52 protein-coding genes, 1 tRNA gene, 1 pseudogene and 1 other annotated feature (1 of these 55 running past the window's edge) are annotated in these 57,671 nt (G+C 39.2%); of the genes and pseudogenes, 4 read left to right on the forward strand and 50 right to left on the reverse strand.

What is annotated here, in order from left to right; all coding sequences use genetic code 11:
• Nucleotides 1-163 precede the first annotated feature (163 nt).
• The 21 genes and pseudogenes from DW959_RS08000 to DW959_RS08100 form a co-directional block, all read right to left on the reverse strand.
• Nucleotides 164-1,069 carry an SIR2 family protein gene (locus DW959_RS08000; RefSeq protein WP_118615838.1) on the reverse strand — a complete coding sequence of 302 codons (906 nt, stop codon included), beginning with the start codon at nucleotides 1,067-1,069 and terminating at the stop codon, nucleotides 164-166.
• Nucleotides 1,070-1,224: 155 nt separating this feature from the next.
• Nucleotides 1,225-1,506, reverse strand: a complete 282-nt coding sequence (locus DW959_RS08005; RefSeq protein ID WP_117808378.1) for a fibronectin type III domain-containing protein — start codon at nucleotides 1,504-1,506, stop codon at nucleotides 1,225-1,227.
• Nucleotides 1,493-1,933 (reverse strand): hypothetical protein, encoded by a 441-nt coding sequence (locus tag DW959_RS08010; protein ID WP_117808379.1) that lies wholly within the window; start codon nucleotides 1,931-1,933, stop codon nucleotides 1,493-1,495. Before DW959_RS08010 ends, DW959_RS08005 begins: the two co-directional genes overlap by 14 nt.
• Before the next feature lie 257 nt (nucleotides 1,934-2,190).
• Nucleotides 2,191-2,724, reverse strand: a complete 534-nt coding sequence (locus DW959_RS08015) for a macro domain-containing protein (protein WP_242996130.1) — start codon at nucleotides 2,722-2,724, stop codon at nucleotides 2,191-2,193.
• Nucleotides 2,725-2,782: 58 nt separating this feature from the next.
• On the reverse strand, nucleotides 2,783-3,463 hold the full coding sequence (locus DW959_RS08020; RefSeq protein WP_117808381.1) for a hypothetical protein: 681 nt from the start codon (nucleotides 3,461-3,463) through the stop codon (nucleotides 2,783-2,785).
• 11 nt (nucleotides 3,464-3,474) lie between these two features.
• On the reverse strand, nucleotides 3,475-4,650 hold the full coding sequence (locus DW959_RS08025; RefSeq protein WP_181983933.1) for an SPFH domain-containing protein: 1,176 nt from the start codon (nucleotides 4,648-4,650) through the stop codon (nucleotides 3,475-3,477).
• A 14-nt stretch (nucleotides 4,651-4,664) separates the two neighbouring features.
• Nucleotides 4,665-5,156 carry a hypothetical protein gene (locus DW959_RS08030; RefSeq protein ID WP_117808383.1) on the reverse strand — a complete coding sequence of 164 codons (492 nt, stop codon included), beginning with the start codon at nucleotides 5,154-5,156 and terminating at the stop codon, nucleotides 4,665-4,667.
• 39 nt (nucleotides 5,157-5,195) lie between these two features.
• On the reverse strand, nucleotides 5,196-6,827 hold the full coding sequence (locus DW959_RS08035; protein WP_118615840.1) for a hypothetical protein: 1,632 nt from the start codon (nucleotides 6,825-6,827) through the stop codon (nucleotides 5,196-5,198).
• A gap of 12 nt (nucleotides 6,828-6,839) precedes the next feature.
• Nucleotides 6,840-9,512 (reverse strand): ATP-binding protein, encoded by a 2,673-nt coding sequence (locus tag DW959_RS08040; RefSeq protein WP_117808384.1) that lies wholly within the window; start codon nucleotides 9,510-9,512, stop codon nucleotides 6,840-6,842.
• A gap of 29 nt (nucleotides 9,513-9,541) precedes the next feature.
• Complete coding sequence (gene yidD / locus DW959_RS15090; RefSeq protein ID WP_347465526.1) at nucleotides 9,542-9,766, reverse strand: membrane protein insertion efficiency factor YidD; 225 nt, start codon at nucleotides 9,764-9,766, stop codon at nucleotides 9,542-9,544.
• 414 nt (nucleotides 9,767-10,180) lie between these two features.
• Nucleotides 10,181-10,729, reverse strand: coding sequence for a hypothetical protein (locus tag DW959_RS08050; protein WP_118615842.1), 549 nt, complete (start codon nucleotides 10,727-10,729; stop codon nucleotides 10,181-10,183).
• A 50-nt stretch (nucleotides 10,730-10,779) separates the two neighbouring features.
• Nucleotides 10,780-11,517, reverse strand: a complete 738-nt coding sequence (locus DW959_RS08055) for a hypothetical protein (protein ID WP_117808386.1) — start codon at nucleotides 11,515-11,517, stop codon at nucleotides 10,780-10,782.
• A 15-nt stretch (nucleotides 11,518-11,532) separates the two neighbouring features.
• On the reverse strand, nucleotides 11,533-12,123 hold the full coding sequence (locus DW959_RS08060; protein ID WP_117823548.1) for a hypothetical protein: 591 nt from the start codon (nucleotides 12,121-12,123) through the stop codon (nucleotides 11,533-11,535).
• A 167-nt stretch (nucleotides 12,124-12,290) separates the two neighbouring features.
• On the reverse strand, nucleotides 12,291-12,494 hold the full coding sequence (locus DW959_RS14185; RefSeq protein ID WP_118615844.1) for a hypothetical protein: 204 nt from the start codon (nucleotides 12,492-12,494) through the stop codon (nucleotides 12,291-12,293).
• A gap of 62 nt (nucleotides 12,495-12,556) precedes the next feature.
• Nucleotides 12,557-13,207: a hypothetical protein gene (locus tag DW959_RS08070; protein WP_118615846.1), complete on the reverse strand. Its 651-nt coding sequence runs from the start codon at nucleotides 13,205-13,207 to the stop codon at nucleotides 12,557-12,559.
• A gap of 136 nt (nucleotides 13,208-13,343) precedes the next feature.
• On the reverse strand, nucleotides 13,344-15,695 hold the full coding sequence (locus tag DW959_RS08075) for an RICIN domain-containing protein (RefSeq protein WP_181983932.1): 2,352 nt from the start codon (nucleotides 15,693-15,695) through the stop codon (nucleotides 13,344-13,346).
• A gap of 210 nt (nucleotides 15,696-15,905) precedes the next feature.
• On the reverse strand, nucleotides 15,906-17,075 hold the full coding sequence (locus tag DW959_RS08080) for a YARHG domain-containing protein (protein ID WP_182430068.1): 1,170 nt from the start codon (nucleotides 17,073-17,075) through the stop codon (nucleotides 15,906-15,908).
• Between the two features lie 77 nt (nucleotides 17,076-17,152).
• On the reverse strand, nucleotides 17,153-17,926 hold the full coding sequence (locus DW959_RS08085) for a hypothetical protein (protein WP_147340254.1): 774 nt from the start codon (nucleotides 17,924-17,926) through the stop codon (nucleotides 17,153-17,155).
• A 53-nt stretch (nucleotides 17,927-17,979) separates the two neighbouring features.
• The gene (locus tag DW959_RS08090; protein ID WP_117823538.1) at nucleotides 17,980-18,519 is read right to left on the reverse strand and encodes a CinA family protein; all 540 of its coding nucleotides are present in this window, start codon (nucleotides 18,517-18,519) and stop codon (nucleotides 17,980-17,982) included.
• 99 nt (nucleotides 18,520-18,618) lie between these two features.
• A pseudogene (locus DW959_RS08095) lies at nucleotides 18,619-20,726 on the reverse strand (glucose PTS transporter subunit IIA).
• A 74-nt stretch (nucleotides 20,727-20,800) separates the two neighbouring features.
• Nucleotides 20,801-21,481: a LytTR family DNA-binding domain-containing protein gene (locus DW959_RS08100; protein ID WP_117808394.1), complete on the reverse strand. Its 681-nt coding sequence runs from the start codon at nucleotides 21,479-21,481 to the stop codon at nucleotides 20,801-20,803.
• 163 nt (nucleotides 21,482-21,644) lie between these two features.
• On the opposite strand from DW959_RS08100, the gene DW959_RS08105 reads away from it, so the two are divergent.
• Nucleotides 21,645-21,968 carry a helix-turn-helix transcriptional regulator gene (locus DW959_RS08105; protein ID WP_117808395.1) on the forward strand — a complete coding sequence of 108 codons (324 nt, stop codon included), beginning with the start codon at nucleotides 21,645-21,647 and terminating at the stop codon, nucleotides 21,966-21,968.
• Between the two features lie 222 nt (nucleotides 21,969-22,190).
• Here the strand turns inward: DW959_RS08105 and tyrS are convergent, their stop codons facing one another.
• The 12 genes from tyrS to DW959_RS08160 all read right to left on the reverse strand — a co-directional run bounded on the left by tyrS (nucleotide 22,191) and on the right by DW959_RS08160 (nucleotide 40,157).
• Complete coding sequence (gene tyrS, locus DW959_RS08110) at nucleotides 22,191-23,432, reverse strand: tyrosine--tRNA ligase (protein WP_118615850.1); 1,242 nt, start codon at nucleotides 23,430-23,432, stop codon at nucleotides 22,191-22,193.
• A 220-nt stretch (nucleotides 23,433-23,652) separates the two neighbouring features.
• Nucleotides 23,653-24,918: an O-antigen ligase family protein gene (locus tag DW959_RS08115; protein WP_147353075.1), complete on the reverse strand. Its 1,266-nt coding sequence runs from the start codon at nucleotides 24,916-24,918 to the stop codon at nucleotides 23,653-23,655.
• A 356-nt stretch (nucleotides 24,919-25,274) separates the two neighbouring features.
• Entirely contained in the window at nucleotides 25,275-26,804 is a 1,530-nt protein-coding gene (cls, locus tag DW959_RS08120) for a cardiolipin synthase (RefSeq protein WP_118615854.1), read from the reverse strand.
• A gap of 82 nt (nucleotides 26,805-26,886) precedes the next feature.
• Complete coding sequence (locus DW959_RS08125) at nucleotides 26,887-29,511, reverse strand: heavy metal translocating P-type ATPase (RefSeq protein ID WP_182430069.1); 2,625 nt, start codon at nucleotides 29,509-29,511, stop codon at nucleotides 26,887-26,889.
• 151 nt (nucleotides 29,512-29,662) lie between these two features.
• A complete protein-coding gene (locus DW959_RS08130; protein ID WP_118615912.1) occupies nucleotides 29,663-29,965 on the reverse strand; it encodes a metal-sensing transcriptional repressor in 303 nt (100 codons plus the stop codon).
• A 256-nt stretch (nucleotides 29,966-30,221) separates the two neighbouring features.
• On the reverse strand, nucleotides 30,222-31,727 hold the full coding sequence (locus DW959_RS08135) for a DUF6034 family protein (protein ID WP_118615856.1): 1,506 nt from the start codon (nucleotides 31,725-31,727) through the stop codon (nucleotides 30,222-30,224).
• Complete coding sequence (locus DW959_RS14050) at nucleotides 31,651-31,836, reverse strand: hypothetical protein (protein WP_147353077.1); 186 nt, start codon at nucleotides 31,834-31,836, stop codon at nucleotides 31,651-31,653. Before DW959_RS14050 ends, DW959_RS08135 begins: the two co-directional genes overlap by 77 nt.
• Before the next feature lie 150 nt (nucleotides 31,837-31,986).
• Entirely contained in the window at nucleotides 31,987-33,171 is a 1,185-nt protein-coding gene (locus DW959_RS08140) for an ABC transporter ATP-binding protein (protein ID WP_347475343.1), read from the reverse strand.
• Nucleotides 33,149-33,826, reverse strand: a complete 678-nt coding sequence (locus DW959_RS08145) for an ABC transporter ATP-binding protein (protein ID WP_117785052.1) — start codon at nucleotides 33,824-33,826, stop codon at nucleotides 33,149-33,151. The genes DW959_RS08140 and DW959_RS08145 overlap by 23 nt, the downstream gene beginning before the upstream one ends.
• 3 nt (nucleotides 33,827-33,829) lie before the next feature.
• Entirely contained in the window at nucleotides 33,830-36,649 is a 2,820-nt protein-coding gene (locus tag DW959_RS08150; RefSeq protein WP_117808400.1) for an ABC transporter permease, read from the reverse strand.
• 14 nt (nucleotides 36,650-36,663) lie between these two features.
• The gene (locus DW959_RS08155; RefSeq protein WP_118483845.1) at nucleotides 36,664-39,135 is read right to left on the reverse strand and encodes a biotin/lipoyl-binding protein; all 2,472 of its coding nucleotides are present in this window, start codon (nucleotides 39,133-39,135) and stop codon (nucleotides 36,664-36,666) included.
• Nucleotides 39,132-40,157, reverse strand: coding sequence for a biotin/lipoyl-binding protein (locus tag DW959_RS08160; RefSeq protein WP_118483847.1), 1,026 nt, complete (start codon nucleotides 40,155-40,157; stop codon nucleotides 39,132-39,134). Before DW959_RS08160 ends, DW959_RS08155 begins: the two co-directional genes overlap by 4 nt.
• Nucleotides 40,158-40,569: 412 nt before the next feature.
• Here DW959_RS08160 and DW959_RS08165 point away from each other — a divergent pair.
• A tRNA-Leu gene (locus DW959_RS08165) sits at nucleotides 40,570-40,653 on the forward strand.
• Between the two features lie 321 nt (nucleotides 40,654-40,974).
• Here DW959_RS08165 and DW959_RS08170 read toward each other — a convergent pair.
• The 12 genes from DW959_RS08170 to DW959_RS08225 form a co-directional block, all read right to left on the reverse strand.
• Nucleotides 40,975-41,280 (reverse strand): hypothetical protein, encoded by a 306-nt coding sequence (locus tag DW959_RS08170; protein WP_008401521.1) that lies wholly within the window; start codon nucleotides 41,278-41,280, stop codon nucleotides 40,975-40,977.
• Nucleotides 41,281-41,503: 223 nt separating this feature from the next.
• A complete protein-coding gene (gene rplT, locus DW959_RS08175; protein ID WP_008401519.1) occupies nucleotides 41,504-41,860 on the reverse strand; it encodes a 50S ribosomal protein L20 in 357 nt (118 codons plus the stop codon).
• A 21-nt stretch (nucleotides 41,861-41,881) separates the two neighbouring features.
• Nucleotides 41,882-42,079, reverse strand: coding sequence for a 50S ribosomal protein L35 (rpmI, locus tag DW959_RS08180; RefSeq protein WP_008401518.1), 198 nt, complete (start codon nucleotides 42,077-42,079; stop codon nucleotides 41,882-41,884).
• 37 nt (nucleotides 42,080-42,116) lie between these two features.
• Nucleotides 42,117-42,611, reverse strand: coding sequence for a translation initiation factor IF-3 (gene infC, locus DW959_RS08185; RefSeq protein WP_008401517.1), 495 nt, complete (start codon nucleotides 42,609-42,611; stop codon nucleotides 42,117-42,119).
• A 27-nt stretch (nucleotides 42,612-42,638) separates the two neighbouring features.
• Nucleotides 42,639-42,768: a sequence feature (ribosomal protein L20 leader region), on the reverse strand.
• Nucleotides 42,769-42,871: 103 nt separating this feature from the next.
• Nucleotides 42,872-45,001 carry an RNA degradosome polyphosphate kinase gene (locus DW959_RS08190; RefSeq protein WP_117823522.1) on the reverse strand — a complete coding sequence of 710 codons (2,130 nt, stop codon included), beginning with the start codon at nucleotides 44,999-45,001 and terminating at the stop codon, nucleotides 42,872-42,874.
• Entirely contained in the window at nucleotides 45,002-46,537 is a 1,536-nt protein-coding gene (locus tag DW959_RS08195) for an HD domain-containing protein (protein ID WP_117823520.1), read from the reverse strand.
• Nucleotides 46,538-46,569: 32 nt separating this feature from the next.
• Nucleotides 46,570-47,559, reverse strand: coding sequence for a prephenate dehydratase (locus DW959_RS08200; RefSeq protein ID WP_226801090.1), 990 nt, complete (start codon nucleotides 47,557-47,559; stop codon nucleotides 46,570-46,572).
• Between the two features lie 112 nt (nucleotides 47,560-47,671).
• The gene (folK, locus tag DW959_RS08205) at nucleotides 47,672-48,496 is read right to left on the reverse strand and encodes a 2-amino-4-hydroxy-6-hydroxymethyldihydropteridine diphosphokinase (RefSeq protein ID WP_117823518.1); all 825 of its coding nucleotides are present in this window, start codon (nucleotides 48,494-48,496) and stop codon (nucleotides 47,672-47,674) included.
• A 126-nt stretch (nucleotides 48,497-48,622) separates the two neighbouring features.
• Nucleotides 48,623-49,429 carry a dihydropteroate synthase gene (folP, locus tag DW959_RS08210; protein WP_021943710.1) on the reverse strand — a complete coding sequence of 269 codons (807 nt, stop codon included), beginning with the start codon at nucleotides 49,427-49,429 and terminating at the stop codon, nucleotides 48,623-48,625.
• The gene (locus DW959_RS08215) at nucleotides 49,429-49,908 is read right to left on the reverse strand and encodes an HD domain-containing protein (RefSeq protein WP_226801089.1); all 480 of its coding nucleotides are present in this window, start codon (nucleotides 49,906-49,908) and stop codon (nucleotides 49,429-49,431) included. The genes folP and DW959_RS08215 overlap by 1 nt, the downstream gene beginning before the upstream one ends.
• A 39-nt stretch (nucleotides 49,909-49,947) precedes the next feature.
• Nucleotides 49,948-51,222 (reverse strand): folylpolyglutamate synthase/dihydrofolate synthase family protein, encoded by a 1,275-nt coding sequence (locus DW959_RS08220; RefSeq protein WP_117823514.1) that lies wholly within the window; start codon nucleotides 51,220-51,222, stop codon nucleotides 49,948-49,950.
• A gap of 51 nt (nucleotides 51,223-51,273) precedes the next feature.
• Complete coding sequence (locus tag DW959_RS08225) at nucleotides 51,274-52,104, reverse strand: polysaccharide deacetylase family protein (RefSeq protein WP_117808407.1); 831 nt, start codon at nucleotides 52,102-52,104, stop codon at nucleotides 51,274-51,276.
• A 117-nt stretch (nucleotides 52,105-52,221) separates the two neighbouring features.
• On the opposite strand from DW959_RS08225, the gene DW959_RS08230 reads away from it, so the two are divergent.
• Nucleotides 52,222-52,737: a ubiquinone biosynthesis protein gene (locus tag DW959_RS08230; RefSeq protein ID WP_117823512.1), complete on the forward strand. Its 516-nt coding sequence runs from the start codon at nucleotides 52,222-52,224 to the stop codon at nucleotides 52,735-52,737.
• A 341-nt stretch (nucleotides 52,738-53,078) separates the two neighbouring features.
• Here DW959_RS08230 and DW959_RS08235 read toward each other — a convergent pair whose 3' ends face one another.
• The 5 genes from DW959_RS08235 to DW959_RS08255 all read right to left on the reverse strand — a co-directional run bounded on the left by DW959_RS08235 (nucleotide 53,079) and on the right by DW959_RS08255 (nucleotide 56,082).
• Nucleotides 53,079-53,357 (reverse strand): DUF308 domain-containing protein, encoded by a 279-nt coding sequence (locus tag DW959_RS08235; protein WP_117785061.1) that lies wholly within the window; start codon nucleotides 53,355-53,357, stop codon nucleotides 53,079-53,081.
• Nucleotides 53,358-53,720 (reverse strand): hypothetical protein, encoded by a 363-nt coding sequence (locus tag DW959_RS08240; protein ID WP_117823510.1) that lies wholly within the window; start codon nucleotides 53,718-53,720, stop codon nucleotides 53,358-53,360.
• Between the two features lie 10 nt (nucleotides 53,721-53,730).
• Nucleotides 53,731-54,342 (reverse strand): hypothetical protein, encoded by a 612-nt coding sequence (locus DW959_RS08245; RefSeq protein WP_118615858.1) that lies wholly within the window; start codon nucleotides 54,340-54,342, stop codon nucleotides 53,731-53,733.
• A 122-nt stretch (nucleotides 54,343-54,464) separates the two neighbouring features.
• Nucleotides 54,465-54,812, reverse strand: coding sequence for a P-II family nitrogen regulator (locus DW959_RS08250; protein ID WP_118615860.1), 348 nt, complete (start codon nucleotides 54,810-54,812; stop codon nucleotides 54,465-54,467).
• 25 nt (nucleotides 54,813-54,837) lie between these two features.
• Entirely contained in the window at nucleotides 54,838-56,082 is a 1,245-nt protein-coding gene (locus tag DW959_RS08255; RefSeq protein ID WP_117808410.1) for an ammonium transporter, read from the reverse strand.
• A 385-nt stretch (nucleotides 56,083-56,467) separates the two neighbouring features.
• Here DW959_RS08255 and DW959_RS08260 point away from each other — a divergent pair, with 385 nt between their 5' ends.
• On the forward strand, nucleotides 56,468-57,671 hold the 5' portion of the coding sequence (locus tag DW959_RS08260) for a sodium/proline symporter (protein WP_117823506.1). It continues 332 nt past the right edge of the window; 1,204 of the gene's 1,536 nt are visible here — the first part of the coding sequence; it begins with the start codon at nucleotides 56,468-56,470; its stop codon lies off the right edge, out of view.

The following is a 57,671-nucleotide window of genomic DNA, read 5'->3' on the forward strand; positions in this document are numbered from 1 at the left end:
ATGGAATTCCTAAATAAAAACTTATCGAAAGAAGACATGCATATTGCATTTTTTCATTATATTCCTCTCCCAATTTCATAAATTCTTTTTTCCAATCTTGTTTCTTAGTTATGCTCTGAGAATATGTTTTTCCATTTGAAAAAATTCTAAAAAATTTGTTGTATCACATGGACATATGTTTTTCCATTTGAAAAAATTCTAAAAAATTTGTTGTATCACATGGACATACTATTCCATTATCAAAACATCCTATTAATCTACACTCATTATTATTAATTTCTATATTTTCTTCACTCCTACTGTGTTTCACATAAATAGCATTTCCTCTTCCCATACCCTTTAATGAATATAACAATGGATTTACATCTAGATTATCTACCCCTCCATATCCAAGAAAAATAATATATTTATCTTCTAACCATTCTGCTATTTTATTCTTAAAATTATCGGGAAGTTTATTTTTTACATTCGATAAACTTGCCCCTATAGTAGAAATATCACTAGAGATCCCATGGATATGATATATTTTTGCATTATTATGATCTGTACAATAAGTATATACCCCCTCTTTTTTTAAATGAACCTTTCCATCTTTATACATATCAAGATATGCCCTAACAATAAAATCTCCATAGTTTGTAGTAACAATATTCGAACCGTTATGTAAACAATATGCTAAAATATAATGTAGATAGTTGTAGCCATGTATATTGCTCGAAAATGATTTTAGACCATTTATAAATGAAAATTTTTTAATTTGATTTTTCTCGTAAATACGTATGGCCTCTATTATTGTTTCTAATCTTGGTATTTCTGCCATTGCATTCTTTTCACCAAATATTCTTTCTAGATTATCTCTCCTATTTTTCCATATATCTAATATTCTTTTTGCATTTTTTTCACCACATGATTTCTGAAGAACAAATTTTGTTAATTCCATTCCTAAAGGTAATCCTGTTATACCTCCACAATCAACTCCAGCTCCAATCCAAAAAACGATATCTTGAAGTTGCACATTTTTTAAAATATCTTGTACTTTTTTAAGATTAAGAATTTGAACTTTACTCATATTAAACCTCCCCTATTAAATTTTATAACATATACACAACTACTATTATAACATTATATCATATTTCGCATATATTTGATCATTTATAATAACCATAAATCACAAAAGAAGCCATGTTTCGTAAACATGACCTCTCCAATACTTGCTATAGCATTCTATTTGACTATCAAATTCTCAGCACTACTATATGCACTATATATTTTCTTCTTGTTAATTATTTTATAACTTCTGATTTTTACATAATATTTTTTTCCGGATTTTAAATTTGTTATCTTTTTAGTAGCTTTATTCTTAGATTTTATTGTATATTTGTTTTTGTTCTTTGAAAACTTTTTATCTGTAGCCACTAAAATCTCATAACCATCAACGCTACTATCCTTTTTCCATTTTATATTTACTGTACTCTTTGCTGCAGAAGAACTGCTAACAATTTTCATTTTTTTTAGGCTTAACGGTAACTGTAATTTGTTTGGAAACGGCTTTATACATTTGTGTTTCTTTTACTGATACCGTTACTTTCGCAATTCCTATACCTTTTATTGTAATTTTGCCTTTGCTATTTACAGTAACTACATTTTTATCAGACGATTTGTATTGAACTTTTCCATCTCCATTTGTTTTTGCTCCAAGACTAAAAGCCTTGGAATTAAGACTTTTCGTATATGCCGATTTAATACCTGATATTTCAGGGACCTGCTTATTTGTTGAAATAGTAAACACACATGTTGCAACACCACCATAATACTCATCAGTCTCTGCTACTGTCGCTTTTACAACATATGAGCCTTCCTTATTCGGTTTCTTAGTTGTATATGTATTACTTCCTAATTTTGCATATGTGTAACGAACAGTTCCATTCCCCATATTAAAGCTTCACCGACCCGCCAGCCAGACATTACCAGTACAAGCTCTGATAATACCTTTTTGTTGTTTCCATTTTGAGAACTTAAAACTTTCAAATTACATATACTTTCTTCACCTTGAATCGTATTATAATTTTCTCTATATGTATTTTCTTTTACATTTGATATTTGTATATTACTGCTATCGACCTTTGTATCCTTATTACATAAACACTTTACTATGTATATTATTCCTCTATATATTCTTCACAATATCTTTTAAATATATCCATCATATAGATAATTTACATTTTTTAACGCTTTTCTATATGCCCTACAAATACGTTCTCCGGATATAGCCCACTCAATCAAATCTATTTTTTCCGGATATTTGTATATAAAATCCATTACTGTTTTTATGGCTATCTCCGCTGCAATACTCGGTGGATAAGTAGATCTTCCTGTAGGTATAGCAGAAAACGCTATTGAATGTATATCATATTTTAACGCTAACTTTAATGAATTAATATAACAGCGCTCTAATAACTCTTTTTCTCCATAGTTTCCATCTATCCACACAGGTGCAACTGTATGTATAATATACCTGCATGGTAAATTATACCCACCTGTTATTTTTGCTTCTCCTTCTTTACAACCTCCTAATAAACAACATTCTTTTAATAACCTTTCACCAGCACAACGGTGAATATTTTTATATAAACCTGTTCCTGTCTGCAAATTTTTATTTGCTGCAACAACAATTGCGTCAATATAATTCATTTTTGTAATGTCCTTTTGTGCTACTTGAATCATTAAATACATCCCTTAATTATAAATAATAATCTGACTATGATATGTAAAATATTTTTATTTATCTCATAGTCTTTAATATTCTATTTCGCTCATTTGCATTAATTTTTATATTTAATAGGGTTTCATTTATGTCTTTCATATTTCCAGACAAAATATTCATGCTTAATGTATTTATCAATTCTAAAACTTTCTGCTCATAATCATATACAGAAATATCTGACTTAGCAGGGCTTGAGTGAATAAGATCATACAAATATTCTACCTGTTTATAAATATCTTTATCAAGTCCCATATCCAGCAAAGCTCTGAGTTTTGATGATCCTTCTCTGATATAATTCAATTCTTTTTCATGTGTCGTGTTTTGAGTAATCGTGTGTTCATTCGCCAACACATTAACTATCAGTATGATAAAATATATTGATGTAATAAATAAATTTACCAGTAAACATAATTTATATATCTTCATTTTTAATATAATAAAAACCAGACATTCTATAAAAACTATTAAAAAATATGTTAATGAAATTGTATCATTGCTTAACCCCAATTCAGATAACTTAGACTTCTCTCCCAACAATTTTGGTGCAAATAAAAATGTAACATAGGAAAAATGGATAAAACCATATGCAATCCACACTGATACAGGATGATGAATTCCTGAAATAACAAAAAAAGAAATATTAAAAATTACCACAAATATCATTTTTAAAGCAATCTGCAATATGTTTCTTCTATTCATTATTAACCACCTCACATTCTCTTCAATATTTCCGTTTTTTTAGCATCATATTCCGATGGTTCAATTAATCCTGCATCTAACATTTTCTTCAATTTAGTCAATATCGCAACAGGATCTTCATCAGAATTTTGTACTTGATCCATATCAGCATTTAGATCACTGTTTTTTGGTGAAAACCTACTATTTCGCATTGATGGCTGATTTACAGCATTGTTCATCTGCTGTGATTGTCGGTGCATTGGTTCAAACATCTGATTGGCCATATTTCCAAACACACTACCTGCTGCCATACCCATGCCCATACCTGCACCCATTGCTCCAACTCCACCTGCACCTGGATTTCTTGCAAGATCTCCTAAAATATTAGCTGCCTGCTGTCTGCCCCAGTCTTCTCCCATTATGTCCATATAGGATCGATCTCCTCTAGCAAGATTTGCTTTTCCTATTGCTGCAATCTGAGATTCATCTATAATATCATACTTTGACGTATCAACATCCAAGCCTGCTAACGAAAAACTTATACATTTAAGACCATACTCCTGAACAATCTCATCTATGCGTGGTTGTATTTGCTCAGATAGCTCATCTATATACGCATCTATTCCTATTAATTCTTGCTCTAATGAATTTAAATATCTAGATACTGCTGACTTTATCTTTCCCTGAAACTCATTCATAAAATATTTCTTTAATTCATCCTGAGCCTGATATTGAATGTTATTTCCAACAAGTTTTTCAAGAAATTTCGCCGGATTATCAATTCTTACCTTATATGCTCCCCGCACTCTAGCTTCCGTTCTGACACCCCAAACCTTATCCCTTACCTGTATTGGTGAATCTGTTCCCCATATTATCTCTTGACTATCAGCTCTTCTTACAAAATAAACCACACAATTGAAAGTGCTTATTCCTCCTGAAAAAGCATTTCTGAGTCTACTTATAAATGGATAATTTTCCGTAGACAATCTATATGTTCCATTATCAAATACTTGTTCAACATTTCCTTCTTTTATAAAAATCGCCTGTTCTCCAGGCATTACAATCAATGTGGAATTTGTATTAAAATCTTCTTCAGGCTGTCTCCATATTAACAATTCTCCCGGTCCACTATTCTTTATTACATCTGTCCAATGCTTTTTCCCTCCGTTATAAAATTCCTCATTAGGATTTCTTCCAAATAATGACATATTATTTCCTCCAATCATAATAAACTATTAAGCCATTCAAAATACGTTCTTCCATACTGCCAATAAACCGCTTTTAACTGATTATTTACACATGCACAAAAGTAATCAGCATATAAAATTATCTTTTCCTTTATGTTTTCAGGATTCGTTAAAATCTCATCTGTCAAATCAACAAGGAAATCATACTTATTTGTATTATTTATTACATCTTTTGGTATATTGTGTCTGTTAAATAAATTTATATCCGGCTCATCTTCACAATTATTCAGAACCTTACGCTCCAAAATATCATCTAGATTTTTCGGATTTATATAATATACACACCTCACCATAACTTTTCGTTTTGTATTACCATATGCCCCTTGCAAATAATAAACAAAAAAAGTTAAATATAATTTTCCTTTCACTTCTGCAACAAATGGAATTGATAACGATTCATTATCCATAATCTGTATTGGCAAACCATACGAATTTACCAATTCAATAATTTCTTTAATTGTTTTCATAATCTCTTCTCCCAGAATAAATGTGAACTTAGCTTCCGTTTACCATATAGGTTTTTTTGATATTATTGCAACTCCACGCTTTACATTAAATGCCTGTAAAAAATCTACTACTTTTACTTTCCTGCATGCATCACGCGCCAAATCTCTTCCTGTATCGTTTATATAAAAATGTGTGAGATTACCTGTTATAGCATCTCTGGCACAACTCATAACTCCAATAGCATGATTAGCTCCACCATCTCCATAACAATCATTAAGATCTATATTTTCAATATTATCACTCTCATAAAGCTTTCCTGCATTGACTCCAACAGAAACAGCCTTTCCACTTTCAACAGCCTCCGCTATATGCTCTAAATTTTTTGATCCGTCCAAATATGCGTCTACACCAAATTGTTTCCATATCACAGGTATATTTTCTGGTAAAACGCCTCCGCTTTCGCTGCATAAAGCATTACCATACATATCCATATGAGTCGATGCATATTTTACAATATCATTTTCAACATTACGACTACCTCCTATTTCCAGCCAACTTCCAAGATTTGCCAAAGCACACGTTCCCTCCTTGTCAAACTCATTAATTCCCTGTGAATAAGGTAACTCATTCAATAATCTGTCCGGATGATCAAAAATTTTCTGTTCAGATCCATCATCCAATTCTATATTATTTATTGTTTGATTCGTTTTTTCTAACGGAAACACATCTACATTGGGCTCATTCGCATCCATTCCCTCTATAGATTTAGGAGATCGTATATCTTTTGCCTGATTATTAATATCATGTATCTTATTCGTATTATCCGACACATATGCATTATCTTCTGTATCATCTTCCCAAAAGTTCTTAATCTTGTCCGAAAATGAGTTTAATTCATCGCTTGATATATCAACACTTTCATTTTCCTGCATATCATCTATAGTCTGTTGACTTTTCATTTTCTGAAGTCTATCTTTTTCTTCATACCATTCTGAACTTTCCTCTTGCCACTGATCTTTTAAAGATGTCAAACGATTTTTTTCCATCTCTAATGAAGATATTTTATCTTCATTTTCCATTTCTGAATCTTCAATTATCCTATTATATTCATCTGCAATCTCTTTTGCTTCATCTAGATATGGTTGCTTTGCGTTTTCTATTCCCTTGTCTAAAGCGGAAATTTCTTCATCATACTCTGGTACATATGTACTTGTATCTCCATTTGGTTTTAACACCTTTACAGGAATACCACCATCCTCTCCTGTCTCATTCATTTCAAAAGCTTCCTCTTCTGTGTCTTCTGGTATTTCCTCTACTTCTGCTTCTTCTAATCCTTCTGCAGGGGTGAAATCTTCCTCCATCTCCGAAACTTCTTCAGAGGCTTCTTCTTCCGTATCTTCTGGTATTTCCTCTACTTCTGCTTCTTCTAATCCTTCTGCAGGGGTGAAATCTTCCTCCATTTCCGAAGTTTCTTCAGAGATTTCCTCTTCCGTATCTTCCGGTATCTCCTCTACCTCTGCTTCTTCTAATCCCTCTGCAGGGGTGAAATCTTCCTCCATCTCTGAAACTTCTTCAGAAACTTCCTCTTCCGTATCTTCCGGTATCTCCTCTACCTCTGCTTCTTCTAATTCCTCTGTAGGGGTGAAATCTTCCTTAACATCTTCAGTAACTTCTCGAAATTCATCTCCCATATATTTTTATCCTCATGACTTTCTCAAAGAATTATGTATTATTTTTTCATTCACCGAAATATTGGTTCCATATACTATTTTTCTCCATAATTGTACTTTTACACAAGCTAACAATTCCGGTGAAAATTCTTCATCATTTAATTCATATTTTGTTAATTTTGTTATTTGCGCAAACACTTTTTTTATCGTATTAAAATCCGACATATCTGATTTGAAATTTTTTACAAAAATTCTACGTGCTATTTCCTTAGCCAATATTCTTCTTTCATAAATGCAACACTCCTTGCAACAAAGCACCTCTTCACATTCAGGATATGGTCTTAAATTTTTCTTTTTATCATTCCAATAAGTTATAAGTTTTCCGATATCCTTATCTGATAATGTAATATCAATATTGTTTTCAAGACGATAATCTGGTGTAACTACCTCTTCCGGACTATCCAGCTTATTAAAAAACAAAAATGCCTCGCCAGGTTTCAATCTTGATAACCTTTGTTCTTGACCATCTCCCATATTCATACTGTCTGCAATTATCTGCTTATCAGTTGCCTCAACTAATCTGAATACCATTTTCATATCCGTAAGTGCAACAACATCTGTAGACACTTTTCTAGGTGACTGATCCGCTATTATTATTCCAACACCATATGAACGTATCTCAGCCAACATACGCTTAACTAAATTCTGAGCTATCGCACTTGGATTAGTATCACCCTGTCCAACATTTGATGACGCATCTAATAATACATGAGCTTCTTCAAGAAGCATTACATTTTTCAATCCCCCATCACCAACATAATTTGCATTTACATATGCCAATATCGATAATAATAACAATGATATTATCAATGCTTTCTGATCACTATTTTCTATAGCAGCTAACTCTATAATGGTCGGTTTCTGCAATAAATCTTGTATTGGAATTGAAAAATAATTATCAAATAAATTTTCAAGACTCTTCAATCGCACCACTCCAGCACGTCCAATGTTTTTTGCATCTCCTGTATATCCAATCTCATCAAAAGTATTTTTAAAACACTTTATAAAATCTGTTATATTAAATATCTGACCTTTGTCAGCTGTAGTATAATTATCCAACCATCTAAAATCCGAATAACAATTATTAATTGCCTCTTCAAAAATTTTATCAAGCGGTGTTGTCATCGATACAGCCGCAGCAAAAGCCGTCTTCAATGTAGATTTATATGTCTCCAACCTAACATTTTCCGGTGGAACAAATGGATTAAATACAAAAGGCGATATAAAATTTTTACCCGGTGTAAATATCTGTATCTCTGGAATGCTCTGTATTAAAGCTCTATATTCATTCTTTGCAGGTTCAATAACCAAAAAAGGAATATTATGTTCTTTCCACAATCTATCCAACAAACTCACAGAAAATGTTGTTTTTCCCGAACCAGGGGTTCCTACTACTAACATGTGTTTTGCCAGATCTTTAAGTGAAATTCCAATTGTATTCTTTTCGGAATTTTTCAAAATACCAATTTCTATATCTCCTGCATTTATAAGATTGTCTGCATAAGTTTTACTAGCACTTTCCGAATCATTTATCGGCAATCCTGCAGATATACGACCATTTCCCAGTGGTAATCTAAATATGCCTCCAGCTTCTTTTGCCGATATAACATATGGCATTCTATATAAAAATTGATTTGAGTTATCCTGATTCCATATATATGGATTTCTATTTAGGTCAATTAACAGCTCATTTACAATCCATGGAAATGAATAATAATTATCCGTAATCCGAAGTTGAGAAGTGTCCATATGGACCTGTTTCATAAAAACCGGATTTTCTGAATCATACGATATATAACCCTGTACTTTTGATGCAAGCTTATCTGTATTGCCATAGGATCCTGCAACAATTATATTATATCCAAACATTGCCCCAGCACTTACTGTTTGGTAATATTTATATATTTCAGCCAAATGTCCCGCTGCCGAAATACTTACATTTCCTATTCCCTGCGTCATAACGCCTTTATTTAAAGTATCCAAAATCTGCGCAATTCGTGCTATCTCTGTTTTTTCCTCTACAGTTAATTGTGTTGGAAACAACTGAATAGAAAACATACTATATGGTTGTTCTGTCAATTCATTCATGATAGAACTCATATCATGTGCATATGAATCAAACACATCAATAGAATAAGCTGCAGATAAAAACTGATTATTAAGATTTTCTTCTCTTTCATCTTTAACAATTGCTATACTGTCTTCAATCTGTACCCCGCTAATTATTTCTGTTAATCTTGGAAACTCAATTTCCTCAAATCCATATTTCTGTAATTTTAAGGAAGATTCATATAAACTATATATCTGTTCAATTATTGCCTGTGCAGACGACTGATCACCTGAAATTGCTCGAATAACTAAAAATGGTCTTATCTTCGCCTTATAAGGCTGATTATTCACTGGTTCTGTTACCCATAACAGCTCCATAGATATCTCTGCATTGGAATTTTGTGATATAATATATTTATAATTTTGAAAAACTTCAGATGCAAGGCTACTAAAGTTATTCATATATTCTTTTTCTATATCTGTATAATCTTGATACCTAGAACTTATAATTGATATATCTGGAATCGATGTTATTTCTATTGAGCATACCCCTACATATTCACCACTGCTAATCTCCATAAAGCTTATTTTATTCACCCATATCACCTTCCTAACTACTTAAACTCTTAAGGATAATCCACCCCACCATATGATCCACATTTTATTATCCTACACACAGCTTTATAACCACCATAAAATGCACCATATTTTTCAATAGCTAAGATTGCATATTCAGAACAACTTGGAATATAACAACACATCAATCTGGTCTGTGCTGATGCATATCTTTGGTAAACTTTTATACTCCATATAGCAATCATCTTTGAACAAATAATTCCTTGATAAAGCATGCACCAAGATACAATCAACATATAACTAACTATGTCATAAACATTATGAATCCATTCATAATCCATTAAATACGTATATATTTCTTTTGATATCAAACATGCTATTAAAGTAAATAAAATAGCAAAAGCACTTGCCTTCTTCCAATTTATATACGGTCTTACCAATTTTCTATCATAAATAGGATGAATCAACTGTCTTTCTTTATCATCCACATATCGAATTCTTTTTTTTTCCATATTATTCTAAAAATGTCAAAGATCCATATTATTATCTAATGGATTCTTTGACATCTATAATTCAAATTAACTATTATGCATTTTTCTTCTCACGAAGTTTCTGCTTCATTCCTCGAATCGCTGTTTCGAAATCTTTAACTTCCGATAATGAACATTCGAACTCTATTCCTGCCCCTCTCATTCTGAATGTAGTGGTTGGAATTCTCTTTCCATCTCTATCAACTTCTTCTTCTGATATTGTTGTAAATGCTGTAATATCCTTGTAAAAATATTCATCTGTGATTTCCGTTGTATAATCATCATCGAGATTAAATCTTCGTCTATATACATGTACCTGTGAATCACTAAAAAAAGCCATGCTATTTCATAAGTAGTACTAACCCAACGTCCACTAGCAGTTTGCTTAGTATACGCATTTTCCCCTCTAAATCCTTCAAAATACACCGGCGGAATTTCTCTTACTTCATCCGCATCCAGTCCTATTTTATCAAGTGCCTTCTGTATTGAATTATAGTGTGACCGTGCACTAGCCACAATATCATAATATTGTGAATCTGTTATCGTTTTTGCACCACATCCTTCACGTTTAAAGTATGTAATAACATCTGCCTGCGTCTTCGTTTTTCCTTGAGTAAGTGCTCTTACCATTTTTGCATTATCAGATCCTATCGTATTTTTGTAATAAATAATTGCTACTCCAATCAAAATAATAATTACTGCTACCATATTTCTTTCTCCTTCTTCATTTGCTATATTTTATTTTTATATAATCAGCCTTAAGGCCGTAATTTTTTTTCGCGTAGTTTTTGTCTCATTCCATTTATGGATTGAACTACATTATCACAATTTGTCAATGCACATTCAAAGTTTATTCCAGCACCATACATACCAAATTTTTCTGTCGGCACCGTTATATTATTTTGTCCAACCTCTTCCTCTGATATTGTAGAAAATGAATTTACATCCTTGTAAAAATATTCTGATGTAGATTCCTTTTTATTTTCTTTATCCATATCAAATCCACAACTATACACATGCACCTGTGAATCACTAAAAAAAATCCATGTCACCTCATATCTGGAACTAATCCATTTTCCGTTAGCAGTCTTTTTTACATACGTATTTTTGTAATCAAATCCTTCAAAACATACAGGACTGATTTCGTTAACTTGTGCTTCATCAATCCCTAATTTGTTTAATGCATATTTTACAGATCCATATTTCTGTTTTTTGCGATCTACCATCTGCAAATACTGCTCATCAGAAATAATCTTAGCGCCACATCCTGCCCTAAGAAAATATGCAATAACTTCAGACTGTTCTGAATTTTTACCATTACATAATTGCTTAACCATTTTTGCATTTTTAAAAGAATCATAATTTCTAATAATGATAATAATTCCTAAAAAAACTAAAGCATACAGCAATATAAAAATGAATGAACTACCAGCAGAACTACTGCCTTCATGAATCGTTTCTATATAAACCGCAAATTCTATATACTTATTTATCATTCTTCCTCGTCACCTCTACATACAATCCGGTCGACTAACGTTCAACACGTCATACAACATCTGAATATCAACATCCGGCACTCCAACATCTATAGCCATACTAAGACATTCTCTATAATCTGGTGAGGTCATATAACTCTTACGCGAAAAATAATCATATTTTATATAAGCCATAAAATAGTAGTAGATTCCTCTTGGTTCTACCATTAACGCTGCATCTATATATTCTAATGCTTTGTCTATATTAGATCTTGGATTAAGAAATGCTTTCTTACCACCAAGAATGCAAACAGCCGCATAAAAATATGTTTCAGAATCATCAAAATTATCAATCATAGCCTTATCAAACGCTTCTAGCGCTTTAGCATATAAGTGCAATTTCAAGAAACATATTCCGATAGATTTATTAATTTCCTTATTTTCGGGATCAGTACCCAATTCCTTTTTATAAAAATTTATATAACGATTTACCATTGGACTCGGCATAGAATTTACACTGTTAAAAGAAGTAATATTAATTGGATGTCCTGCTGGACATTCTTTTTGTCCAACACTTATCGGGAATCCACAATTAGGGCATTTTAAATCCATAACATTATAAGCCATTTTATCTTTCTCCCACTCATATCTATATATTTTTACTATAATGTCTCAGTAAATTTAAAATAATAATATCATATATTTTCTTCAAAAACCGTCCCATGCAAAACTGACATTCTACATTGCTTTTTCGACAAAACAAGCGAGACAGATTCCCGTCTCGCTTGTTCCTTTTATTGCTCTACCTTTGTCCATCCTAAGAAAGTATCACTTTCAACAATCCTGTAATCATCTGTATAATCATTGTCATAAGTGTCATCACTTCCTGATGCATATCCTGCCAATTTACTATTTAAAGTTGATTCTTTCTTTTCAGCATTACATAAATACCACTCTCCCGTTTCTTTATCGTATACTGCCCTTACCCAGCGATCCATTGTTTTTCCGGTATCTCTGCTTCTCCATAATATATAATACTCTAATGCATCATAGTTATTTGTTATAGAAGTAACACTTGCCTCTGCAATATCATGTGGAGCAGATATTCCAATATAATTAAACAAATCACCAATTGTATATGATGGAGCATTTGTGAATTCAAATTTGACATCATGTCTATTACCAAACGCATCTTTCTCATATTCAGAATCTGAATCCGAATCATCCTGCCCATATTTTCATAATAAAACATTTTATCCTCAAGACTATAATCCCATTTAACTATAGTATCTGTACCAAAGATATTTTTTTCTACAATTACCGGAACTCCTCTTAAATATCCCTGAGGGACTTCTACATCTACCCGTACATAATAAACAATATAATAGTCATCTGTTTTATAATAATTATCCACCGACAATATATCTACCTGACCTACATCTTCAATTTCTATCTCCACGGTATGTTTGTTTGCATCATATACTTTTCCTGATGTATGCAGTAAATCTTGTGCTATATCATACTGCTGTTTATGTGTTACCATAACAATTTCTGGAATTACACCAAAAAATACCGTGGCAATCAAAATACAAATTAATAAAACTTTTTCACTTACCCTAAATAAAGTATGTTTATCTATTTCGCTCATATATAAATGAACCCAAATAATAAGAGTACAAATACAACCTATAACTAATACAATTACCTGCATATTTTTCTCCAATCATTTGTTATATATTTTTACCGCATATTTCAATAGCCTTTGCTATCAGATGCTATTGAAATATGCGGTAAATTACCTATAATTATTCTTTACTATTGTATGCCGAACTTATGCCAGCAAACTTCTATTGTACTTTTCCTTTTACTACTCTGTAGCGTTTGCCTTTGACCGTTACATAACCTGTCTTGTTACTCTTTTTGCCCTTAACTACATAGTATTTCTTTCCTGATTTCTTAACAATACCTTTATATTTTGGCTGCCATACACCTTTCTTTACATACCACCATTTTCCATCTGTATTTTTTACCAGTTTTGTACTATTTTTCTTTCTTCCCTTATATACATAGTAGTATTTTCCATCCGTATGTTTTACAATTCCGGTAAATTTCGACTGCCATTTTCCATTTTTAATATAGCACCATGTACCATTTGTACGCTTTAATAAACCTGTATAATTTGTTTGTTTTACACCATTTCTATAGTAATACCAGCCTTTGGAAGTCTTTTTCATTCCATTATACGCTGCTGTTGTAACAGTCAAAACATTGCTGTTATAACTTGTATGGATTGAAGTCTTATTATAAGTACATGTACCATATGCCTTAACTAAAAAATTATATGTAGTATTCTGTTTTAATCCCGATAATGTACAGGAGGTTGTAGATTTTCCAGCTACATCAAGTACTCTTTGCCATTTTTTACTTGCTGTATCATACATATAAACGTAATATCCATTAGCTCCATTTACTTCATTCCAGGAAAGACTTATCTTCTTTGTCAAAGCTGCTGTTATCCATACATTAGTGCTGTCAAGATATAATCCATATCCACCGTATTCAGAAGCACCTGTCGTGTAATTATTCACAGCTCTCACAAGATATTGATATGTCACGCCTGACACGCAATTTGTATCCTTATATGTATTTGTGGTTCCACCAGCAACTGTAGTCAGCTTTGCATAATTTGTATCGGTCTGCTTTTTCCGGTAAATTTCATATTTTGTAGCACCAGATACTGTCTGCCATGACAATTTAAATCCGCCCTGTATTCTTGCTAGTCCTGTCACACTACATTTACTTAAATTAATGGATTGCTTTTGTATCGTAAATTTCTGAGCACCTGAATCATTTCTTTCATACAACCACACATTGGTACCATCTGCTGATCCATAGCTTTCAACATCCAGAACTGCAGATCCACACGAAGCATTTAAGAAATATGCACCTGCTGTACCTCTGATAAACCATCTCTGTGCCGTTGCATTATTTCTTGGATACACCCATACATTGGTGCCATTTGTCTGTTCCCAATTATAATCATCAAGAGCTTTTCCTGATGCATAGTTTACAATCTCATAGGAACCATTGCTCTGTCTTATAAAATGCCATAACTGATTTGCTTGATTTGAACCTGTTCGGATCGTTACATTATCATCACTATCAGCTGTAACATATTTTTTTATTCCGGTATTCATTATAGTAGCATAAAAATCATTACCTAGATTTTGAGTTTCACTATCATAGCCATAAGTGCATACTGTTTTTGATGCCATTCTCTGTCGATTATCTTTATCATTATATGGCACTGCCCAGACATTTATCCGATAATGTCCTGCTTCCGGTATAGTAAATTGGTAACTATTTGCATTTACATCCCCATTTGCACCTGTTGCACCACCATAACATTCCTTACTTGTGTCAGTATTTGTAATAATCAGCCAATAATGAAGAAAGTCACTTTGACTGCTGGTTTTATCCCATGTTATATTCATTGTCTCACCAACAGCATAACAATTTCTATTTGTTGTTATCGTTGGTGTCGTCATTTCACCATGCGCTGTCTGTGATGATGACAATTCATGCAGTTTTACAACATATACTGCACCCGCGTTCATTCTCCATGCCGCAAAATTCTTACGGTTATTGCTGTGGGCCGAAACCAATGGTGTATTTCCGGACACTCCGGTACAGATACCAGCATGATCAATGTCATTTGGAACCTTACCATCTACTTCTGTTCCCCATACATAAAATAACGGATCACCTATTTTTACATCTGACGGAGAAGGATTTCTTACAATCAAACCACTATACTCCGGTTTTGCCCGGAACCATTCCAATAAATAATCCGCTCTTTTCCATGCTGTTGAATACGCATACCATGTGCCATCCGTTTGTAATCCTCCGGCTACTAAACACTGTGAAACGTAGTTCGCACAATCATTACCTTGAAAATATGCATATCCGCTATTATATGAATTAACGTTTGTTCCACCACTGTTATCTGTATAAGTTAATCCATAATTTGCCGCCGCACCTCCATTATAAGTTGTTGCTGCTTTCACTTTGCTTATATTGTTTTTACCAAATATATCATTTGGCATATAAACAATTATCATGGCAGCAACCATCACCATACAAATGGTTTTCTTCCATATTCTTGCCATATGGAACTTTCCTTTTCTTACATCATTCATAAACATTCGTCTCCCTTCATTTATTTTCAATACACGCTTCAAAAGTTCTGGTTAATTTATATAATAATATCACAAATATAAACCCATAACCGTCCCCTGCAATTTTGACATTCTACATTGCATTTTCGACAAAAAAGAACCTGCTATGACTTTCATCACACTGACGAAATCATAGCAGGTTCTTTTTCTCTATAATCTTATATCTCTATCTTACTTATACCCTTTCTCCTTCTCATACTCTATAATGAAATCCCGGTTTGCAAGCTCATATTGATTAAATACTGCTGTGTCGTCAAAATCATCCGGCTCAACCGTTCCATGATACCAGCTTTTGGAATTGAAATATGCCTGATAATCGGCGTCTTTGAACTTTCTTCCATGACGGGCATACAGTTCGTTACATGCCAGACGGATCTCATCCGGTGTTAATCCATCCAGATCATCCTCTGTCAGATATTCACTGTCACTATATGGAAGAATGTAGTCATCGGAAGAATCATCTTCTGATGTTGGATTATAATAAAACGACTCATACGCTCTACCGCTATATTCACATTCATCCTCCAGATTGTCCACACTTAACTGACGTGGATAATAGGATGGTCCTGCAACAGAATATATCTTGCCAACTACGCACAACTCGCCATCCTCATCTACATATGGTACCGCATCCCGCACATTGGATAAAGCAATCGTCCAGTTATAAGTTTCTTTCAGAAAAGAATCCGTTCCTTCCATATCCTTATATGTATTGGTAAAACAACTATCCATTGCATCCTGAACGTTTTTTTCATATGAATTTTCATCAATATCCAGATAAGCCAACACATCATCCTTTGAAAGAAGTACATCTTTACGAAGATCGATCGTATATACATAAAAATCTGTATATTCATTTGCATCAAAATCCACCCGCACAACTACCGACAACAAATCCTGATAAACAGACCACTCATATCCAATAGCAATACAATCTGTATATTCGGCTCCCGCTTTTGCCATATAATCATTTCCGAGCTTCTCTATCTGTGTATTTACATTTTCACAGGCGGTACTGTCATAATCTATGTATGGTAAATGGTATACAACCTCACCATCTTTCGTCTGCACTTTCCCGGACATTTTCGAATCAACAACCATGTGATCTGAATACTCTTCCGGCATTTCACCGGTTCCAAATCCCACTTCTTTTTCTTCCGGAAGTGCGGCTGCCTTGCCATCTGATCCTGCTGCAGAAGAAGCCTCCTCTGATGTTTCCGTGTCAGAACCTGTATCCATACCGGCTGTTTCATCCGTTTTTCCGGTTTCTTCTGCCACGGTTGTTTCGGTCTTTTTGCTGCTGCCATCAGAATCTTTTTTTAAGGAAAAACTGCATCCCATGAGGCTGCCTGCCAGTGCCATACTTAATACTATAAATCCTGCTTTTTTTTCATCCTTTTTACCCTCGTTTCTTTATCTTATAACTGCCAGTTTATATTTTCAGCATTTTTTGCTACCAGCAGTTTGGTTCTGAGTTCTGTATCATCCAGATCTATAAAGTCACCATTTGAATAATACTTCCACTGTGCTACTTCCTGATTCCCTGACCAGTTCATCTCACTGATCACATAAAACTGCATCGAAGCCAACGGTTCCTCACGATATTTCATATATCCATAACAATCGTTAAAATGTTCCCTATGTACCAGTTCCTTTATTTCCATAAATTCCTGTTCATTCTTTACCTGCCATATGGATAGTCTGCAGTCCTTTTTAGGCTTTCGTATTATTTTTTCAACAGATCGGTTGAACAAGATGGATATACAAATATAGAATACCGCATATTCTAATATATACACTCCAATATGTACAGAATCTCCCATTGTTGTATAAAAACGTTCCTGCTGCAACTGATTGCGGTAATATATAATTACCTCTGTAATATACAACGATAAAATGGCATCTGTTACAAGCTGTCCTATTGTGATTGCCGACTGCATACATTTTGAGTTAGCAAAAAAACGAATAACCGCCAGCACAATTGCTGTTATTACAGCAACGATCAATAGCACAATTCCTATATTCCCAATTGAGGAAAATATCCAGTCCTTTTTATCTTTTATGCTTGGATTAACTACTTTTCGTGTGCATTCTTCAAGGGATCGCACAGTCTCATTGGAATACAGTAAGGACAGGAAGCCCATTCCAAATCCTATTAAACATACAATCAACCCCATTAATTTCTTTTTCATATTTTCATCCCCCATATCTTGTATATTTCTCCAACAATATATTCGTCACACCATCAGGCAAGAACCGCTTCCATTTCAACCCCAAGCACATCCCCAAGCGTTTCTGCCACCTTCTCCGCGGCATAAAGTTTATAATACAGTCTGGAATCCTGTTCTCCCATCTGGAAATAGCCATCGATGATCGTGTCAGAAACAGCCACTGCATAATATACTTCTCCCGGTACACTATCCTGATTGTTTGGATCAATATTTCCCGTTGTCCCGGTAATACCGATGCCGATATCTGCACGATATGCCTGCTTACAGGCTTCTGCCATTGCCCGCGCTGTTTCTTTGGAATAGACACCACAAGTTTCTATCACCGCTTCCGGAACACCCTGCATGATCTTTGCTTCGTTGGAATAGGTTACAAATGCTCCTTTTAATATTGCAGATGCCCCTTCAGTATCTGTGATTAGGGAAGCAATCTGCCCGCAGGTGATACTTTCCATGGTTGTGATCGTCATTTTCCGGTCGATCAGACAGCCTGTCAATCGTCTGTAATTATTCCGTATTGTCTTTTCCATCTGTTCATCCAGTTTTTTTCCTGCCATTTATCCTTCCACCTTTGTTGCCTTTAATCTATTTATTATTATAATATATTCACAAAAGGATTTCCACAAGTGGAAATCCTTCTGTCATTTCTATTTATCCTATCCCTTCTCCACAACCAGGAGCTCCTCGCCATTCTTCACCTTTCCGGTCTTTACCGGACGCAGTTTATAGCCATCCGGGAGCTCTGTTATAATGACAGGGGATATTAAGGATGGCGCATGCTTCTTCAGATAAGGAAGAGCCAGCCGCATGACCGGCTGTCCGGCAGACACTATCTGTCCGGTCTCAACCAGTACGTCAAAACCTTTGCCATTTAGCTTTACCGTATCGATTCCAATATGGATCATCACACCGATTCCCTGTTCCGTTACCAGCCCTATGGCATGCTTCGTGTCGAAGACAAAGGCAATCGTTCCGGCAACAGGCGCGGTTATTTCAGGATCCGTTGGCAATACAGCGATTCCATCGCCCATCATTCCACTGGAAAATGCCTCATCCGGCACACTTGATAATTCAAAAACCTCTCCTGTAACCGGACTCAATATAGATACTGCAATAACCGCTTTCTCATCATACCCCTCCAGATAATCTTCCAGATTGGATTTGATCACAGACACCTTCGGGCCATAGATGACCTGTACGCCATATCCTTTTTTCACCACGCCGGATGCTCCGCTTGCCCGGAGAATATCTTCTTTTACAAGAGCTGCATCATATACCGTACAACGCAGTCTGGTTGCACAGCAGTCAACATCCGATATATTTGCTTTGCCACCAAGTCCTTCACAGATCAGTCTGGAAGTCTCCATCTGTGGGCCGTGATTCCGGAAAACATCCGTATTCCGGTCATTGTCTGATCCCTGCTCTCCGGCATTTTCTCCATGCTTTCTGGCATCCATATCACTCCGACGATATAATTTCACTTCGTCATTGTTATCTCTACCCGGTGTTTTCAGATCAAACCGCCGGATCAGATAATAGAACAATACATAATATACGATAAAATAACCGATACCAACAATGACGATCCAGATCCAGTTCGTCTTTGCATTTCCCTGCATGATGCCGAACAGGGTAAGATCGATCAGTCCTCCGGAGAAGGTCATTCCCACACCGACTTCAAATACATGCATCAGCATATAGGCAAAGCCTGCCAGAATACAATGGATTCCATACAGAGCCGGTGCAACAAATAAAAATGTGAATTCCAGCGGCTCTGTAATACCTGTGATCATGGCTGTAAGGGCTGCGGAAAGAAGCAGTCCGCCTGCTGCCTTCCGTTTCTCCGGTGCTGCTGTTTTATACATAGCAAGAGCAGCTCCCGGCAGACCAAATATCATAAGCGGGAATTTACCGGACATAAATCTGGTGGCTGATACCGCATACTTTGTAACGGATGGATCTGCAAGCTGTGCAAAGAAGATATTCTGTGCTCCTTCTACAACACGCCCACCAACCTCCAGCGTTCCTCCGACCGCAGTCTGCCAGAATGGCAGATAGAACACATGATGCAGGCCAAATGGTATCAGAAGACGTTCCATAAATCCATATACCCAGGTTCCTGCATAGCCGGAATTTAAAACCAGATCACCTACGGTATAGATGCCTTTCTGGATTGCCGGCCAGATAAAGAACATCAAAATACCAACTCCGGTATATACCAATGCTGATATGATCGGAACGAATCTGGAACCACCAAAGAAAGACAACACCTGCGGCAGTTCAATCTTATAAAAGCGGTTATGCAGGGCAGCCACACCAAGTCCTACCAGGATACCGCCAAATACACCCATTTGCAAAGATGTGATACCGCAGACAGAAACAACCGCCCCTGCAAGCATTGCTTCCGTACCACCATTTATCGTGATCAGCGCACTGATTGATGCATGCATGATAAAGAATGCAATAGCCGCTGATAGCGCAGCAACTTCCTTCTCCTTTTTTGCCATACCGATCGCCACGCCCATGGCAAACAGGATTGGCAAATTGGCAAATACCACATTTCCTGCCTCACTCATTACCTCAAATACAGCAGCAAATATCGTTCCCGGCCCAAGGATCCGCATCAGCCATATGTTTCAAGCATGGTTTCATTGGTAAATGAGCTTCCGATTCCAAGCAGCAGTCCTGCCACCGGCAGGATCGCAATCGGAAGCATAAACGACCGACCAACCCGTTGTAATATTCCAAATATTTTATCTTTCATATAAAAAATCTCCCTGTTTCACAGATACATTCATACGAACTAGTATCTGCAAAACAGAGAGAATCATTCTATTTTTATGAAAAAACTTCTTCTTTGTATGGTCTTCCGATCTTTACGACTTCTCCATTATCCAGAGTTACGGTTGATCTGGAATAATGCTTGACGTGCTGACGGTTGATAATACAATTACTGTTTACACGGACAAATATCTTCGGAAGATTTTTCAAAGCATTTGTCAGCGTAATATACTGCACATAATCACCTCTTGTTGTACAGTATCTGGTGAGACGATCATCTCTGTGAATACAGATGATCTCCGAAGCTGAAAAAATATTGATCGTTTTCCCATAGCAGACCCGGATAAAATTACTTTTGCTCATATTCAGGCGCTTGATCGCCGTATCAACGGCATGCACCAGCTTGATATCCCGGTTTCGCTTCATAACACAATTGCAGTGCTCCACGTCATAGATATCCCAGCCATCCGGAATATGGTCCGCATAAAATATAATCTTGCAATTTGGAACAGAACGATTGATGGCTCTGGCCAGACAGATCCCGTTATAGTGCAGATTGTCAAATACGATCTCCGTAATAAATATATCACAGGAAAAGGTACTTTCTTCTACATCTATAGACGCTTCTTCCGGCAGATACAATTCAAACTCTACATTATCCAGATCCATACGGGATTCTATAAAATCCTTCACAGCTTCCACTTCATGCATAGATGAATCACATATACCAATTTTCATTTGTATAACACTTCCCTCTCATTTGAATGCCACTTGTAAATTTTAGTATATTTCTTAGATATATGCAGTATTATTGTTAGTTTTTACATATAATAGAAGTGTCACTATCTGTTTCTTTTTTAATATTTATTAGAAAATACTTAAAAAGAAAAGGAATACCATCATGACACTGAATTATAAAATTATAGGATCACGCATAAAAATACGCAGAAAAATGAAAGATGTCACCCAGGAACAGATGGCGGAAGACCTTAATCTGTCTGTAGGTTTTATCAGTCAACTTGAACGTGGTATCTGCAAAGTGAGTCTGGATACACTTGCAAATATCACCGAATATCTGGATTGTACTTTTTCTGATATTCTTGAATACAATCAACATTCTGAAAGCTATAATCAATCGAAACTGAATGCTCTTTATTCATCCTTATCCCTTGAAGACCAGCATGTTATGCTCAGTCTGATGGAGGCTTACACAAAACACCGCTAATATCCGGAAATTAGAATACCATAAAACAGACTAAAAAAAACGTAGATTGTCAATTCTACGTTTTATCATGCATAAATGACATGTACAACTGACATTTCTGCTTTTTTTCTGCATAATTTACATCATAATAACAATAACAAAACTCCGATCATCAAAATTAGAATCCTAATTCCAGATAACCGGAGTTTTTATTATGTTTATTTTATTATTCTTTCGAATCTGTTATTTACTTATCTTACGGAAATTCTTCTTACCACGTCTTACAACGATTCCGTCTCCATCAAACTTCTCTTCCGGAATTGTAACTGAGATATCAGGTATCTTATCACCATCAACTGCAACTCCGCCCTGCTCTACCGCACGTCTTCCTTCATTTCTGGAGGATACCAGACCGGACTTTACAAGTACGGATACGATATCAATCGCACCATCCTTGAAATCATCGGCTGATAATGTAACAGATGGCATATCAGCAGCAACACCCTTGGAGAATAATGCTCTTGCACTCTCCTGTGCCTTTACTGCTTCTTCTTCGCCATGAACCAGCTTTGTAAGTTCAAATGCAAGGATCTCTTTTGCTGTATTTAACTGGCTTCCTTCCCAGCTGTCCATCTTGTCGATCTCTTCCAGTGGAAGGAAGGTCAGCATACGGATACATTTTAATACATCGGCATCTGCAACATTTCTCCAGTACTGGTAGAACTCAAATGGTGATGTCTTGTTCGGATCCAGCCATACAGCACCCTTCTGCGTCTTACCCATCTTCTTGCCCTCTGAATTCAGAAGCAGGGTGATCGTCATGGCATATGCATTCTTGCCAAGCTTTCTACGGATCAGCTCTGTACCACCAAGCATGTTGCTCCACTGATCATCACCACCGAACTGCATATTACAGCCGTATTTCTGGAACAACTCATAGAAATCGTAGCTCTGCATGATCATATAGTTGAACTCTAAGAAGCTTAAGCCCTTCTCCATTCTCTGCTTGTAGCACTCTGCACGAAGCATATTGTTGACTGAGAAATGCGGACCAACCTCACGAAGAACATCTACATAGTTCAGGTCAAGTAACCAGTCTGCATTATTTACAAGAAGTGCCTTGCCTTCTGAGAAATCGATAAAACGGCTCATCTGCTTCTTGAAGCATTCTACATTATGAGCGATCGTTTCTGTTGTCATCATCTGTCTCATATCGGTACGTCCGGACGGATCACCGATCATAGCTGTACCGCCACCGATCAGGGCGATCGGCTTATTACCTGCCATCTGTAAACGCTTCATCAGACAAAGTGCCATGAAATGACCGACATGAAGACTGTCTGCAGTTGGGTCAAATCCTATATAAAAAACAGCTTTTCCATTATTTACCAGCTCTTTGATCTCTTCTTCATCTGTTGTCTGGGCAATTAATCCTCTTGCCACTAACTCGTCATAAACCTCATTTTTTTCCTCCTGTAGCAGCATCCATTTAGATGCTGACCTTTTATATCATAATTATTATCTACTTATTTATTCTGTATCCAGATGGCATACCAGCCGAATATTATATCAGTCAGATGTCATACGCTAAAATTAAAATATCTCCGATCAATTTCCAGCCATTGCTTCATCTACACACACTTTGTGATTATACAACGAAACTATCTGCTTTGACAAGTCCGGACTTTTATAATCCCACCATCCACTATTTCTTTGTTCTGCTCCCGTCTTTTTTCAGACTGTTTCTGCGGATTCCTGCTGCTATCGCCACAAATAAAAACAGGAACGGTGTCGTGATCGGCTGCTCTACATTGACGAACGCCTGTGTGATATAAGAAACGATAAGCATCAGAACCGCAAGCATCACCGGTTCATCCTTCCAGGTTTTCACACAGTTACGGATCGAAGTAATGATCAGCCCTACATAAGTGATCAGGCCAAAAGCTCCCATCGTGACCAGATACTGCAGATATTCATTATGCGCACTGTCATAAACCGTTCCGGTTACTGCCAGCATCTCATCATAATACCGGGCAGACATCAGCGCATAGATGCTTTCATTTCCATTTCCAAATACCTGATCAACAAATGGCAGATTCTGATAGATCCGGCATAATCTCGACCAGATGAAGCCTCTGTAATCTCCCCAGAAATCATCAAATACGAAGATCTCCCAATGGTTGATACAGCCGATAACTGTCACGGTGATCCCTGCTATGAGCAATATCCCTGCTATGAGCAAACGGGATAATGCGGATCTTCCTGTATTATATTTCTTCTTTGATAACCATATCGCACACAAGATACCGATCACACAACAGACAGTCAATATGTCTCTTGCATCCACCAGCTTCGCCAGACCGGACAGCTTCTCATATCCCCTTCCGGTTCCTGCCGTGATCCACGCCATGATCGTATAACCGGAAAGAAAGGTGGTACAAACAGTTACAAATTCTGCAAACAGGCTTCGTTTTAATGCGAAAAAGAGTAATATCACCCATGCTGCAGCAAGTCCCATATATGCACTGTCACTATTTGCCGCGATCAAGGCGGCTCCGCCCAACAAAAGGGCTGCCATATAGCAGATCCGGTATGCCCGCTTTTCTTCGATCAGATACATACCGGAAAAGAATGCAACACTGGTACAGACAAAGCCAGCAAATATATTAATATTTCCAAAGGTGGACAGAAACATCGCCTGCTGATCCTCTCTGATATGTGACAACAGATGAAACACATCAATATCCAGGTATTGTAAGCTTCCCATCAAAAATGCAAGTCCACTGATAACAGAAAACACCGGTGCCAGGATCTGCTGCCATTTATATCCGCTTCCAATGCCAATATAAAGCACAAGCACAAGCACCAGAAATTCCAGTCCGCAGCGTCTTCCCATGGATCCGGTGTAGGCTGCCATTTTATCATCTGCCATGATCCATGCAAGTGTGCCTGACAGCACAAAGGCTCCCATCCAGATATCCGACGCCAGAAAATTTCTGCCTCTTCCCGTTTTTTTGCAGCATCCGTATGCTCTTCCATATGATCCGTAAATCCGAGTATAAATGTCAGACACATCAATATCCCATAGATCAATACTCCATTTTTAAAGAAATTGTATTTTGTGATCGTAATATCCATATATCCATCATGAAGAACCAATGGAAAAACAACAAACATGTACAGCAGGAATGCCGTTGTAATGCTTTCTTTAAAAATATGAAATGCCGCTTCTTTTTTAAAATCGTTCATTTTTGAAAAAGCCGGCTTTTGATCTCCGGCTTTTTGTTTCTTATTTGTTTTTGTCATTTTCTCTCTTTACCTTTATTCCTATAGCAATGGTGACAGGAGTCTGAGGAAGGCATCCACCAGTGTAATTCTGGACATATGCTCCTTACACCAGTCCAGCGTGATCTCCTCTGATTCCTTCATCGTTGAAAGCATATCATACTTCACTTCTGCAATGATACTGGAATCATATACCAATACACCGCATTCAAAATGATGATAAAAACTTCGGTTATCCATATTGATAGAACCGATTGATGTCAGATTATCATCCGTCAGGATACATTTGGAATGGATAAATCCCGGTGTGTACTGATAGATCTTCACGCCGGCACGAAGCAGCTCTTTGTAGCTCGACTGTGTCATACGAAAGATCATCTTCTTATCCGGGATAGCCGGTGTTACGATTCGGATATCGATGCCTCTCTTTGCCGCAAGCTTTAATGCTGTCATCATCTCATTGCATACGATCAGATATGGTGTAAAAATATATACATACTCTCTTGCGTCATTGATCATCTGCATATATATGTTCTCGCCAATCGGCTCTTTCTTGAGCGGATTTGTCGTATATGGTTGAAGATATCCATCATTCAAATGCTTCTTCTGCTCTGTTGGACGATAGCTTAAGATATGCTTATCTTCATTTCGGATACTGTTCCACAGCTGTAAAAACAGGATTGTAAAACGCCATGCAGCATCACCTTCCATACGGATACCATTATCCTTCCATTTGCCATAAGGTGCTTTCTTATTTATATACTCATCGGATAGATTAAAGCCGCCGGTATAGGCAACCTTACCATCCATAACCGCGATTTTCCGATGATCCCTGTTATTAAAGATCGTTGCCAGAAATGGTACCACCTGATTAAATGCCATACATTTGATCCCATGGCTCTCCAGCTCACGCCAGTAATACTTTGGCACATAAAAGACTGAGCCGATATCATCATAGATCAGGCGGACTTCCACGCCCTCTTTTACTTTCTCTTTTAAGATCTCAAGCACCGTATTCCACATTTCGCCCGGATTGATGATGAAATATTCAAGGAAAATATACTTTTTTGCCGATTTCAGGTCATCGACAAAATCCGGCCAGACATCTTCCCCCATCGGATAATACCGGACATCCGTATTCTGATATACAAGCGAACCTGCATAATCTTCTGTATATTTGAACAACCGGTATGGCGGCTGCCCCTTTATCACATCACTGAAATATGCCATATTTGCATACAGATCCGTCTCGTAGTCCCATTCTGCCGCATGCTTCATATATTTCTCTAACTTCTTCGGCATAATGATATGTCCATAGAGCAGATAAAGCAGACCACCGAGGACCGGAAACATCAGGATCGGAACGATCCATGCCAGTTTAATTGACGGATTCACATCCTTTAATAACAGATGCATCACAGCTATAAAACTTAACAAATGCAGAATAGCCGCCACCAATACATAGTATTGCTGCAGCTTTAATACTTCTACCATAAAGAAGATCAACTGTGCCGCTACCAGCAGACATGTAATTACCATTCGACTAAATAACCTGTTCAATAGTTTCTTCATAGACAATTTCCTTCTTATTAATTTATGACAGGACACAGTAAACCGTGCCCTGCCATTTTATCTTTTATCCTGTATTTCTATTTTACTTGATCGAAGTTACCTTATATCCGGCTTCCTTCACTGTATTCTTAATCTCTTTATCGGATAACTCGCCACTTAAAGTAAGCACCGCCTGCTTCTTCTCATGGCTTACCTCCGCTTCTGTTACCTGTGGAAGTGCCTCAAATGCTTTCTTCACTCTTGCCTCGCAGTGTCCACACATCATTCCTTCTATATACACCGTCTTATTCATCGTACCAGTCTCCTTTTCTATCTTATTATTTCCCTCAACATTTTTTGATACTATTTTTTGATGTATTCTGTATTTACTATTATTAACATATATCTTCACGAAATTCAACCGTAATGCATTCATTACTACACAAAAACTGGAAAGGCTCATGGCAAATGCACCAAACATCGGGTTTAATTTCCAGCCAAACATCGGATACCAGACACCTGCGGCAAGCGGTATTCCGATAATGTTATAAATAAATGCCCAGAACAGGTTCTCTTTGATATTTCGTATCGTTGCCATACTTAACCGGATTGCTGCAGGAACGGTTCGAAGACCTTCCCGCATCAGTACCACATCTGCCGCATCGATTGCAACATCGGTTCCGGCTCCGATCGCCATACCGATATCCGCACGGGTTAATGCAGGGGCATCATTAATGCCGTCACCAACCATAATCACACGGTGCTCCTTCATCAGTTCTCTTACTACCGCTTCTTTTCCATCCGGCAGTACATCAGCAATCACGCGGTCAACCCCTGCCTGTTTACCGATTGCTTCTGCTGTCTTTGCATTATCTCCGGTTAACATAACAACTGAATAATTCATCTCTTTTAATTCTTTGATCGCAAGGATTCCATCCTCTTTGATCGTATCTGCAACTGCAAGGATACCGATCAGTTTATTCTCATCGATTGCCAGATAGATGGGGGTCTTGCCCTGTGAAGCTAATTCTTCTGCCAGTGTCTTATCCGCCTCGGATAAGGTTACATACTGGCTGATAAATTTTCCATTTCCACCAAGCAAAATATGATCTGATATCTGAGAATGGTTCTGTCCTGCACAAAATCCTCTTTCATTCTGTGAAACCGCCTCACTGCTTAATCTACAGCGGAGTCCATTTCCCGGAAGCACCTGAAAATCTTCAATCTTCTGTGGCTTGATCCCTTTCTGTCCGACATATTCCATAATGGCTTTGCCTATCGGGTGCTCACTGTATTGTTCCAGACTTGCTGCAAAGGTAAGCAGGTCTGTCTCACTGTATCCATTTCCCGGAACTACATCTACCACTTCCGGCGTTCCATTTGTGATCGTTCCTGTCTTATCCAGTACAACCACATCTGTTTTTCCTGTCATCTCAAGTGCTGCCGCATTCTTAAATAGGATACCTTGCTTTGCTCCGACACCGTTACCTACCATAACGGCAACCGGTGTTGCAAGTCCAAGTGCACATGGACAACTGATCACAAGCACCGATATACCTCTGGCAAGTACAAAGCCTGTGCTCTCTCCTGCAATGATCCATACAATAATAGTGATCAAGGAACAGATCAGGACAGCCGGAACAAAGATACCGGATACCTTATCTGCAATCTTTGCGATCGGTGCTTTTGTTGCTGCTGCATCACTGACCATCTCTATGATCTGGGATAAAGTCGTATCTGTACCGACTCTGGTTGCCCGACATTTCAGATAACCGGATTTATTGATCGTTGCGGCAGATACCTTATCTCCTTCTGCTTTATCGACCGGAAGACTCTCACCGGATAAAGCAGACTCATCAACTGCACTGTTTCCTTCTATAACCACACCATCTACCGGAACACTGGATCCCGGACGGACGATAAATACCTCTCCAACTACCACATCCTCAGCAGCAACTTCCTGTTCTTCTCCATCACGAAGAACAAGGGCTGTTTTGGGTGCAAGCTTCATTAATCCCTTTAAGGCATCTGTCGTACGACCTTTGGAATATTCCTCGAGTGTCTTACCAACCGTTATAAGTGCAAGAATCATCGCTGCCGATTCAAAATAAAAATCATGCATCAAGGTCATAACACGGTCATTATCCTGCCGCATCACGGCATCTGTCATTGCAAATAATACATATGTGCTGTAAATAAAGGATGCGCCTGAGCCAAGTGCTACTAATGTATCCATACCCGGTGCTCCATGGATCACACCCTTAAATCCATTAATAAAAAACTTCTGGTTTACAACCATGATCGCAATTGCAAATAACATCTGGATCAGTCCCATAGCGACATGGTTATCACTGATAATCGCCGGCAGTGGCCATCCCCACATCATATGTCCCATGGAAATGTACATCAGCGGAATTAACAGAACGATAGATGCGATCAGCCGGACCTTCATCTTGTGCAGGGCTGCATGATTATCCAATTCATCTGCATCCGCTGCCTGCTTCTTCCCGACATTCTTCCGGTCTTCTCCTGTCATCAGACTGGCTCCATATCCTGCCTTTTCTACTGCTTCAATAACTGTCTTAGGATCAGCATGTCCTTCTACTGTCATCGAATTTGTAAGCAGGCTGACGGTACAACTGTCAATCCCTTTTACTTTCTTCACTGCCTTTTCTACGCTTGCGCTGCAGGCACTGCAGCTCATTCCTGTTACGTTATATTTATCCAATTCATTCACCCTCTTATCAAGCTTTTATCATGTGCTTCGCACATTCTATGCCTTCATTATATCTTAAACACATTTTTATTATGTTTCATATCCAAAGCAATCATACGAACATATTCTCATACGATCTTCCAGACAGAAAATTTCTATGTGTTTATTTCATTAATTTCTTAATGGTATCTACCAGATCATCCACCGTATCTTCTTTTCCTGCTTTGATATCCTCGATCACACAGGTTCGGATATGCTCTGCAAGAAGTTCCTTATTAAAGCTGTTCAATGCAGAATTGACAGCGGCAACCTGTACTAATATGTCCGTACAATATGCATTCTTTTCCAGCATTCCCTTGATTCCCCGGATCTGTCCCTCGATCCGGTTCAGCCGGTTCATCAGCTTCTTATATTCACCTTCTGTTCTCTGTTTTGTTTTATGACAATGGCAACATGGTTCTTCCATTCTTGTCCGCTCCCTTCTGTCTGTTTCCTGAATTTTTTCATCCATCTGTATCTGTACATTTATTTTTTGTATCCAATTTTAATGATCCCGGATACGATATTATATATACCCCATAGGGGTATTTTTGTCAATACCAAAACCAATAAAAAACGCAGGGCAAATGATAAAAAATATCACTCGTCCTGCATCTTTATAGTCTGGCGTCGTATGACACCTTATTTTCCTGTAGGATTGTATTATTCTACAACATCATCCTCTAACAGACCTCGTCGTCAATGATCCCCTCATCGGATCCATCCTCTATCTCATCTGATGAATCATCGGATCCGTCATCACTGCCATCTGATGAATCACCGGATCCGTCATCACTGCCATCTGAATCTATACTTTCCATATCACTGTCATCATATTCGTATCCATCGATCATATCACCCTGATCATCGTAATAATCACTGTATGAGATCGAACCGGCCTCCAGAACATCTTTCAGATTGTAGATTGTTCCATCGGTCGCATTTACCATAAGTGCCTGTACCGGATAGTCAAAATCATATGTTCCATCATTTTCGTCTGCCTGTGCAAATATCCATACAGGAACATAATTATATACATCATCCTGAGAATCATCCTTAATACAGTAATATGTCAATCTGACATCGTTAAATTCAATATCGCTGTAGGAAGTCTTATTATCTGTATAATACTGTGCAACATTCTTATCCAGTTCCTTTAAAAGCTCCTTCCAGCTCAAAAGATCTACATTTTTTTGATCCTCACCGGTTGAAACTAACAATGGATAACAGCTTGCGTTGATCACGCCATTGGAGTCGATCTGAATGGAGAACGTCTCTGTTGGAGCATCATACCAGGCATCATCCTCATCGCTTGAAAGAGTGTCAACCATAGACAGATCCGCACTGTATGGAGCAGTTCCATTGACAGAACGTCCAAAGTTTACGATATAGCCTTCATACTCTGTTGCAATCACATTATAAGAGCTGTCATAATACTCCCATAATAACGGAGATTTATCTGTAACGATCACATCATCAATTCCACATCCGGCAAGAAATTCCTGTGCCAGTGATACGGCTTCATCTTCAGAAAATGTACAAGTATTTACAATGCTGTCATCAATCCCCTCTTCTCCATACTTTGCGTCATAAGCATATACAAAGGATGCACCCTCATATGGTCTGTAATTGATCATGCCTTCGGATGGATAATAAGAAAGATCAAAGCTTGCATTTAACCCTTCTGTTCCCTCTGAAAATGAGAGCATGAACTGATTATCGCCAATCTGTCCGATATAATCCGATGCACTGTAATCACCGGCTCCTTCTCTCTCATCCGTTGCCGTTGCCATTTCATTTTCCAGATAGGATATGTATTCCTTACAATAATCCTCTGTATCTGTATCTCCAGCTTCCTTCGCATCGTCTAACATCGTCTGATATGAATCAATCTGAGTCTGCAGATCACTCTTGGTCTGGTGCTCAAAGTCATATACATAGATACCCTTTGACTTATCAAAGATTGCCTCACAGACCTTCTGCCTGTATGCATTATCAAAGGAATTCTTCTTATAAGACACAATAGACATACTGTCGGAATCTGGTGTTATGATATCATCATCTTTAATGGTAATCTCTTTGATACCGGAATCACCGACATCCAGCTTACCCTCATAAGACTCCGGAACACCCGAGACGGGACGATAATTCGCCGCCTTCTCCTGCACTTCCTTCTTTCTGCGTTCCATCACCCATATCGTAATCAACCTTCTTATTACATCCTGAAAAAACAGTTGCTGCAGACAATGCTGTTGCCAGTAACACTGCCGACATTTTTGTTAATTTTCTCTTCTTCATGGTTTCCTCCTCGAAATTCCAAATCAGCTAAACAAAGTTATTATAATCGAACCAACGCACGATAGCAAGAAAAAGCAAGAAAGAAAATGTGAAAATATTGCGAACGGCGCTGAATGCATATGCATCCAGCGCCGTTTTCTGAACTGATATTTATTCTTTTGAAATAACAACCTTGCCATCCACTACCTGAATCTTTACCTTGTTTGTATCAATTCCGGCAGCCTCCAGAATATCATCACTGATCTGTACACGGTGTGCCTTATCCATAATGGAATATTCTTCATGGGAATCGGTTCCATTAAAGCTCTCGCTTTCCATGTCATTGATCCGTTTTCTGTAATCCTCTTTCATGATCTTTTCTGTACTGATCTTACCATCTGCGATCATAACCACACGTCCAACCTTATTTGCAAGACTGATATCATGCGTTACGATGATAACTGTAATACCCATTTCCTCATTCAGTTTCCGGAACAGATCCTGGATCATATCTGAGGTTTTGGAATCGACTGCACCGGTCGGCTCATCTGCCAGCAGGATTTTTGGATTGTTGGCAAGTGCGATCGCAATTGCAACTCTCTGCTGCTCACCACCGGACATCTGTGCCGGATAGGAATTTACCTTTTCCTTTAAACCAACCTTGCACAAAAGATCATAGGCTCTGGCTTCCCGGTCTTCCTTATTGTCTTTATCAAAATACATCGGCACCTGGACATTTTCCAGAGCTGTCATATACGGAAGCAGGTTTCTGGAATTCTTCTGCCATACAAAGCCAACGGTATGTTTCCGATATTCTACCAGTTCTTTGTCTGTCATTGCAAAAAGGTCTTTTCCATCTACATATAATTTTCCTGCTGTCGGACGTTCCAGTCCACCGATCATATTCAAAAGCGTTGACTTACCACTACCGGATTTACCGATAACTGCCATCAGCTCACCCTTTTTGATCGTAAGCTCCAGCCCCTGAAGTGCCATTACTTCAACTTCATCTGTTTTATAGATCTTAACCAGACTGTCGCAGTCAATGATATTGCCGGTTTCTTCATATTCTTCCGCAGCCTGACTGTTTCTGTCTGTATCGTCCAAATCTTCTGATGTTTCTGTATCGTCATCTGCTATATCTGCTTCATCAACAGCGTTCCCAGCATCCACTGCAGTCTCCTGCGCACCGATATCGTTCATGTCTGTATCTGCGATATCGGCGTCTTCCTGAACAGGATCCTGATCTATTGGTTCTTCCATCATCTGTGCAACATTTTCCTGCATATCAGTTTCCGGAATCGTATTTTTATCTTTTTTCTTAAAAAATCCACTATGCTTTGCCAATGATCTCACCATCCTCTATCTCAAATACTACGTCTCCGAGTTCCATCAGGTTTGGATCATGTGTCGTCATAACGATCGTGATTCCTTCTTTTGCCACCAGATCCTTGAACAGCTTCATAACATTCAGTCCGGATGCTGTATCCAAAGCTCCTGTCGGCTCATCTGCAAAGATTACCCTTGGCTTATGGGCAACCGCTCTTGCGATCGCTACCCTCTGCTGCTCACCACCGGACATCTGGTTCGGCATATGGAACATTCTGGAACTAAGTCCAACCATCTCCAGAACCTCGCGGATACGGGAATCCCGGTTTCCTTCATATTCCGCAAGTCTTAAACCAAAATCTACATTCTCATATGCATTCATGATCGGAATCAACGCTACCGACTGGAATACAAATCCGATATCGTACCGTCTGAGTTTTTCTCTTTCCGGTACAGCCATCTCCGACAGGTCGTGATCCTCTATGATCACCTGCCCCTCCGTTGCTTCATCCAGCGCACTTAAAATATTTAAAAGGGTTGTTTTACCGGAACCGGATCTTCCCTTCAGGATCGCAAGCTTTCCTTCCGGGATATCCAGATCTATTCCTTTAAGAGCATAAAATGGTTCGCCATTTCCAACTGTAAAACACCGCTTTATTCCTCTTGCAGTAATCATATTCATTGTTTAGTCCTCCCCCAGTTTTAATGCCTGTGTGATGTTCATCTTCTTTAAGATTGTCCGGAGAACAATGAAGCAGATAATAAACATTACCACAACTACGATCGTCAGTTTCAATATATCAAATGGGTTGACCGCTATGCTGATCGCTATGTTATGCGACTCCGGCAGATATACGATCGCTACCAGCTTTACAAACAACGCAGTAGCCGCCGCTCCAACTCCATATCCTGCCAGACTGGCAAGAACGGAACTGAACATCTGCTCGTTGATCAGCATCTTGTTAATCTCCTTCATGCTCATACCCATCGCACGGTAGATACCAAACAGAAGCTCCCGTTGCTTGATCGATGTGATCCAGTAGATGAGGAATCCTACTGTACAGAGGATAACTGCTACCAGGAAGCTCAGTGAGAATAACCCATTTGTGATCAGTACAAGCGGAGATTCCAGCATGTTCTGTACTTCCTGATCTACACTCTGATAACTCTTTAATAAAATACCCTGCTTTTCAACCGTATCCAGGACCTCCTGATAATCATGTCCATCTGCAAGCTGTCCCCATATCTGATATGGAGTAAGACCAAATGCACTGACAACATATGCGTAATTAGCAACAACCAGATAACGTTCCTTCTCAACAACTTTTCCACTGTTGTCCTTCTCATATGTGTACTGGTTAAATCCAGGCCATGCATCTACAATTGCACAGATTGTTCCGGACGGTGATGCGATCTCAACCGGCTCCTTTGTCTTCATCGGGCTGTATCTTGCATATGTAATGCTGTCACCAACAGACAGATCATATTTCTTTGCCAGATTTGATGAAATGATAACACCATTGGAAACAGTTGCAATACTGTTCAGGTAATTATACCAGTGTTCATCATTCAAACCTGACTTTAATTCGGCTGTCTCACCAAATTCCTTTGTATTAATTCCCATCAGAACAGAGTCCGGAAGTTCAGAACCTCCAACCTTGATCGTTGTATTGTCATCATAGATCACACGGGTCAGATGTTTGCATGAATTGGAAAGATTCTCTGTATACCGTTCAAAATCCGGTTCTTCATAGTACCAGTGACTCTTCTTATCTTTATCCAGATACGCACCCATCTTCCACTGTTCACTCAGAACGATATCTGTTCCAAGATTATATTCGATACGCTCCTGATTGTTCTCATTGATCGTTCTTGCCATATTGGAATTAAACATACCCATGGCGATCGTCATAACCAGAAATACAGAGATAAAGCCCTGCTTCTTCACTGTTCTGGTGATCTGAAGGAAGGAAGCATATACCGCAGGTGACCATCTCTTCTTACCAATGAAATAAATGAACTTGATCAGATATTTGATCAGTCGCAGGATCAGCAGCCCAACTGCAAATATAAACAGGGAGGAATTCAAAAAGATCAATGGATCCGGTTTGTTTCCAGCCAGAATGCTTAATGCAATATCACTCTTCTGTTTATTGTAGTTGTACAGAAGGTAAATGGAAACTGCCACCAGGATCACATCCAGAAATGCCTTCTCCCAGATTGGCTTTGTATTCACCTTTCCAAGTTTACTCTTCTGCTCTACTATCGAATTCTTCGCGTATTTCAATACCGGAAGTGTTATAAACAGGATTGCGATAACTGCAGCAATTAGACTGTATAATAACATTCCCCATGTCAGTTTATAAAAGTGTGTATCACCAAAGCTGAATTTCAGGAAGGAGGTTGCACTTGCACATAATTTACACAACAGATATCCGACCGGAATACCAATAACGATCGCGATCAAAGAAAGGATCGCAGATTCTCCAAAATAGATGCCAAGAATCTGTTTCGTACTGGTACCACGACTCTTTAGCATCGCAATCTCACCGTCCTCCATTTCCAGGATCTGACTGGATACCATATAGATAAATGCCAGAAGCAATACCAGGATTGGAAGCTCCAGTACCCAGATAATGATCATGATCGATGTTGCATCGTCCTGATAATCAGCAAGTATGCTGCTGAAATTCTGAATAAAGTTACCATCTGCTTTTGAAAATGCACTCAGATAATAACGGATATCTGATGCATTTGTATGATCGATATATGCATAATCCAGCATATTATATGTTGCATAATATATTGTCAAAACACCATAATTTGCAACGGTTTCATCAAAGGATGCCTGATCTGTAAATATCATCTTATCAAAATCTACCGGTGTCTCTTTCCAGTAAATATCAGTGGTATCCTTTGGTTCAAAGATTCCGACAACCGTAAATGTAACCGGCTTTCCATCCTTGTCTACCAATTTATCAATTGATACGGTTTCACCTACAACCAGATCATATGTATCCGCATTCTGCTGATTGATAATCACCGGATAAGTACCTTCAACCGGTTTCCCGGTATCAAGTCCCTCTCCAAACGTAATATTGATATGTTCGCTCATATCCTGCATATAGTTTACACTGAAAAATCTCCTGGAACCGAGCCCGGTCATTGCATAAGTACCTTCTATAAACAATCTGTTCTGTCTGCTTAATACCGGTACGTCAATGTAACTCATCCACTTCTTTTCATATGCATTGATACGGTCAAGTACGGATGCAGAATCCGGGAAATTGTCTGTTGAGCAGGAGCCCTGTCTTCCGACCACGGCTGAATATGTGTTGTTATCTTCTATTGCTGAATCAAACTTGGATGCCAGCGTCATATCCATTGCACCGTTTTTGAACATCGGATTACAGGATGCTACAGCAACCAGAAGCACAATACCAAGAAGAAGGCAGGCATTCAGCCACTTTTTATTCAGTAATTTATTTCTTAAGAATTTAAACATTCCTCTTCTCCCTTCTATTCTTCTGAGCTGCTATCGGCTTTTTTCTTTGTATTGTCACCACTGCCGGAAGAACCGGATTCTTTCAGAATCACATCTCCTTCTGACAATCCGGTAAGTACACATGCATTTGACGACTTTGTATCTGTGCTTGTTGTTACATACTGTTTTACAATCTCATCCTTTGAAAGCTTCCACACATATTCATAGGATTTACCGGATGTCTTATCCGTCTCTGTATAAATAATATTCATTGGAACTGTTACTACATTTTCCAGTGACATTTTTGCAAAGCTTACAAAATATCCCTTTGGTGAATCATAGAAGCTCTTATCATCCACCTGTATATAATATCTGGTATCTTCGGATCCGGCGCTGCTTGTTATATATACCTGACCATCGATCGTTGTTACATAAGCCTTCTTGGAATCCGCTGTTGCTCCGATACATCTTCCGGTCAGCTTCTTGCTGTCATCCTTCTGATCAATTAAAGTAACCTCCTGATTGACCAGAAGTGTTGCATTGCTGTTATCACTTCCGGTATCGTCACTTCCGCTATATCCGTTACGTCTGGAGCTTCCACCGTTATCTGTCAGGGATAAGGACATCATCTTGGATTCATTGCTTCCTATGCTGACAACCTTGTCACCCTCTTTGATCTGTTTTCCCTGACTGGCATATACACTCTGTACAACGCCGTCGCTTTCTGCATATACGCTGATATTACCTTTTCCATCATTATTTTTGTTCAGCTTATCACGCTTTGCGATCAATGGATTCACAGTCGTATTATAATTGATCTTTGCCAGCTCTTCATTGTATTTTGCAATCTCAATCTGGCAGGTAAGCTGCTCAACCATGTATAATGTATTGCCATTATTATCATCTGGATCCGGGATATCGTAATCACCGTCTTCTTCATCCCCGTCATCTGTTGTAGTATCCGTTGTATCATCTGCCGGATCAGCATCTCCCGGTGTTGCCACCTGCTGTTTCTTCCTGCCGGAACGGTAATCTTCAATCTCGGCTCTCAGATCCTTGATCTGCTCTTCATAGCCCGCTACTGTCGAATCATAATCACTCTTTGCATCTGATATCTGGGAGTTTAACTCCAGCAGCTCTGCGCTACCACCACCACTGTCAACAATATACAACAAATCGCCTTTTTTCACTTCCTGACCTTCCGCCAGATCAAGCTGTGTAAAATAGCCTTCTACAGGAGCTTTATAGGTTATCTGATTGGTATCTACCATCTTATAGGATTTGCTGGTTCCTGTTGTCTTAAAGGTTCCCAGCTTGATCTCATATGTTGTATAGTCACTTGGAATCGTTGAATCAGAATCATAATAAACCAGATCTCCCTCTGAAAGGCCGCTCTTTACTTCCGTGTAGTTATCATCCTGTGCACCGATCTTGATCTCACGCTTTTCCTTATCACTGCTGTCTGTCTTCACATATACAAAATACTTATCTCCTTCTTCGTATAAGGAATCATTTCCGACTACAAGAACATTTGCAGCAGTTGATGTACTGAAATACAACGGTGTCAGTGTTCCTGTCTTTAAGATCTTGCTGTTATCCACATCCTTCAGTTTAAAACGGACATATGGCAGCTTGGATGCACTCTGTGCTGCTGCGATCTCCTGATTGGAATATTTGTATTCTTCCAGCTCATACCGTTTGCCATCGATCATCGTGTACATGGTATTAAAATTTGCATATCCATCTCTTGTAATCTGCTCACCGGTGATCTCAATATACGGTGTGTTGTAATCAGATATAATAACAACATTCTCACCACTGGAGATTGATCCGCCGCCTTCATCTGATGAATCTGTATCCGTCAGGCTCTTGGCATATGTAACATAGCCATCCTGTTCTGCTACGAGCTTGTTATCGGTTTCCAGAGATTCCTTCTCGTCAATCTGCCGCTGGAGCTTCTTGACCTTATAATTGTACAACATGTTATCATACCGGTTATTCTCGGCATTGACTGCTTTTGTGCTCTGGTTTTCTTTCGCACCGGCAGAATCTCCAGCCTCATTACATGCTTTAATCTTATAATCCAGTTCCTTCTGTTTCTGTTCGTATATCTTTTCGTTTACATTATGGGTCTGCTGCTCACTGGAAAGAGAGGCTTTCAGGTCTTCAATTCCTGAAGTCGTATCATCGCTATCTGCCTCTGCAAGAACCGTGCCCTTTTTAACATAATCACCTACATTGACATAAACCTTTGAGAGTGTCGCTGAGGTTTTAAAGAAATAACAATAATCCGTTGGTACAATCGCACCATTCTTGATAATCTTCTTACCAACATCGCTCTTTTCGACCGGACGGTACGCCTCATTCGTTGTAACCGGTTCTAACAGCTCCGGTGCTTTTTCTTCTTTTTTTCCACAGCCTGTTAAACCAAGCATCATTGCCACAGCGATTGCTGTCATTCTGACTGCATACGATTTTTTATTGATCATTATTCTCTTCTTTATCAATTTACCGTCACCTGCTCTCCAGCCTTCAATCCAGACTTAATAATCGTATATCCGTCTACCGTTTCACCAATTGTTACATCAACTGCTGTCCGGAAGCCATCATCATTGATCGTGAATACATAATAATTATCTTCTGACTTCTCATTGATCGCTTTTTCATCGACATAGACAACATTGCTGATCACCGGCTTATGGATCGTCATGGTCAGCACATCTTCTTCTGAAATTCCTGCCATACTGTCTACCGGCTCAAATAAGATTTTCTGCATCTGCTTACCGGTTGCCTTATCTTCATACTGACTGACATCAATAACCTTCATATCGTAGGATGCCACTTCATAATCTGCCTGATAGACATCCCCTTTTTTAAATTCATAATCATCATCTGTCGTTGCTGTATAATTAGAGGATCCGGATGCTACGGTCACCAGATTATCGGATGAACTTGCATATCCATATCCCAACCACTCATTGACATAGGTTACAGTTCCATCCTTTTCTGCAATCAGACAATACTCCTTCATCTTCTCGTTCTGTTCTTTAATATATGTATCTGCGATCTGGATATCCTCTTTCAGACTTGCAATATCATCAGAATAATCCTCTGATCCATCAATCTGCATCAGTTTCTGATAATGTTCAATCAGCAGTTCATTCTCTGCCTTCTGCTCTGTATATTGCTTGATCGTATCCTGAATATCATCTGCCTTAAACTGAACCATGATATCTCCGGCTTTCACCCGATCTCCCTTTGATACATTAACCTTTTCTACTTCGTAATCGTCCTGTGAAACTTTATAATTTTTCGTTTCAAATTCATCCGGGGAAAGTTTTAAATTCAAGATTGGTGAAATATCTCCTGACTGAACGGTCACCGTATCATATCCCACCTTTGTATATGATTCAATATGAATAGAAGGTTTGCTGCTTTCTGCATTTTTGCTGCTGCATCCACCCAGAAGGGCAGCTACCATGCTGGCACATAATACACATGCCACACCCTTTTTGATTCGTTTCCGCATCGTTGCCTCCTTGCTTGCGCTGTTTTATTTTTATGTGTATCTGAAAATGCTATATTTTCCAAATTAAATCATTGTAATTTTACTCTCTCTGTCTGGCATAATCAAGCAATCCTTATTTTATTAAACAATCTTAAGGATTCCTGTATTATTTCTGTTACATATCATTTTCTGACAAATGTCCTGATCTTATGCCAGTATAAAATACAAATGTATCATATTTGCATCTTTTCGTTTTACATACATACTTCGTTATAAGTTTATCATGTAAATGTGTCCATTTTATGATGAAAATCTCTATCATAATGCGTGCATTGGATTTTTTCAAAAAAAAGTAAAAAAACTTGTTGACATTTATATAGCACAGTGGTATTATCTTACTTGCGTCGGCGGTAAGCCGTACGGAATAAGACATGCGGGAGTGCTGGAATTGGCAGACAGGCTAGACTAAGGATCTAGTGCTGGAAACGGCGTGTGGGTTCAAGTCCCATCTCCCGCATCTTTATTTTTTAGAAAACCTTTGAGGTTTTCTTTTTTTATGCACAAAATCCCTGATACAAAGTATTTATATAATTATAATAAAACACTTACATGTATATATCTTTATGAAGCAGACCTTTTTACTCTGTATAACTTCGAACTAACCTCGGCGAGCCTCGCTAAGGTCTCAGTTACGAACGTCGGTTCTTAACGATTCATCGCAAGATGAAGAGTTTAGTACCGCTACGTTTGAAATAGAACGAAAGTGTTCTGCGGAATAAATGGTATATACCTGTAAGTGTTTTGTTGTTAATATACTTGTATCAGGGATTTTACTTTCTCAGATTTTTATCATATTGGTAAGCTTCTTTTCTACGTCTTCTAACAGATGTGCCTTAAATGCACTGTAGTACTCATGTGTAAACTGTGTATAAAGGAATTTGTTCCACAGGTTACTGCAATATGTACTGTCAAAATCATAGTAAGAGTCTGTGTACATCATTCCGTTACTGTATCTGGTTACATCCAGATATGGCTCTTTTCCTGCGTAATTTAATCTCATTACAAGATTCTTCTGTTCGCTGCAGCATGCAAATGTCTCCAAGAACATCTTCATCTGCTCTCTTGTTACTCGTTCTACAAACATAATATGTCACCCTCCATGTCCCATAAATTAGCTCAATGTACAGTTCTATTATAGTATGAACAGGACAACTCTGTAAAGGCAATTATGTCAATGTCCGCCTTTTATTTATGATCTTTAAAATAACGGATCACTTGGCCGGGCAAACGTTCTGATAACGCAAAAACAGACCATAACCATCTTCTTCCGAAAATCATCATGATCTGTTTTTTCTGCTTATCTTAAATTAAGCAAGCTTTTCCTTTGCAACAGCAACAAGCTTAGCAAATCCTTCCGGATCACTGATAGCCATCTCTGAAAGCATCTTTCTGTTGATGTCTACACCTGCAAGCTTTAAGCCGTGCATTAATTTGCTGTATGAAATATCATTCATTCTTGCAGCAGCATTAATACGAGCGATCCATAACTGTCTGAATTCTCTCTTTCTCTGCTTTCTGCCAGCATATGAACTTGTTAAAGCTCTCATAACTGACTGCTTTGCTACTCTATACTGCTTTGATCTAGCTCCTCTGTAACCCTTAGCCAGCTTAAGTGTTCTGTTATGTTTTTTCTTAGCGCCAACGCCGCCTTTTACTCTTGCCATTCTCTAGTTCCTCCTGATTTATTAGATATAAGGTAAAATCTTCTTCATTACCTTTTCATTTGTTGAATCCGTCATTGTTAACTTTCTAAGATTTCTCTTTCTCTTAGTTGTCTTCTTTGTTAAGATATGACTCTTGTAAGCCTTGCTTCTCTTAAGGCCGCCGTTAGCTGTTTTCTTGAAACGCTTAGCTGCTGCTCTTTTTGTCTTTAATTTAGCCATGTGTGTATTTCCTCCTTAATATATGTCATATTGTAAATTAACGTTTTTCAGTTAAAAACATTATCATACTTCTTCCTTCAAACTTGGCAGGCTTATCAATGACTGCGATGTCTGAAAGCTTCTCAGCAAATTCATCAAGAATGCCCTTTGTCTGTTCTACATGGGCAAGCTCTCTACCTCTGAATCGAAGCGTAACCTTTACTTTATCGCCATGTGTCAGGAACTTTCTTGCCTGATTTACTTTTGTATTCAAGTCGTTAGTATCAATGTTTGGAGATAAACGAACTTCCTTGATCTCCATTGTCTTCTGTTTCTTTCTGGCTTCTTTCTCCTTACGAGCAAGCTCATAACGGTACTTACCATAATCAATAATCTTGCATACAGGTGGTTTTGCCTGTGGAGCGATCTTAACCAGATCAAGCTCTGCTTCCTTTGCAAGCTTCAGTGCATCTCTGGAGGACATAATTCCGATCACCTGACCATCCTCGCCGATCACGCGCACTTCTCTGTCTCTAATCTGTTCGTTAATCATTAATTCGCTAATGACTTTTTACCTCCATTGCATAAAAAATAGTGGACAGCGCAAACCATCCACTATTATATATAAGTACATATTATAATCTACTTAGATATGAACCCAAGTCACTATTCTTCGTGCTAAGGTGAGAGTGGATACTCTGCTTTCTTGTCTGTCTCTGCTAAACAGCTTCTATAGGTTAGCACATACGTGTGCAAATGTCAAGAATTTTTTTACTGTATCCAGCAACTTTTTTCGTTATATTTAGCAACTTTTTAATGCTCGCTCTCTTCCGCTTCGATCGGGATAAATACCCGGTCATGAGAGATTGCCGCATCTGCATCCTCCGGTTTTGCAGAACGCTTACGGGCTTCTTCCGCGAAGTACATCTGGGAATCCAGTTTTACCTTACCGCGAAGGTCCTGCTTCTCGTAACTGCCATCCGGCTGCATGATGTGCGCCTTTAAAGTATCAGCAAGCTGGATCTTTAAGATGTCCTTGATTCGTTTCTTCAGATCAGGATCTTCTACCGGGAAGGTGATCTCGACACGCTTGTCAAGGTTTCTCGGCATCCAGTCTGCACTGCCCATATAGATATCTTCAAATCCATCATTATAGAAATAGAAGATTCTGGAATGTTCCAGAAAATTACCAACGATTGAACGAACCGATATGTTCTCACTGAGTCCCGGCACACCTGCTTTGATACAGCAGATGCCACGGACGATCAGGTCGATCTTAACACCGGCAGCCGATGCATCATATAAGGCTTCCATCACCTTCGGATCACAAAGCGAATTCATCTTGGCAATGATCCGTGCCTTCTTGCCCTGTCTGGCATTTTCCGCTTCACGGTTAATGAGCATCAGAAATTTATCCTTTAACCAGATAGGTGCAACTGCCAGTTTGTTCCATTTTCCTGGTTCTGAATATCCGGACAGCATATTAAATACTGCTGTCGCATCCTCACCGATCGGATCCGAACAGGTCAGAAGTCCCATATCTGTATATAACTTTGCTGTCTGATCGTTATAGTTACCAGTACCAAGATGTACATAGCGCTTGATACCATCTTCTTCTCTTCTGACAACCAACGCGATCTTGGAATGTGTCTTAAGTCCGACCAGACCATAGATAACATGACAGCCGGCTTTCTCGAGCTTTTTCGCCCATGCAATATTGTTTTCCTCATCGAATCTTGCCTTTAACTCAACCAGAACAGTTACCTGCTTGCCATTCTCCGCAGCCTGCTCTAACGCTGCTATGATCGGCGAATTGCCGCTGACACGATATAAGGTCTGCTTGATTGCAAGTACATTTGGATCGACTGCTGCCTGACGAATAAATTCAACAACCGGCGTGAACTCATAATATGGATGAAACAGCAAACGGTCATGCTTCTTGATCTTATCAAATATATTACTGTAGTCGCCATTTGAAAATGCCGGCTGCGGAACATATTTCTCATATTTCAGATGATCAAAGCCCGGCAGACCATTTACTTTCATAAGGAAGGTAAGGTCAAGCGGTCCGTTGATCTTATATACGACACGATCAACAACATCCAGATGCTTCTTTAATTCTTTTAACAGCTTTTTATCCATCGTATCTTCTACTTCCAAACGGATAACCTCGCCCCACTGGCGCTGCTTTAACTGCTTCTCGATCTCCTTTAACAGATCGGCTGTCTCTTCCTCATCAATTGAGAAATCCGCATTACGCATAATACGATATGGATGCGCACATACGATATCATAGCTTAAGAACAGCTTATCCAGATTCTTCTCAATTACTTCTTCAAGCAGGATGATCTCTGTCATGCCCTGTCGCTCGGATGGCAGGATGATCACTCTTGGAAGTACAGATGGAACCTGAACGGTCGCGATATCTGTAACGCCTTTCTTCTTATCATAGATCAGCGCACCGATATTTAAAGATTTATTTCTTACAAGAGGAAACGGTCTGGAAGAATCCACTGCCATTGGTGTTAATACCGGATAGATATCCCGTTCGAATAATTTATCTACATATCTGGACTGTTCCGGCGTCAGATCTTCATAATGTCTGACAATCTTCAGTCCATTTGCCTCTAATAACGGAACCAGGGAACGATTATAAGTCTGATACTGATTCTTCATGAATTCCTTCGTTGCAGGAATCAGCTCATCAAGCTGTTCTTCCGGCGTCATTCCTGCAATATCCTTCTTCGTATATCCCGCATTCTTCATATCCTTTAAAGAAGCAATACGCACCATAAAAAACTCATCCAGATTGGATGCTGTGATACTTAGGAACTTGATCCGTTCAAATATCGGAATATTCTTATCCTTCGCTTCACTCAGGCATCTTTTATCAAATTCCAGCCAGGACAGTTCCCGGTTGTAAAATAAATTCTTATCACTCATTTATATACCCCTCCTTTGTTTCAATACTACTTTTACACCATAGACCTTTTCAAATAAGATATTATTCGTTTTAAACATGCCTGCTTCAAGTGTAATATCCTCCAGCGTATCTGTATAGATCACCAGTGTATTGTCATGTAATGAAATCCTAAGATTTGTAATCTTCTGTTTATAGCTCTTATCAAGCACATCAGCCAGTCGAAGGATAGCGGTAAGCTTGGCCACTTTCATATAATCTGCCGATCCGATCCGCCCGGATGCCCTTAATTCCGACGGAAGGTAAAATCCATTATAATAAACCGCATTTGCGATCTCCTCTCTCTCTTTATGAGAAAGTCCAAGAATCTCTGTCGCCATCACGATATGATAAGAGATCAGGGATACATCCTTCATATTTACAAATTTACCACAATTATGCAGGATCGCCGCGATCTGTAACTGCAGCCGTTCCCGTTTACCAAGTCCGTGTAATTTCCGAATGCTGTCAAATATTGCAAGTGCATTATCCGATACATTCTGGACATGCGCACGGTTTACTTTATATTTCTTTGCAATTGTATTCACAGATGCAAGAATATCCTGATCAAAATTCTTGTCCATCAGGAAGGTCCCCTGCTTATCCATATAGTCGGCAATAATACCATCACAGAAGATCACATTCGGAGTCAGGATCTCCTCTGCCCTGGAATTATCCAGAAATGACTGATAAATAATCGCCATCGGAAGCATCAGGGTGGCACGCTCATATGGAATACCATACCGTTCCGCCAGATCTTCCGGTTTTATGTCAACTACCCGTTTATAGAGAATGCGGAATTGTTCTCTCGATATACTGTTCGCAATCGAAAGCTCCGGACCAACTTTTTTCAGGTTGTTGATACCATCACCGATTGCAATAATGCTTTTAATATCTTTATCATTTAAAAACAGATTTCTAAATTCTATGATCGCATTTGATGCATACTCTTCCATCAGTGTTTCAAGATCTACCGTATCGGAACCGAACCGGGTCAGATAATCACGGATTCGGACTGCACCGATTGGAAGATTCTGCGTCTGCACCAGATTTCTTCTGTCAAATATCGAGATCTGTAAGCTTCCGGCTCCGATATCAAGCAATGCATTATTCTTATGGGTTGCCACATCCACATCCAGCCCGGTTGCCACAAATGCTTTATAATTCATAAAACGTTGTTCTGAATTACTGAGTATCTGCACATCAAAATCCGTACACATCTTAATTCTCTCAATGATCATAGAAGCATTCTCCGCTTCTCTGACTGCACTGGATGCGTATGCTCTGTAATCAGATACATCATATTCCTTCATCTTTCTCCGGAATTTTAGCAACGTGTCACACAGTTTATTCAAATTATTTTCTTCGATATATCCTTTATTATAGGTATCACTTCCAAGCTCAATAATCGTTTTTACGGTATCAAGCTCCCTCGCACCCTTTCTTGGTGTGATCTCGCAGATCTTCATTGATATCTCATTAGAACCTACATTGATCGCGGCAAATGTCTTTCCTGCCATACTTTCATACACCTCACTTCTTTTTTACACCCCTAATATGTACCGATCAGACGGAAATCCATCGCATCTTCACAGATTCCCTGTAATGCATGTCTTGTTCTTGAATCTAACAGACTGCCCTCCATTGTAACAAAAAAGGCATATTCCCATTTTCTACCGGTAAGCGGTCTCGATTCGATGCTTGTCATATTAATTCCATTCAGATTTATATGGCTCAATATATTGTAAAGTGTACCACTTTCATCCGGCAAGGAAAAGCGGATACTTATATTTTCAGCCTTTTCTACAAAGATTTTCTGTTTTGACAAGATTATAAAACGTGTCGTATTGTTGTCATTGTTCACAATGTCCTTTGCAAGGATCTGAAGTCCATAAAGCTCTGCTGCAAGCTCACTTGCAATCGCTGCCTGTGTCTTATCTCCTTCTTCAATGACCTTGACCGCCGCTACTGCCGTATTTGCAACACTGCACTGCTTCCACGGTTTCCGGCTCAGATAATTCGTGCACTGAAGCAAACCCTGTGTGTGTGAATATACAGTTTTGATCCGGGAAAGGTCACTGCCCGGAACACCCATTAATGCATGTGCTACATGAACCTCTTCTTCGCCGACGATGGTCACATCATTATTTCCCACCATATCATAGATTCCGTTTACAAATCCGGCTGAAGAATTCTCGATTGGAAGTACACCATAGTCTGCCTTGCCATTCTTCACCATCTCAATCACATCTCCGAAATCCGGCACATTGATATTCTGAATCTCTTTTCCGAAAAAACTGAACATTGCCTGTTGGCTGTATGCTCCCGGAACACCCTGATAACAGACAACAGTGTCCTTGTCTACTTCTAATTTCTTCACACAGGTAAAATTCTTCATTCCATCGCAAACAGCAAGCGAGCTGTCATTCGTAAGCTTCTTATTCTCATCTGCCATACCTGCCAGGATCTTATCTCTTGTCTTTACAAGTGAAGCAATCTGTGCTTCTACTGTCCGTAAATCTTCCATATTATATTTATCCATTGTTTTATCTGCTCCAAATACAAGACATTCCGCCTGCAGTCTTTCTATAATATTAATGTTGTCTTTAAAACTATGCCAATACGATCAAATGCGCATGCTCATTTTCCCCGGTTTATTCTTCGTTCCGTTCCAGCTCGTCAAGAAGCTCCCGGATCGTCCTGCCATTGACCGGATGTCTCTTATAGCCTGCTATATTTGACAACGGCTCTAATACAAATTCCCGCTTGCACATCTCTATATGTGGGATATGGAGATTCTCCTCATCACAGATCAGATCATCATATAAAAGGATATCGATATCCAAAGTTCTTGGTCCCCAGTGGATAAGGCGTTCCCTGCCGGCGTCCCTCTCGATCGCATTGATCAGATGTAACAGTTCATCCGGCGAATGAAGTGTCTCTACCTCGATACAGCCATTTAAAAAATCATCCTGTTCCACGCCACCATACGGCTCTGTCTCGATGAAATCTGAAACCTTAGTCACCTTGGTATATTCATCTTTATTTAATTCATCAATCGCAAAATCGAGATAGGATTCCCGGTCGCCCATATTCGAACCAAGTCCCAGATAAGCAATGTGTCTCTTCCTTCGTATCTTTACTGACACTGTCTGAAGCGGCATTAATACCGGTGCCCATGGTTTCTCAACCTCTACTTCAACCTCTGACATCGTCGGATATGACAGAAGGATATTCGCCGCTACTTTCTCCGCAACTGCTTCGATCAGCTTATAAGTATGCTCTTTCATCGTCTTTTCAACCAGATTACAGATGGCTCCATAATCAATAGACAGCTTCAGATCATCCCGGATCCCTGCCGCCCTTGTCGATGTATACATATCAATATTAATTACAAATTTCTGTCCAAGCACATTTTCTTCTTTAAAAACTCCGTGATTGGCAAATATTTCCAGTCCTTTTATGCTGATTCTATCCATACGACACCTCCTGTCTGTTCTCCCTTTTACCAGATCAAACCTCATCTTTTTTATTTATGATTCAATGAAATTTTCTTCTGTTCATTAAATCATTAAGTACTGCTTCATTTTCTCTTATTGACTGTATTAACTATGCATGATCGCCCATGCCATCTGAAGTGCACGCGCATTTCCTTTTACATTATGCACACGGAAGAACTGACAGCCCTTCATAAGCCCCATGACCGATGTCGCGATCGTACCTTCTTCCCTCTCTGTAACAGGAAGATCGAGAGTCAGACCGATCATAGATTTTCTGGAAGTACCCAGCAGTATCGGGAAATCCCATTTATGCAAAAGCTCCAGATGATTCATTAAAGCGAGATTCTGTTCTAAGTTCTTTGCAAATCCGATTCCCGGATCTACCATGATCTTCTCCTTCTTCACACCTGCATTAAGTGCCATCTGAACGGATTCGTCCAGATCTTTAACAACGTCGTTTAAATAATCGGTATAATCCATTACCCTTCTGTTATGCATCAGACAACATGCCACATCATGTGCAGCAACGATATCAGCCATCCTTCCATCCCATTTGAAGCCCCAGATATCATTGATCAGATCTGCACCTGCCCGGATTCCGGCTTCCGCCACGCCAGCCTTATAGGTATCCAGTGAAATTACGGTATCAAATCGTTCCCTGATTGCCTCGATCACAGGAACAACACGACCAATCTCCTCCTCATCTGAAATTAATGTATAACCGGGTCTGGTCGATTCTCCGCCTACATCTATAATATCTGCGCCATCATTTATCATCTGCTCTGTGGCATACAATGCATCATCGAACTTGTTATGTGTTCCTCCATCGGAAAATGAATCCGGTGTCACATTCAAGATTCCCATTACATACGGTTTTTCATTCAGTTTAAATTCTTTGTTCCCTATAATCATCAGTAGACCACTCCTTTGTTCTTTTCGTCTTCCTTCCAGTAACACTCGTCATAGACCTCACAGTCAAAACAGCGTCTGGAAAGCTTGTCTGCCCTGTATATTACATAGGAAAGCCCCTCTGCTTCCTTCCCTGTCGTATTATGTTTGCTGATTGCTTCTAAGATCAGCTCTGTTTCCTTACCGGAAAATCCGGTTGCCAGCAAAATACTCCGGCTGTTACGAACACTTGCCAGATGATGTTCTTCGCTGGTCTGATAGCTGACCGCCCGTCCGATATCATGTAATAATGCTGCCGCATAGATAAGCTCCGGTTCCAGTCCTAACTTCTCCTCCAGATTCATCAGCATTCCGATCCTTGCTACATCCAGACAATGATCGATCCCATGACAGCAGAATCTTCGTTCTTTCTCGGATGTTCGGATCTGCTCCATCCAGTCTTTATATTCTTCATTTGCTAATATTGCGTTGACTCTGTCCATCGTCATTTCTTCTCTGTAGTCCTCTCCTGGTTTATCGTACTACTTTATTCGCGGTATCAGCGGTCCTATAAAAGATAATGAACCAAATACCACAATCACCGGCTCCGTCATTTCTTGTGCCAGTGTTTCCGCCTGTCTCTGTGCAGTAAACACATCCCCTGCCGTATCCACCGACTTTCCGTATGAACGATAGCAGTCTGCCAGAATCTCCTTATCAAGCGCCCGTGGATTATCCGGTGTTACCGTTATGATAAAGCTTGCAAACGGTGCCATGATATCCACCATTTTCTCATACTCTTTATCTGCAAGAACACCACAGATATAGATCAACGGCCGCCCTGTAAAATATGCCCGGATATTCTCTCTGAGACTTCTCCATCCGCCTTCATTATGCGCTCCATCGATATAAGTCAAAGGCACATCCTTAATCTTCTGGAATCTGCCCTCCCACACCGTCTCTTTTAATCCGTTCTTTATATTCACATTTTTTAAATCATACTGTTTTTTTAAACAATTACAGACCTCAATTGCGGTTATACTGTTATAGATCTGATAGATTCCGGGAATCCCCAGCTCATACTCCTGTCCTTTATAACAAAACCTGCTTCCATGCAGATTTTCTGCTATGACCTGCAGTTGGTCGGTATCTGCCATGATCGGTTCTATCTGCATTTTATCACATTTATCCAGCCATATCTGTCTTATCTCATCCTGCATCGGATATGCCACACACGGAACCTGTTCCCGAAGGATCCCCATCTTCTGTTCCAGAATCTCCTGCAATGTATCACCAAGAAACTGCATATGATCTCTGCTGATACTTGCAAGCACGGTACAAAGCGGCTGTTTCACCACATTTGTCGCATCGTTCTTTCCTCCCATTCCGGTTTCCAGTAACACGATATCGACCTTTTTCTGCACAAAATACAGAAATGCTACCGCAGTCTCAAGCTCAAATGCAGTCGGAATCGGAAGCCCGGCTTCCTCCATATCCTCGCAAACCGGGATCACGGTCTCCATGATCCGTGCAAATTCCGATTCTTTCATATAATGTTCATTTATCTGAAATCGTTCCAGATATGTAAAGATCGTTGGGGATATATAGCGTCCGACAACATACCCTGCATCCTCCAGAATATGCCCGACAAATGCGAATATAGAACCTTTTCCGTTTGTTCCGGCTATATGAACGACAGGAACCCGATCCTGTGGATTTCCCAGTCTTAAAAGTAGTTCTTTCACTGTCTCCGTTCCGTAGACACTGCCTCTTTTTCCCGCTTCTTTCATATATAGATATGCTTCTTCGTATGTCATTCTTTAGCCTCTTTACTTGATTATGTATAGATAAAATATAATGAACTATTTCTAATGTGTTCTATGTTGGATATGCGGTGTATCATCATCAATCGGAAGGATCTCATATCCATGTTCCTCTAATTGTTCAATCAGTGACGGCAGAGATTCCACTGTTTCATGACAGCAATCCAGATCATGCATCAATATGATCGTGTCATCATAATTTAATGCATCCTTCAATATATTCTTTACAAGCTGATCCGGTGTCTGTCCGGCAATCACCGCATCATTATTCAATGCATTCCAGTCAAAATACGTCAATCCTGCTGAGTCCAGATAGTCGATCAGGTCATTCACCGGTACCTGCGTAACACGGTTTGAACTTCCACCCGGGAACCTGTAATACCGGCAGTCCACTCCTGTAACATCATACAATAATTTTCTTAATTCCTCAACATCATTCACGAAATTGTCATAGCTTGCATAGATCGTACTATATTCATGGGAATATGAATGGATCGCCAGTGTATGCCCTTCCTCCACGATCCGTTTGTACATGGGATAGTATCGTTCATTTCTTCCTATTACAAAGAACGTAGCTTTAACATTATGCTCTTTTAAAATATCAAGGATCTCTCCGGTCTGATCGGATGGACCGTCGTCAAAGGTCAGATATGCCCGTTTTCGTGTCACTGTTTTTGATGACATGGCAACCACGCTGTCTGAATCCGGAAATTTATCTTTCTGATCGATAATGAATTTTCCTGTAAACAATAAAAATACGATCAGTGCAGCAACCAGAATTATATTTTGCCAATAAGCTGCAAAAAATCGGTCACACTCTTTTAACGCTTCGTTGTCATTTATGTGGGATAAAACTGTTTTTATTTTTTTCCTCATTTTTATAAGATTTTCCGTTTTTTATACATCTATACTCCTGATCTGATATTTTTATTCGAATAAAAAACAGGAAATGTCAGATACTATTTTTATCAAATGGAAAAGGAGAATAAAAAAATGAAAAAATCATTTCTTTTATGTGCATGTCTGGTTGTCATGGCATTTACCCTGACCGCATGCGGCGAGAAAAATAACCCTGAAACAACCGGTACAACAACCGGGAGCAGTACAGAGGACAGCAGTTCCACAGAAAACGGGAATAATTCAAACGGTACAGGTTCTGTAGGTAAGGATCTCGGTAACATGATCGACGATGCCGGAGATGTTGTAGATGATGCAGCAAAGGATGTATCCGATGCTCTGACCGGAAACTATGATACTTATGACCATGCTTATAAGTATTTTATGGATCAGATTCCCGGCGACTCCAAGAACTATGAAGTTCGCAATAACGACAAGGATCTTACTGATTATAACTCCGGCAGCATGGGCTACCACTTTGAGCTTCATGACACCAGAAAATCTGACAACTCTAAGGTTGGTGACTTCTATGTAGATTCTACCTCCGGCAAGGTCTACAAGGCAGGCTCCGGCTCCGGCGTGTCCGAATTTGACTTCTCGACCTTGAAGTAGAGCACCTTTAAAAAATGGAAGACAGGGTTACCTATTATTACGCAAGACGCTTTCGCTCTACCTTCGACGCAGTGGTACGTAAGGCTGCAAAGTACGTAGCCTAAGTACCAGCGCTCAGGCAGGCTTGCTTTATAACAATAACCCTGTCTTCCATTTTTCCTACGGTATCAAAATTCAACAATCCTATTTTTTTAATATCTGTTGTTTTTATTTATATTTATTTTTTGAGAATGCAATGGTGAACTTGCTCTATCAAAAAAGGACGATAAACATATTCAGACAAACAGAGCTGGTCGCTGGTTACGTAATAATAGGTATAACCATCGACCAGTTCGTCCGTTTTAAGATTTATCGTCCTCTTTTTTGACAATCTCATGGGTGATGGGATTTACAACTACGCCCATCTCCTCTGCCATTTTGAGGTAGACATCCATCTCATGGTCTTTTCTCTGCTGTTCGCGTTTGCGGATAGCTTTTGACCGGATGATCTCCACGATACCGAATACAATCATACAGCATCCAAAAAAGATCATCACTGGACTTAAGGTTCCTACACAGCCTTTTACCAGACAGATTGTTCCGATCCCGATCATGACGATTCCCATTACCAGATTAAACATTTAACTTTCCTTTCCTGTATAAAATGCATCTTTTCCTGCTTTTTCCATCATTTTGTCATACTGATCGTACATTTTCTGCACGCTGTTTTCAAGTAAATAATAATGCCTGATATATGGGATCAGTAAAACAAACAAAGCTGCCGCTAACAGTAAGATCTGTATTTTTTCCGTTACCACAAAGGTCACACAACAGCCTACCGTAAGGATCGCAAACAGGATCGTTACAAGAAGATGGATCAGACGCTCATGCATGAAAAATTCAATCTGCACCAGATGTCTCCGCATCTCCTCATCAAAATCAACATCATCCCTTGCAAGCAGCTTATCTACATATACCAGATATTCTTTGATTCGTTTTGCCATATTCGATCACCTAACCCATATTTGCCTTATTTAGGAAATGATTCCATCCGGCAATTACCTTATCATAATAAAAGCTTACTATATAAGAATCTTCGTCAACATCAACGATCATCTGATAACACTTTTTATCTGCTTCCGGCTTGCCACCATAGAAGATATAATTCTCTTTGAACTTTCCAAATATCTTCTCATACTCATCTTCCGCAAGCTTCTGATCCGGAACTTCTTCTACCAGATTATCATTTGCATCGTAATACTTATGCCCCTCCAACAATACCGCTTCGATGACCGGATTCTTAAACCGGATCTCCATCTGATCGGCATATTTGTCTGCGTAATATTCATTCTGTGAATTGTTATCCTTTACAACTGCGCCTTCTACACAGAGTTCCAGCCATCTTGCCCGAAGTCCTTTAGGGGAAGCTGCTTCATCTTTTTTTGCTTGTCCGGCAGCCTCTGCTACGTCTGCTTTCACTTCACTGACAATCTCTGCTGTTCCGTCTGTTTTTTCTTCACCGGAAGCCTCAGCTTCCACTTCTCCGACTCCGACAAGCTTCATTTCTTTGATCTGTGCATCCCGTAACTGAATGGTTTCTATCTCATTTGTACTCTTAAATTTCATATTGTATACACCGTCCTGAACAATTTTAACTGCCTATAACTATAAACTGTTTTTCATGGCTTGTAAATGGAATTTAAGACAGAAAATAAGAGGAACCTGTCTTACAGGCTCCTCCTGTTTATCTAATTCAGCGCATCATAGCCGCTTTCCTTCGTACGGATCTTCATAGCGGTGCGGATCTCATAACTGAAGATCTTGCCGTCTCCAACTTCTCCGGTGTATGCTGCCTTCTGGATTGCATCGATCGTCTTCTTCTCCCATTCTTCCGAAGAAACTACGATCTCAAATTTGATCTTCGGCTGCATAACGACATCAACCTCTGTACCACGTACCAGCTTCTTATATCCTCGCTGTGCACCGCATCCCATTACCTGAGATACTGTAATACCATTTACATCAATCGTATTCAGTGCTTCTTTTACATCTTCAAATACTTCTTCTCGCACGATTGCTTCTATCTTGATCATCATATTCTCATACTCCTTTCCGCAACTTCTATGAATCCAATCCGTTAAATGTCGGATATGCACTTTCTCCCTGTTCTGCAAGATCCAGACCGATCTTTTCTTCCTTATCTGATACACGAAGCGGCGTGATCAGTCTTACAAGTCCAAGACAGATAAACGTTCCGACCGCTGCAACTGCTATCGTCACAACGATACCGATCAACTGTGCAACAAAGAGGTGATAGTCTCCGAAGAACAGTCCATCCCATCTGGCAACGCTGTTGATCGAACTCTTACCAAATAATCCGGTCGCGATGCCACCCCAGACACCACCGATACCATGACATCCAAAAGCATCGAGTGCATCATCTATTTTCAATTTCTTCTTTAATAAAGTAATCATACCACAACAAATCGGACTTACAAGTGCACCGATAATAAATGCAGACCAGATTGGAACAAAGCCTGCTCCCGGTGTGATTGCAACCAGCCCAACAACAAGACCGGTCGAAGCACCAACCAAGGTTGGCTTTCCGTCTTTTATCACATCGATCAGCATCCATGACATCATGGCGCTTGCACTTGCGATTGCTGAGGTTAAGAATGCATGAGCTGCAAGACCATTTGCTCCGAGGGCACTTCCTGCATTGAAGCCGAACCATCCGAACCAAAGGATAAATGCACCAAGAGCAACGAATGGAATGTTATGAACACGATAAGCAGTATTCTCATAACCTTTTCGTCTGCCAAGGATGATCGCAAATATCAATGCGCTTACACCGGAGCTAATATGTACGACATTTCCGCCCGCAAAATCAACCGAACCGATCTCTGCAAGGAAACCGCCCTGTCCCCATACCATGTGTGCCATCGGATAGTAAACCAGAATCGACCAGAACATGATAAAGAAGAATAAAGCCTTAAACTTTACACGTCCGACTAATGATCCTGTAATCAGTGCCGGCGTAATCATTGCAAACATCATCTGGAATGCAATATATACAAAATGCGGAATATTGTCTGCATACGGTCCGGCCTCATTCATGGATATGCCATTTAACGCAAACCATCTAAGATCACCAATGATTCCTCCGTGATTTCCCCCAAAGGAAAGGGAGTAACCAAATAATATCCACATCACAACCGAAAGTCCCATAATAAAAGTACATGCCATCATCGTATTAACGACATTTTTCCTTCGCACCATTCCACCATAAAAGAAAGCAAGTCCCGGTGTCATAAAAAATACCAACGCTGTACAGATCAGCATAAAACCAGTATCACCAGTATTCATAACTATTTCCTCCATTTTTCTGAAATTCTTTTTGAAATCTACGGCAGGTGCGCATCCCCCGACAGGTTTCGCTTCACTTTTTTACAAAATTCCATGGTACTTTTTTTGTAAAACAGAAAAGACGCCAATCGAACGTATCTCGTTCAACTGACGTCTTTGTCTGAAGACATACTAGCAGACCTGATTTATTTTTTCAAGTATTTTTTACAAATCCTTTACCATTCTTTAGCCGGGACATAATTTTACCTGTTTTTCTAAAGCAGATCGTATTTGTTTGACTTTTTTCTCATATTACGCTATGATTTTTTAGTTATGTATTCTATTACGAAATTTAACGATTTTGTCCATGTTATGCATACGCAATAAAAAATTGGAGGATATTTAAATGTTTATGACAACTAACTTTTTCATCATGCTTGCAATCGTTGTCTACCTGGCGATCATGCTTGTGATCGGCTTTGTTTACAGCAAGCGTAACAACAGTACAGAAGATTTCTATCTTGGCGGCCGTAAGATGGGACCTCTCGTAACAGCCATGAGTGCTGAAGCAAGTGATATGTCAAGCTGGCTCCTGATGGGACTTCCGGGCGTTGCATATCTGTCCGGTATCTGCGATGCCGCATGGACTGCCATCGGTCTTGCCGTTGGTACATGGTTGAACTGGTTCTTCGTGTCCAGAAAACTCAGACGTTATTCAAATAATATCGGCGCGATCACTGTGCCTGATTTCTTTGCAAAACGATTCCATGATAAGAATAATGTTATCACAGCACTTTCCGCTCTCGTTATCATTATCTTCTTCATCCCTTACACAGCATCCGGTTTTGCTGCCTGTGGTAAGCTGTTCAACAGCTTATTCGGTATCAATTATCAGGTTGCCATGATGTTGTCCGCCCTGTTGATTGTTGGTTACACTATCACCGGTGGGTTCAATGCCGTATGTGTTACAGACCTTGTTCAGAGTATCGTTATGACCGGTGCACTTGCGATCGTTCTGATCTATGGAATCTCAAGAGCAGGTGGTTGGACAGCCGTTATGGACAACGCAGCCGCCCTTCCGGGTTATCTGTCTCTGACATCTACCTTTGATGTTGCCTCCGGTTCTGAAGTCAAATATAACTTTTTGACAATTTTCTCAACTGCTGCATGGGGACTCGGTTACTTTGGTATGCCTCATATTCTTGTCCGTTTCATGGCAATCGAGGATGAGAAAAAACTGGTACTTTCCCGCCGTATTGCCTCTGTATGGGTAGTGATCGCTATGACCGCAGGTGTTCTGATCGGTATTGTCGGTCTTGGTATGACCAAAGCCGGTGCACTCGACACTCTGACCGGTTCAAACAGTGAAACTATTATCGTGCGTATCGCAGGTATCATCAGCCAGCATAATGCATTAACTGCTCTTATCGCAGGTATCATCCTTGCCGGTATCCTTGCCGCTACGATGTCTACCGCAGACAGTCAGATGCTTGCTGCTGCATCCGGTGTTTCACAGAATATCGTACATGATTTCTTAAAGATCAAGATTTCCGAGAAGACAAATCTTCTGATCGCACGTTTAACAATTGTTGGTATTGCGATCGTAAGTA

Source organism: Clostridium sp. AM46-21 (genome assembly GCF_003480025.1).
Classification (GTDB): Bacteria; Bacillota; Clostridia; order Lachnospirales; family Lachnospiraceae; genus Coprococcus; species Coprococcus ammoniilyticus.

What these genes read in the sequence shown, in the direction of transcription:
- DW959_RS08000 (WP_118615838.1), bottom strand. Translation starts at nt 1,069, where the DNA reads ATGAGTAAAGTTCAAATTCTTAATCTTAAAAAAGTACAAGATATTTTA.
- DW959_RS08005 (WP_117808378.1), bottom strand. Translation starts at nt 1,506, where the DNA reads ATGAAAATTGTTAGCAGTTCTTCTGCAGCAAAGAGTACAGTAAATATA.
- DW959_RS08010 (WP_117808379.1), bottom strand. Translation starts at nt 1,933, where the DNA reads ATGGGGAATGGAACTGTTCGTTACACATATGCAAAATTAGGAAGTAAT.
- DW959_RS08015 (WP_242996130.1), bottom strand. Translation starts at nt 2,724, where the DNA reads ATGATTCAAGTAGCACAAAAGGACATTACAAAAATGAATTATATTGAC.
- DW959_RS08020 (WP_117808381.1), bottom strand. Translation starts at nt 3,463, where the DNA reads ATGAATAGAAGAAACATATTGCAGATTGCTTTAAAAATGATATTTGTG.
- DW959_RS08025 (WP_181983933.1), bottom strand. Translation starts at nt 4,650, where the DNA reads ATGTCATTATTTGGAAGAAATCCTAATGAGGAATTTTATAACGGAGGG.
- DW959_RS08030 (WP_117808383.1), bottom strand. Translation starts at nt 5,156, where the DNA reads ATGAAAACAATTAAAGAAATTATTGAATTGGTAAATTCGTATGGTTTG.
- DW959_RS08035 (WP_118615840.1), bottom strand. Translation starts at nt 6,827, where the DNA reads ATGGGAGATGAATTTCGAGAAGTTACTGAAGATGTTAAGGAAGATTTC.
- yidD (WP_347465526.1), bottom strand. Translation starts at nt 9,766, where the DNA reads ATGCTTTATCAAGGAATTATTTGTTCAAAGATGATTGCTATATGGAGT.
- DW959_RS08050 (WP_118615842.1), bottom strand. Translation starts at nt 10,729, where the DNA reads ATGGTAGCAGTAATTATTATTTTGATTGGAGTAGCAATTATTTATTAC.
- DW959_RS08055 (WP_117808386.1), bottom strand. Translation starts at nt 11,517, where the DNA reads ATGATAAATAAGTATATAGAATTTGCGGTTTATATAGAAACGATTCAT.
- DW959_RS08060 (WP_117823548.1), bottom strand. Translation starts at nt 12,123, where the DNA reads ATGGCTTATAATGTTATGGATTTAAAATGCCCTAATTGTGGATTCCCG.
- DW959_RS14185 (WP_118615844.1), bottom strand. Translation starts at nt 12,494, where the DNA reads ATGGATCGCTGGGTAAGGGCAGTATACGATAAAGAAACGGGAGAGTGG.
- DW959_RS08070 (WP_118615846.1), bottom strand. Translation starts at nt 13,207, where the DNA reads ATGCAGGTAATTGTATTAGTTATAGGTTGTATTTGTACTCTTATTATT.
- DW959_RS08075 (WP_181983932.1), bottom strand. Translation starts at nt 15,695, where the DNA reads ATGAATGATGTAAGAAAAGGAAAGTTCCATATGGCAAGAATATGGAAG.
- DW959_RS08080 (WP_182430068.1), bottom strand. Translation starts at nt 17,075, where the DNA reads ATGGGATGCAGTTTTTCCTTAAAAAAAGATTCTGATGGCAGCAGCAAA.
- DW959_RS08085 (WP_147340254.1), bottom strand. Translation starts at nt 17,926, where the DNA reads ATGAAAAAGAAATTAATGGGGTTGATTGTATGTTTAATAGGATTTGGA.
- DW959_RS08090 (WP_117823538.1), bottom strand. Translation starts at nt 18,519, where the DNA reads ATGGCAGGAAAAAAACTGGATGAACAGATGGAAAAGACAATACGGAAT.
- DW959_RS08100 (WP_117808394.1), bottom strand. Translation starts at nt 21,481, where the DNA reads ATGAAAATTGGTATATGTGATTCATCTATGCATGAAGTGGAAGCTGTG.
- DW959_RS08105 (WP_117808395.1), top strand. Translation starts at nt 21,645, where the DNA reads ATGACACTGAATTATAAAATTATAGGATCACGCATAAAAATACGCAGA.
- tyrS (WP_118615850.1), bottom strand. Translation starts at nt 23,432, where the DNA reads ATGCTGCTACAGGAGGAAAAAAATGAGGTTTATGACGAGTTAGTGGCA.
- DW959_RS08115 (WP_147353075.1), bottom strand. Translation starts at nt 24,918, where the DNA reads ATGGGAGCCTTTGTGCTGTCAGGCACACTTGCATGGATCATGGCAGAT.
- cls (WP_118615854.1), bottom strand. Translation starts at nt 26,804, where the DNA reads ATGAAGAAACTATTGAACAGGTTATTTAGTCGAATGGTAATTACATGT.
- DW959_RS08130 (WP_118615912.1), bottom strand. Translation starts at nt 29,965, where the DNA reads ATGGAAGAACCATGTTGCCATTGTCATAAAACAAAACAGAGAACAGAA.
- DW959_RS08135 (WP_118615856.1), bottom strand. Translation starts at nt 31,727, where the DNA reads ATGGAACGCAGAAAGAAGGAAGTGCAGGAGAAGGCGGCGAATTATCGT.
- DW959_RS14050 (WP_147353077.1), bottom strand. Translation starts at nt 31,836, where the DNA reads ATGAAGAAGAGAAAATTAACAAAAATGTCGGCAGTGTTACTGGCAACA.
- DW959_RS08145 (WP_117785052.1), bottom strand. Translation starts at nt 33,826, where the DNA reads ATGAATATGATTACTGCAAGAGGAATAAAGCGGTGTTTTACAGTTGGA.
- DW959_RS08150 (WP_117808400.1), bottom strand. Translation starts at nt 36,649, where the DNA reads ATGTTTAAATTCTTAAGAAATAAATTACTGAATAAAAAGTGGCTGAAT.
- DW959_RS08160 (WP_118483847.1), bottom strand. Translation starts at nt 40,157, where the DNA reads ATGCGGAAACGAATCAAAAAGGGTGTGGCATGTGTATTATGTGCCAGC.
- DW959_RS08170 (WP_008401521.1), bottom strand. Translation starts at nt 41,280, where the DNA reads ATGTTTGTAGAACGAGTAACAAGAGAGCAGATGAAGATGTTCTTGGAG.
- rplT (WP_008401519.1), bottom strand. Translation starts at nt 41,860, where the DNA reads ATGGCAAGAGTAAAAGGCGGCGTTGGCGCTAAGAAAAAACATAACAGA.
- rpmI (WP_008401518.1), bottom strand. Translation starts at nt 42,079, where the DNA reads ATGGCTAAATTAAAGACAAAAAGAGCAGCAGCTAAGCGTTTCAAGAAA.
- infC (WP_008401517.1), bottom strand. Translation starts at nt 42,611, where the DNA reads ATGATTAACGAACAGATTAGAGACAGAGAAGTGCGCGTGATCGGCGAG.
- DW959_RS08190 (WP_117823522.1), bottom strand. Translation starts at nt 45,001, where the DNA reads ATGAGTGATAAGAATTTATTTTACAACCGGGAACTGTCCTGGCTGGAA.
- DW959_RS08195 (WP_117823520.1), bottom strand. Translation starts at nt 46,537, where the DNA reads ATGGCAGGAAAGACATTTGCCGCGATCAATGTAGGTTCTAATGAGATA.
- DW959_RS08200 (WP_226801090.1), bottom strand. Translation starts at nt 47,559, where the DNA reads ATGGATAAATATAATATGGAAGATTTACGGACAGTAGAAGCACAGATT.
- folK (WP_117823518.1), bottom strand. Translation starts at nt 48,496, where the DNA reads ATGGATAGAATCAGCATAAAAGGACTGGAAATATTTGCCAATCACGGA.
- folP (WP_021943710.1), bottom strand. Translation starts at nt 49,429, where the DNA reads ATGATTATAGGGAACAAAGAATTTAAACTGAATGAAAAACCGTATGTA.
- DW959_RS08215 (WP_226801089.1), bottom strand. Translation starts at nt 49,908, where the DNA reads ATGGACAGAGTCAACGCAATATTAGCAAATGAAGAATATAAAGACTGG.
- DW959_RS08220 (WP_117823514.1), bottom strand. Translation starts at nt 51,222, where the DNA reads ATGACATACGAAGAAGCATATCTATATATGAAAGAAGCGGGAAAAAGA.
- DW959_RS08225 (WP_117808407.1), bottom strand. Translation starts at nt 52,104, where the DNA reads ATGAGGAAAAAAATAAAAACAGTTTTATCCCACATAAATGACAACGAA.
- DW959_RS08230 (WP_117823512.1), top strand. Translation starts at nt 52,222, where the DNA reads ATGAAAAAATCATTTCTTTTATGTGCATGTCTGGTTGTCATGGCATTT.
- DW959_RS08235 (WP_117785061.1), bottom strand. Translation starts at nt 53,357, where the DNA reads ATGTTTAATCTGGTAATGGGAATCGTCATGATCGGGATCGGAACAATC.
- DW959_RS08240 (WP_117823510.1), bottom strand. Translation starts at nt 53,720, where the DNA reads ATGGCAAAACGAATCAAAGAATATCTGGTATATGTAGATAAGCTGCTT.
- DW959_RS08245 (WP_118615858.1), bottom strand. Translation starts at nt 54,342, where the DNA reads ATGAAATTTAAGAGTACAAATGAGATAGAAACCATTCAGTTACGGGAT.
- DW959_RS08250 (WP_118615860.1), bottom strand. Translation starts at nt 54,812, where the DNA reads ATGATGATCAAGATAGAAGCAATCGTGCGAGAAGAAGTATTTGAAGAT.
- DW959_RS08255 (WP_117808410.1), bottom strand. Translation starts at nt 56,082, where the DNA reads ATGAATACTGGTGATACTGGTTTTATGCTGATCTGTACAGCGTTGGTA.